This is a genomic window from Prevotella sp. AM42-24 (assembly GCF_003461825.1).
GTDB classification, from domain to species: domain Bacteria; phylum Bacteroidota; class Bacteroidia; order Bacteroidales; family Bacteroidaceae; genus Prevotella; species Prevotella hominis.
In genome coordinates this window covers 1-54,513 of the sequence record NZ_QTXV01000020.1, presented here as the reverse complement: position 1 = coordinate 54,513, position 54,513 = coordinate 1, and the positions used below count along the sequence as shown (strand labels likewise).

General features: G+C 45.9%; 46 protein-coding genes. 23 read left to right on the top strand and 23 right to left on the bottom strand.

Features of this window, described 5'->3' with window-relative positions; genetic code table 11:
- Positions 1 to 193: 193 nt before the first annotated feature.
- The 6 genes from rseP to tsaB all read right to left on the bottom strand — a co-directional run bounded on the left by rseP (position 194) and on the right by tsaB (position 6,100).
- The gene (rseP, locus tag DW917_RS08140; RefSeq protein WP_118117648.1) at positions 194 to 1,597 is read right to left on the bottom strand and encodes an RIP metalloprotease RseP; all 1,404 of its coding nucleotides are present in this window, start codon (positions 1,595 to 1,597) and stop codon (positions 194 to 196) included.
- Positions 1,598 to 1,633: 36 nt separating this feature from the next.
- Positions 1,634 to 2,797 carry a 1-deoxy-D-xylulose-5-phosphate reductoisomerase gene (locus DW917_RS08135; protein WP_118117646.1) on the bottom strand — a complete coding sequence of 388 codons (1,164 nt, stop codon included), beginning with the start codon at positions 2,795 to 2,797 and terminating at the stop codon, positions 1,634 to 1,636.
- Positions 2,798 to 2,812: 15 nt separating this feature from the next.
- On the bottom strand, positions 2,813 to 3,334 hold the full coding sequence (gene rimM, locus DW917_RS08130; RefSeq protein WP_118117644.1) for a ribosome maturation factor RimM: 522 nt from the start codon (positions 3,332 to 3,334) through the stop codon (positions 2,813 to 2,815).
- 12 nt (positions 3,335 to 3,346) lie between these two features.
- Complete coding sequence (gene murA / locus DW917_RS08125; protein WP_118117642.1) at positions 3,347 to 4,657, bottom strand: UDP-N-acetylglucosamine 1-carboxyvinyltransferase; 1,311 nt, start codon at positions 4,655 to 4,657, stop codon at positions 3,347 to 3,349.
- Between the two features lie 3 nt (positions 4,658 to 4,660).
- Positions 4,661 to 5,335 carry a DUF4290 domain-containing protein gene (locus tag DW917_RS08120; protein WP_118117640.1) on the bottom strand — a complete coding sequence of 225 codons (675 nt, stop codon included), beginning with the start codon at positions 5,333 to 5,335 and terminating at the stop codon, positions 4,661 to 4,663.
- 72 nt (positions 5,336 to 5,407) lie between these two features.
- Positions 5,408 to 6,100 (bottom strand): tRNA (adenosine(37)-N6)-threonylcarbamoyltransferase complex dimerization subunit type 1 TsaB, encoded by a 693-nt coding sequence (gene tsaB / locus DW917_RS08115; protein ID WP_022110532.1) that lies wholly within the window; start codon positions 6,098 to 6,100, stop codon positions 5,408 to 5,410.
- Between the two features lie 91 nt (positions 6,101 to 6,191).
- On the opposite strand from tsaB, the gene DW917_RS08110 reads away from it, so the two are divergent.
- The 10 genes from DW917_RS08110 (at position 6,192) to DW917_RS08070 (ending at position 15,455) form a co-directional block, all read left to right on the top strand.
- Positions 6,192 to 7,070, top strand: a complete 879-nt coding sequence (locus DW917_RS08110; protein WP_118117638.1) for a YicC/YloC family endoribonuclease — start codon at positions 6,192 to 6,194, stop codon at positions 7,068 to 7,070.
- A gap of 28 nt (positions 7,071 to 7,098) precedes the next feature.
- A complete protein-coding gene (gmk, locus tag DW917_RS08105) occupies positions 7,099 to 7,677 on the top strand; it encodes a guanylate kinase (RefSeq protein WP_118117628.1) in 579 nt (192 codons plus the stop codon).
- 62 nt (positions 7,678 to 7,739) lie between these two features.
- The gene (gene nadD / locus DW917_RS08100; protein ID WP_118117626.1) at positions 7,740 to 8,327 is read left to right on the top strand and encodes a nicotinate (nicotinamide) nucleotide adenylyltransferase; all 588 of its coding nucleotides are present in this window, start codon (positions 7,740 to 7,742) and stop codon (positions 8,325 to 8,327) included.
- Positions 8,328 to 8,337: 10 nt separating this feature from the next.
- Complete coding sequence (locus tag DW917_RS08095) at positions 8,338 to 10,260, top strand: phosphoethanolamine transferase (protein WP_118117657.1); 1,923 nt, start codon at positions 8,338 to 8,340, stop codon at positions 10,258 to 10,260.
- A 92-nt stretch (positions 10,261 to 10,352) separates the two neighbouring features.
- Complete coding sequence (locus DW917_RS08090) at positions 10,353 to 11,483, top strand: acyltransferase (RefSeq protein ID WP_118117624.1); 1,131 nt, start codon at positions 10,353 to 10,355, stop codon at positions 11,481 to 11,483.
- A 102-nt stretch (positions 11,484 to 11,585) separates the two neighbouring features.
- Complete coding sequence (locus DW917_RS08085; protein WP_118117622.1) at positions 11,586 to 12,608, top strand: acyltransferase; 1,023 nt, start codon at positions 11,586 to 11,588, stop codon at positions 12,606 to 12,608.
- Complete coding sequence (locus DW917_RS18075; RefSeq protein ID WP_255415326.1) at positions 12,605 to 12,739, top strand: hypothetical protein; 135 nt, start codon at positions 12,605 to 12,607, stop codon at positions 12,737 to 12,739. The genes DW917_RS08085 and DW917_RS18075 overlap by 4 nt, the downstream gene beginning before the upstream one ends.
- Entirely contained in the window at positions 12,717 to 13,634 is a 918-nt protein-coding gene (locus DW917_RS08080; RefSeq protein WP_118117620.1) for a decaprenyl-phosphate phosphoribosyltransferase, read from the top strand. Before DW917_RS18075 ends, DW917_RS08080 begins: the two co-directional genes overlap by 23 nt.
- A gap of 3 nt (positions 13,635 to 13,637) precedes the next feature.
- Positions 13,638 to 14,771 (top strand): acyltransferase, encoded by a 1,134-nt coding sequence (locus DW917_RS08075; RefSeq protein WP_118117618.1) that lies wholly within the window; start codon positions 13,638 to 13,640, stop codon positions 14,769 to 14,771.
- A 30-nt stretch (positions 14,772 to 14,801) separates the two neighbouring features.
- Positions 14,802 to 15,455 carry an HAD family hydrolase gene (locus DW917_RS08070; RefSeq protein ID WP_118117655.1) on the top strand — a complete coding sequence of 218 codons (654 nt, stop codon included), beginning with the start codon at positions 14,802 to 14,804 and terminating at the stop codon, positions 15,453 to 15,455.
- A gap of 231 nt (positions 15,456 to 15,686) precedes the next feature.
- Here DW917_RS08070 and DW917_RS08065 read toward each other — a convergent pair whose 3' ends face one another.
- Both DW917_RS08065 and DW917_RS08060 read right to left on the bottom strand, forming a co-directional pair.
- Positions 15,687 to 16,574, bottom strand: coding sequence for a PAS domain-containing sensor histidine kinase (locus tag DW917_RS08065; RefSeq protein ID WP_118117616.1), 888 nt, complete (start codon positions 16,572 to 16,574; stop codon positions 15,687 to 15,689).
- A gap of 38 nt (positions 16,575 to 16,612) precedes the next feature.
- The gene (locus DW917_RS08060) at positions 16,613 to 17,131 is read right to left on the bottom strand and encodes a DNA-binding response regulator (RefSeq protein ID WP_117695454.1); all 519 of its coding nucleotides are present in this window, start codon (positions 17,129 to 17,131) and stop codon (positions 16,613 to 16,615) included.
- 175 nt (positions 17,132 to 17,306) lie between these two features.
- Between DW917_RS08060 and DW917_RS08055 the strand changes: the two genes are divergently transcribed.
- From DW917_RS08055 to DW917_RS08030, 6 genes are all read left to right on the top strand, one after another.
- A complete protein-coding gene (locus DW917_RS08055) occupies positions 17,307 to 19,658 on the top strand; it encodes an ABC transporter permease (protein ID WP_118117614.1) in 2,352 nt (783 codons plus the stop codon).
- A 51-nt stretch (positions 19,659 to 19,709) separates the two neighbouring features.
- Complete coding sequence (locus DW917_RS08050; protein ID WP_117691789.1) at positions 19,710 to 20,390, top strand: ABC transporter ATP-binding protein; 681 nt, start codon at positions 19,710 to 19,712, stop codon at positions 20,388 to 20,390.
- A 175-nt stretch (positions 20,391 to 20,565) separates the two neighbouring features.
- Entirely contained in the window at positions 20,566 to 21,909 is a 1,344-nt protein-coding gene (locus tag DW917_RS08045) for a TolC family protein (protein WP_118117652.1), read from the top strand.
- A 56-nt stretch (positions 21,910 to 21,965) separates the two neighbouring features.
- Positions 21,966 to 23,219, top strand: a complete 1,254-nt coding sequence (locus DW917_RS08040) for an efflux RND transporter periplasmic adaptor subunit (protein ID WP_118117612.1) — start codon at positions 21,966 to 21,968, stop codon at positions 23,217 to 23,219.
- Positions 23,220 to 23,269: 50 nt separating this feature from the next.
- Positions 23,270 to 25,666: an ABC transporter permease gene (locus DW917_RS08035; RefSeq protein WP_118117610.1), complete on the top strand. Its 2,397-nt coding sequence runs from the start codon at positions 23,270 to 23,272 to the stop codon at positions 25,664 to 25,666.
- Positions 25,667 to 25,706: 40 nt separating this feature from the next.
- The gene (locus DW917_RS08030) at positions 25,707 to 26,384 is read left to right on the top strand and encodes an ABC transporter ATP-binding protein (protein ID WP_118117608.1); all 678 of its coding nucleotides are present in this window, start codon (positions 25,707 to 25,709) and stop codon (positions 26,382 to 26,384) included.
- Between the two features lie 38 nt (positions 26,385 to 26,422).
- On the opposite strand, the gene DW917_RS08025 is transcribed toward DW917_RS08030, so the two are convergent.
- The 7 genes from DW917_RS08025 to DW917_RS07990 all read right to left on the bottom strand — a co-directional run bounded on the left by DW917_RS08025 (position 26,423) and on the right by DW917_RS07990 (position 35,504).
- Positions 26,423 to 27,214 (bottom strand): Fic family protein, encoded by a 792-nt coding sequence (locus DW917_RS08025; protein ID WP_118117606.1) that lies wholly within the window; start codon positions 27,212 to 27,214, stop codon positions 26,423 to 26,425.
- Between the two features lie 136 nt (positions 27,215 to 27,350).
- Positions 27,351 to 28,541: a PAS domain-containing sensor histidine kinase gene (locus DW917_RS08020; RefSeq protein WP_118117605.1), complete on the bottom strand. Its 1,191-nt coding sequence runs from the start codon at positions 28,539 to 28,541 to the stop codon at positions 27,351 to 27,353.
- Positions 28,531 to 29,883, bottom strand: coding sequence for a sigma-54 dependent transcriptional regulator (locus DW917_RS08015; RefSeq protein ID WP_118117603.1), 1,353 nt, complete (start codon positions 29,881 to 29,883; stop codon positions 28,531 to 28,533). The genes DW917_RS08020 and DW917_RS08015 overlap by 11 nt, the downstream gene beginning before the upstream one ends.
- Positions 29,884 to 30,059: 176 nt before the next feature.
- Complete coding sequence (locus tag DW917_RS08010; protein WP_118117601.1) at positions 30,060 to 32,297, bottom strand: TonB-dependent receptor; 2,238 nt, start codon at positions 32,295 to 32,297, stop codon at positions 30,060 to 30,062.
- 190 nt (positions 32,298 to 32,487) lie between these two features.
- Positions 32,488 to 32,853, bottom strand: coding sequence for a hypothetical protein (locus DW917_RS08005; protein ID WP_118117599.1), 366 nt, complete (start codon positions 32,851 to 32,853; stop codon positions 32,488 to 32,490).
- 532 nt (positions 32,854 to 33,385) lie between these two features.
- Positions 33,386 to 34,681: an ATP-binding protein gene (locus tag DW917_RS07995; protein WP_118117595.1), complete on the bottom strand. Its 1,296-nt coding sequence runs from the start codon at positions 34,679 to 34,681 to the stop codon at positions 33,386 to 33,388.
- A gap of 259 nt (positions 34,682 to 34,940) precedes the next feature.
- Positions 34,941 to 35,504, bottom strand: coding sequence for a Crp/Fnr family transcriptional regulator (locus tag DW917_RS07990; RefSeq protein ID WP_118117593.1), 564 nt, complete (start codon positions 35,502 to 35,504; stop codon positions 34,941 to 34,943).
- Positions 35,505 to 35,666: 162 nt separating this feature from the next.
- Here DW917_RS07990 and DW917_RS07985 point away from each other — a divergent pair, with 162 nt between their 5' ends.
- The 4 genes from DW917_RS07985 to DW917_RS07970 all read left to right on the top strand — a co-directional run bounded on the left by DW917_RS07985 (position 35,667) and on the right by DW917_RS07970 (position 38,019).
- Complete coding sequence (locus DW917_RS07985) at positions 35,667 to 35,993, top strand: multidrug efflux SMR transporter (protein WP_117664025.1); 327 nt, start codon at positions 35,667 to 35,669, stop codon at positions 35,991 to 35,993.
- Positions 35,994 to 36,006: 13 nt separating this feature from the next.
- The gene (locus DW917_RS07980) at positions 36,007 to 37,188 is read left to right on the top strand and encodes an MFS transporter (protein ID WP_118117591.1); all 1,182 of its coding nucleotides are present in this window, start codon (positions 36,007 to 36,009) and stop codon (positions 37,186 to 37,188) included.
- Positions 37,189 to 37,190: 2 nt separating this feature from the next.
- The gene (locus DW917_RS07975; RefSeq protein WP_118117589.1) at positions 37,191 to 37,373 is read left to right on the top strand and encodes a hypothetical protein; all 183 of its coding nucleotides are present in this window, start codon (positions 37,191 to 37,193) and stop codon (positions 37,371 to 37,373) included.
- Positions 37,374 to 37,641: 268 nt separating this feature from the next.
- Complete coding sequence (locus DW917_RS07970) at positions 37,642 to 38,019, top strand: HIRAN domain-containing protein (protein WP_118117587.1); 378 nt, start codon at positions 37,642 to 37,644, stop codon at positions 38,017 to 38,019.
- Positions 38,020 to 38,194: 175 nt separating this feature from the next.
- Here the strand turns inward: DW917_RS07970 and DW917_RS07965 are convergent, their stop codons facing one another.
- Both DW917_RS07965 and DW917_RS07960 read right to left on the bottom strand, forming a co-directional pair.
- Positions 38,195 to 40,243: a DUF262 domain-containing protein gene (locus DW917_RS07965; RefSeq protein WP_118117585.1), complete on the bottom strand. Its 2,049-nt coding sequence runs from the start codon at positions 40,241 to 40,243 to the stop codon at positions 38,195 to 38,197.
- 9 nt (positions 40,244 to 40,252) lie between these two features.
- Entirely contained in the window at positions 40,253 to 41,896 is a 1,644-nt protein-coding gene (locus tag DW917_RS07960; RefSeq protein WP_233524676.1) for a DUF262 domain-containing protein, read from the bottom strand.
- Between the two features lie 150 nt (positions 41,897 to 42,046).
- Here DW917_RS07960 and DW917_RS07955 point away from each other — a divergent pair, with 150 nt between their 5' ends.
- The 3 genes from DW917_RS07955 (at position 42,047) to DW917_RS07945 (ending at position 46,950) form a co-directional block, all read left to right on the top strand.
- A complete protein-coding gene (locus DW917_RS07955; protein WP_118117584.1) occupies positions 42,047 to 42,985 on the top strand; it encodes a YafY family protein in 939 nt (312 codons plus the stop codon).
- Positions 42,986 to 43,243: 258 nt separating this feature from the next.
- Positions 43,244 to 44,803 carry an ATP-binding protein gene (locus tag DW917_RS07950; RefSeq protein ID WP_118117582.1) on the top strand — a complete coding sequence of 520 codons (1,560 nt, stop codon included), beginning with the start codon at positions 43,244 to 43,246 and terminating at the stop codon, positions 44,801 to 44,803.
- An 890-nt stretch (positions 44,804 to 45,693) separates the two neighbouring features.
- Positions 45,694 to 46,950 carry an ATP-binding protein gene (locus DW917_RS07945; RefSeq protein WP_118117580.1) on the top strand — a complete coding sequence of 419 codons (1,257 nt, stop codon included), beginning with the start codon at positions 45,694 to 45,696 and terminating at the stop codon, positions 46,948 to 46,950.
- 81 nt (positions 46,951 to 47,031) lie between these two features.
- Here DW917_RS07945 and DW917_RS07940 read toward each other — a convergent pair whose 3' ends face one another.
- The 6 genes from DW917_RS07940 to DW917_RS07915 all read right to left on the bottom strand — a co-directional run bounded on the left by DW917_RS07940 (position 47,032) and on the right by DW917_RS07915 (position 54,274).
- Positions 47,032 to 49,602, bottom strand: a complete 2,571-nt coding sequence (locus DW917_RS07940; protein WP_147344145.1) for a TonB-dependent receptor — start codon at positions 49,600 to 49,602, stop codon at positions 47,032 to 47,034.
- A gap of 21 nt (positions 49,603 to 49,623) precedes the next feature.
- On the bottom strand, positions 49,624 to 50,397 hold the full coding sequence (locus DW917_RS07935) for a DUF4974 domain-containing protein (protein ID WP_118117576.1): 774 nt from the start codon (positions 50,395 to 50,397) through the stop codon (positions 49,624 to 49,626).
- A gap of 10 nt (positions 50,398 to 50,407) precedes the next feature.
- Positions 50,408 to 50,959, bottom strand: a complete 552-nt coding sequence (locus DW917_RS07930; RefSeq protein WP_118117574.1) for a sigma-70 family RNA polymerase sigma factor — start codon at positions 50,957 to 50,959, stop codon at positions 50,408 to 50,410.
- 104 nt (positions 50,960 to 51,063) lie between these two features.
- Positions 51,064 to 52,428 (bottom strand): MATE family efflux transporter, encoded by a 1,365-nt coding sequence (locus DW917_RS07925; RefSeq protein WP_118117572.1) that lies wholly within the window; start codon positions 52,426 to 52,428, stop codon positions 51,064 to 51,066.
- A gap of 55 nt (positions 52,429 to 52,483) precedes the next feature.
- Positions 52,484 to 52,885: a hypothetical protein gene (locus DW917_RS07920; RefSeq protein WP_118117570.1), complete on the bottom strand. Its 402-nt coding sequence runs from the start codon at positions 52,883 to 52,885 to the stop codon at positions 52,484 to 52,486.
- A 96-nt stretch (positions 52,886 to 52,981) separates the two neighbouring features.
- Positions 52,982 to 54,274 (bottom strand): ATP-binding protein, encoded by a 1,293-nt coding sequence (locus tag DW917_RS07915; protein ID WP_089543334.1) that lies wholly within the window; start codon positions 54,272 to 54,274, stop codon positions 52,982 to 52,984.
- Between the last annotated feature and the right edge of the window lie 239 nt (positions 54,275 to 54,513).

Genomic DNA, 54,513 nt, shown 5'->3' with positions numbered 1-54,513 from the left:
GTATAACAAGAAAGGTGTATACTACTTTCAGTTAAAGACAAGCTGGAACTATTTGTTCCATTTTATAAAGCAAAAAAGGTGGATTTGCACTCTACAAATCCACCTTTTTCGCTTTATAAATAGAGCTAATGTGCTCTTAATTCTTATTTTTCTAATCCAGAAATCACCTTACAGAATACTTAACAATCCACTGTTACAGGATTCCAAACAGTCGCAAGACATCATTCAGATTCGCCACTACCAGCAGCAGAATCAAGATACCGAAACCGACAAACTCGGCACGCTCCATGAACTTATCGCCTGGCTTGCGACCGGTAATGATCTCATACAACAGGAAGAAGACATGACCGCCATCCAATGCAGGAATAGGCAGGATATTCATAAACGCCAAGATGATGCTCAGGAAGGCTGTCATCATCCAGAACGCATGCCAGTCCCACATGGATGGGAACAGACTGCCCAATGCACCGAAACCGCCTAAGCTCTTGGCACCCTCCTTGGAGAAGACATACTTCATATCGCCTACATAACCAGCCAAGACATTCCAACCATACTTGATGCCAGCTGGGAAACTCTCGAAGAATCCATAACTGATATGGGTTGGCTGATAGTCCATCATCACAGGATGATTGTAGAAACCTAACTTCACGCCCTCGTCTGTGGACTCAAACTGTACTGCCAAGTTGAGGGTATCTGCTACAGAATTCTTATTACCAACGCCTGCACGCAATACAGTCAGGGTGCCAGTAAGAGCCTTCAAACTGTCTTTAGGAGTCTGCGCTACGGAAAGCACATCATCCACTCTGCCCAACTCCTCGGTCAACTCATTATAGGAATCCACCTTCTTGCCGTTGACGCTCAGGATGCGGTCGCCCTTCTTCAGACCGACCTTGGCTGCAGGAGAATTCTGCATCACGCTATCAATCTGCAACGGAACGAAGACCTCTACAAAGCGAGGGGTCTCCTTGATCATGTCGAGCATGTTCAGATCGCCCGGAGTCTGGATGCTCACCTTCTTACCGTTGCGCAATACATCTACACGCTGCGCCTTGGAGAGCTCACGGAACAGGTCGCCATCATAGGTCTTAAACTCGCCCAAGTCTGTAGATAAGAGAATATCATGGTCCTGGAAACCTAATTTCTTGGCTTCGGTATTGAACTTCATACCCTGTTTCATGTCTTTGGTAGCCACATAGGTATCGCCCCAATGGAACATCACCATGGAATAGATGAAGAGAGCCAAGACGAAATTGACCAGCACACCACCTATCATGATGAGGAGACGCTGCCAAGCCGGTTTGCTACGGAACTCATAAGGCTGTTCTGGCTGCTTCATCTGTTCGGTATCGAAACTCTCGTCGATCATACCCGAAATCTTACAATAGCCTCCCAATGGCAACCAGCCCATTCCGTAAGTAGTATCTGAATTCTTTGGCTTGAACTCAAAGAGGTGGAACCATGGATCGAAGAAAAGATAGAACTTCTCAACTCTTACACCGAAGAGTTTGGAGAAGAAGAAGTGTCCGCCCTCATGGAGCAGCACCAAGATGGAAAGCGAGAGCATCAGCTGCAACGCTTTGATCAAAAATACTTCCATTAATTATTGATTATTCTGATTATTGATTATACCTTATTATATATGATGCATCAGTTCGGTGGCAATGCGGCGAGCCTCGGCATCGGTCTGCAGATAGACGTCGAGGTCGGGCTGACTGTCGAAGGTAGCTTTCTCCATCACCTCTTCGATGATGTCTGCCATCTGCAGGAATCCACATTCGCCACGACGGAAGCCGGCATTAACGATTTCATTGGCAGCATTGACGATGCAGGACATATTACCGCCCTTGCGAATGGCGTCAAAGCAGAGTTGCAGACACTTGAACTTCTTGTAGTCTGGTTCGAAGAACTGCAAATCCTGTGTCTTGAAAAGGTCGAGACGCTCGCCCTTCAAAGGCAGGCGCTGAGGGAAGGAGAAGGCATACTGGATAGGCAGGCGCATATCCGGCACGCCCAACTGGGCCTTGACGGCTCCATCCATAAACTGTACGGCACTATGCACCACGCTCTGCGGATGGATGAGCACCTGTATCTTGTCAGCAGGTACGCCGAAAAGCCACTTCGCTTCAGTCACCTCAAATCCCTTGTTCATGAGAGAAGCGGAGTCGATGGTTATCTTGGCGCCCATATCCCAGGTAGGATGCTTGAGGGCATCGGCTGCCGTCACCTTCTCCAACTGCTCGTGGGTGAAATTGCGGAAAGGTCCGCCCGAACAGGTAAGGAGTATCTTGTCGATCTCGTTCTGATCCTCGCCCACCAAACTCTGGAAGATGGCACTATGTTCGCTATCTACCGGGAGAATAGGCGCATGATACTGCTGAGCCAACTGGCAGATGAGTTCACCTGCCACAACGAGGGTTTCCTTATTGGCCAGACAGATTTTCTTGCGGGCCTTGATGGCATGGATGGTTGGTTCCAATCCAGAGAAGCCCACCATAGAGGCAAGCACCATGTCGATAGGGTCAGCCTCCACGATGTCGCAGAGAGCCTGTGCACCAGCATAGACCTTAATGTCAGGTTCGTCGCGGAGCAGATCCTGCAACTCCTCATAAAGTGTCTCATCGGCGATGACGACGGCAGCAGGATGAAACTTGTGCGCCTGAGCAGCCAGTTCCTTCACACGATGGTTGGCGGTGAGGCAATAGACCTCATAAAGATCGCTATGCTGTTCGATGACATCCAGCGCCTGTGTGCCGATGCTTCCCGTAGAACCGAGAATACATATCTGTTGTTTTTTCATTACTCTTCACTTAAATTACAGTTCCAGCAATCCTTCCGGAATCGCCATTCTGATTTCTTTCTTCTCTGCATTCACTTCCTCGATGAGGTCGTTGCTGGCAGGAATCAGCACCTCCTCTCCCTCCGGAGTTGTCACCTCGAAGAGGAGATTGATAGTGGAATCATCCACATGATCGATGGTGCCCACCACCTTGCCGGTAGGAACATCCACCAGTTGGAAACCGATGATTTCAGCCCAGCTCATGTGTTCACCATCGCTATCGGAAAGATGGCGCGGGAAATACACCTCGCAGCCTGTATAGTTGCGAGCCTGTTCCTGCGTATCAATATCCTCAAACTTCACCAGTACGTTTTCATCATTCTTAAAGCGGTATTCCTCCATATAGAAAGGAACGAGGATGCCGTTGATGTCGAGCACGAGATACTCCGCATCCACACGGTCGAAAACATCATCTGTAATAGCGAAGGTGATTTCTCCCTTCACGCCGTGAGGCTTTCCGAGCTTACCTATCTTATATACGTCGTCACGTCTTATCATATCCCATAGAAATTAATCCTCCACACGAGTAATCTTGGCACCCAATGCGTTGAGGCGGTTTTCGATGTCCTCATATCCACGGTCTATCTGTGCGATATTGGCGATACGGCTGGTTCCGTTGGCGCTCATGGCAGCTATCAGCAGGGCAATTCCGGCACGGATATCCGGACTCGTCATTCTGCCTGCACGGAGCGTGAGCTTATGGTCGTGACCTACCACCACGGCACGATGAGGGTCGCAAAGGATGATCTGCGCACCCATGTCGATGAGTTTATCCACAAAGAAGAGACGGCTCTCGAACATCTTCTGATGGAAGAGGACGCTACCGCGAGCCTGGGTAGCCACTACCAGCAGGACGGAGAGAAGGTCTGGAGTCAAGCCTGGCCAAGGAGCATCCGAGAGAGTCATGATGGTGCCGTCGATGAAGGAATCGATGACATAATGCTTCTGTTCAGGAATAAAGAGGTCGTCGCCCTCTACCTTGATTTTCACACCTAAGCGGCGGAAGGCATCAGGAATGATTCCTAAATTCTTGACCGATACGTCCTTGATGCGGACACCAGCGCCACACATGGCAGCCATTCCGATGAAGGAACCCACCTCGATCATATCCGGCAGAATGGTATGTTCGGCTCCATGCAGACTCTCCACGCCCACGATGGTGAGGAGATTGCTGGCGATACCGCTGATGCGTGCTCCCATCGCATTGAGCAGATGGCAGAGCTGCTGGATATATGGTTCACAGGCTGCATTATAGATGGTGGTAGTACCCTTGGCGAGCACGGAAGCCATGATGATATTGGCGGTACCCGTAACGGAAGCCTCATCGAGCAGCATATAGCAGCCCTTCAAGTGGTCTGCCTCTATCTGATAGACATTGCGCTCGTCATCATGCATAAACTTGGCTCCCAAATATTTGAAACCCAAGAAGTGCGTGTCGAGACGACGGCGACCAATCTTGTCGCCACCCGGCTTGGCAATCGTAGCCTTTCCGCAACGGCCCAAGAGCGGACCGATCATGAGCACGCTGCCACGAAGGGAGGAGCATTTCTTCACAAACTCTATGCTGTCCAGATAGTCGAGATTGAGTTCATCGCTCTGGAAAGTATAGTCGTTGCGGCTGTTCTGTGTCACCTTGACTCCGATTTCTTTCAGCAACTTGATGAGATTGTTGACGTCGAGGATGTCCGGCACGTTCTTGATGCGCACAGGATCCTTAGTTAAAATCGTGGCACAGATGACCTCCAGGGCCTCATTCTTGGCACCTTGTGGAACAATCGTTCCCTTGAGCGGATGGCCGCCCTCTATGATGAATGACTCCATAAGCTACTTATTATTCCTTTTCTTGTTATTTTTCTGAGAACCATTATTATTTTTCTGAGAACCGTTGTTGTTCTTTTGAGAAGCATGATTGTTTTTCTGAGGGACATTACCTGTAGGCAACACGAATTTCTCAAACTTGAAGTTCTTCAGGTCAAGTTGAATCTTGCCGTCTGTGAAACGAGCCAGGTCGGCAGCCACCTTCTCCTCATCGCAGGAACCGTGGCTCCATTGCGCCAGGTCGCGTCTCATCTGATTGGCAGTCAGCTTCACCAGTTCTTCACGCTCCGCTCCCGGCTCCATGTTCTTCAGTTTGTCGAAGATTTCAAACATCATGGCTCCATAGTGGCGCACAGGGATTCTCGTCATCGGATAATCCATCGGATCGGGTCTTTTGGCAATATCCTCAGCCTGCTTCACGGCATAGGGATAGTCGATATCGAGCTTGAAACCGCTCATGATGGCGAGATGGTCCCAGAGTTTGCGATGATGGTCCTCGGCATCTGCACCATCAGGAAACATGTGGTCCATGATGGCGATAATAGACTCCGCACAATGCTGGCGCTCAGCACGGTCTTTGATGGCGACGGCATGATCGACCATACTCTGAATCTCCCTGCCATATTCCGGCAAGACCAACTTTTCGCGTTGGGTATTGTAATCTAATCCTTCTATACTCATTCTGATGATGATTGATGAATGTTCTTTTTTATATTATATGTGAGAAGCCCACCGTTAGAGCAGATTCTTCTCTTAGAGCAGTTTCTTAGGCATCTTGGCCACAAAGTCCTTCAGATAGAAAGGAACGAAGTAAGCCACATCCTCAAACTTGCCTTCCACGAAGCGCTTCTCTGCCAGCGGAGCCATGTTCTTCGCTAATGGTTCGATGCCCTTCACGAGTCGGGCGTTCGGATGATTGATGACCTCCATACATTTCTCGGCTCCATTTCCGAAGAAATAGACAGTTCCACGATCGAGATACTCCTTGTAGGTATCTGCATCCACGATATCAGCCTGGATAGGGCGCACCTCCTTCAGGGCACGGTCCATCACCTTGGCATAGACTTCCATTCTGCGGGCATCAAGCATAGGAACGATAAGCGCATCTTCCTCAGCCGGATGCTCACCGATCAATACAGGAACAGCCATCAGTTCGAGCGTAGGGATGGAGATGAGCTTCACATCACGGCCATAGCAGATTCCCTTCGCCATACTGACTCCGATGCGAAGACCGGTATAAGAACCTGGGCCGCAACTTACCGCCACAGCCTCCAAAGGAATACCATGGGCATCTATGAAACTAAGAGCCTCATCTACGTAAACACCTAACTTAACTGCATGGTTAGGACCGCTGTGATCTTCCTTGTTGAAAATCACCTGTCCATTATCACTAATTGCCACTGAGCACACATCGGTACTCGTCTCAATATTCAATATACAAGACATAATTTAAAAATATATTCTTAAATAAGGTGCAAATTTAATCATTTTCTCGCTTTTTTTTGTACTTTTGCAGAAATTTAACGTGAAAGATTATATGATACAGTCAATGACAGGCTTCGGAAAAGCAACCGTTGCCTACAACGAAAAGAAAATTAATGTAGAGATAAAGTCATTAAACAGCAAGGCTCTTGACCTCTCTACACGTATAGCACCTCTCTATCGTGAAAAGGAGATGGAGATGCGTCAGATTATCGCTAAAATGCTGGAAAGAGGCAAGGTTGACTTTGCTATCTGGATAGAGAAGAATGCAGCTGCTGATGCAACTCCTATCAACGCTTCACTTGTAGAAAATTATTACCACCAAATCAAGCAAATTTCGGCTCAGACCGGTATTCCTGAGCCTACAGACTGGTATGGCACACTTCTTCGTCTTCCTGACGTAACAACAAGAACTGAAGTGGAAGAATTGACTGAAGAGGAGTGGGAAGCTGCTAAAAGTGCAATTTTGCAGGCCATCGGTCATCTGGTGGACTTCCGCAAGCAGGAAGGTGCTGCTCTCCAGAAGAAATTTACGGAGAAAGTGGATAATATTCAGGCGCTCCTTGCCAGCATCGAACCATACGAGAAAGCTCGCGTGGAGAAAATCCGTGCCAGCATCGTGAGCGGTCTGGAACAGATTCCTTCAGTCAACTACGACAAGAACCGCCTGGAGCAGGAGCTCATCTACTACATCGAGAAGCTCGACATCAGCGAGGAGAAGCAGCGCCTTACCAACCACCTGAAGTATTTCCGTGAGACCATGAACGAGGAAGGTCACGGCGTAGGCAAGAAACTCGGCTTCATCGCTCAGGAGATGGGTCGCGAAATCAACACCACCGGTTCTAAGAGCAATCAGGCTGAAATGCAGAACATCGTGGTGAAGATGAAGGACGAATTGGAGCAGATCAAGGAGCAGGTGCTGAACGCACTATAATTGGAATCATAAAATTAATGATATAATTATGAAGAACGGATTATTAATTTTCAGCGCTCCTTCCGGCAGCGGAAAGAGCACGATAGTCAACTGGTTGATGAAGGAACACCCGGAATTGAAGTTGGCCTTCTCCATCAGTTGCACCTCCCGCGCCCCTCGTGGTACAGAAAAGAATGGTGTGGAATATTTCTTCCTCACTCCTGAGGAATTCAAGGCTAAGATTGCCAACGAGGAGTTCCTGGAATACGAGGAGGTTTATCAGGACCGCTTCTATGGCACGCTGAAATCTCAGGTGGAAAACCAGCTGAATGCTGGCGAATCCGTCATTTTCGACGTAGATGTCAAGGGTGGCGTTAATATCAAGAAATTCTATGGTGAGCGTGCCTTGAGCATCTTCGTGCAACCTCCTTCGGTAGAGGAATTGCGCCGACGTCTGAATGGTCGTGGTACGGATGCACCAGAGGTGATTGAGCAGCGACTTGCCAAGGCAAGCTATGAGCTGACATTTGCTCCACAGTTTGACCATGTAGTAGTAAACGACAACTTGGAGAAGGCGCAGCAGGAGGTTTATCAGCTCGTCAAGGATTTTTTAAGTGAAGAATCCTAAGTGAAGAGTGAAGAACGAAGAGTGAAGAATTCAAGTGAAGAATTTTAAGTAAAGAACGAAGAATGAAGAAAGTAGGAATATTCGGAGGAAGTTTCAACCCGATCCATACCGGTCACATCGCTCTGGCCAAGAGCCTCTGCGAAAAGGCGGGATTGGACGAGGTGTGGTTTATGGTTTCACCACAGAATCCGTTCAAGCAGGCGGCAACCGACCTGCTTGACGACTCTTTGCGCTTCGAACTGGTGGAAAAGGCACTCAAAGGGGAAAGCCAGCTGAAGGCTTGTAACTATGAATTCCATCTTCCGAAACCTTCCTACACCTGGCATACGCTCCAGGCGCTGAGCAAGGATTATCCCGACATCGCCTTCACCTTATTAATAGGTGGAGACAACTGGGCCGCTTTCGACAAGTGGTTTCATCACGACGACATTCTCGCCCACTACCCTATCGTGGTCTATCCCCGTCAGGGAGCAAGCATCGGAGCCGTTCCGCAGGGAGTAACCATCGTGGAGACGCCCCTACTCAACATCAGCAGCACCCAGATACGCCAGGCGATTCTTCAAGGGAAAAGCATCCATGGAATGGTGCCGGAAGCCATCGAGGACTTGGCATGCAAATATTATAGGGGAATGAGAAATGAGAAATTATAATATGGAAAATATGAATTGGAAGAAATACATCAAGAAGGCTTTGTGCCTGGCATTTGAACCGATACGACGTAATGCAAACTTCTTTACGTTCATGTATATTTTGGGCGTACTGACTGCCGTAGTAACGCTCCCGAGATGGCGTGAACTCTACGACAACCTGTATCTGGAACTGTTTTTCGACCTCTACATCGTTTGTGCTGTCTTGGCTTTAATTCCTAAGAAAGTACGCTTCTGCATCAGAGGTGTGCTCTATCTCATCTTGTATGCCGTGGCGATAGCTGATGTCTATTGCTTCGTCAATTTCGGCTCCACGCTCAACCCTTCCATGCTCATGCTGGTGGGCGAAACCAACAGCAGCGAGGCAAGCAACTTCATCGCAGCCTGCCTCTCTACCGAGGTTATCTTCAGTAGTGTGGGCTGGGTATTGCTGCTCATCCTCGTGCAGATACTCACCGCCTTCCGCCGTTTCCGCCATTTCATCTGGAAAGTATCGGTACTCTTTGCCTCCTTCAGCAAACCGCTCTACGGTTGGCTTACCATTCATATTGACCGCATCACCCGACTCCTGCCTCAGGTAGCCGGCATCTGCTGCATCGCCCTCTTCATCTGGAGCGCCTGCACTTCCTGGCACAACAAGATGGCCATCCACAAGCTGATGACGGGCAAGACCATCGGCGAGGTGGAACACACCCTCACGGAGAAGGACTGCGCCAATCTCTACATGCCTATCTACCGACTCAATTTCAGCATCTACGCCAACAAGTTGGCAGCCAACCAGATTACCCAGCTGATTCATGCTGCCGACAAGGTGGAGGTAGATACCTGCACCTACCGTTCGCCACAGATTGTGCTCATCATCGGCGAGAGCTTCGGCAAGCAGCATTCCCAGCAATATGGTTATTTCATGGATACGACTCCTTATCAGGTGGCATTGGAAAAGACCAAGAAACTAACCAAGTTTACGGATGTCGTGACCTGCTGGAACCTCACCAGCTTTGTTTTCAAGAACGTATTCTCCACTCATGTCATCGGCGAAAAGGGTGAGTGGTGCGACTATCCTCTCTTCCCGGAAATCTTCCGCAAGGCAGGTTACCACGTCACCTTCATCACCAATGAATTTCTGCCGCAGGCCAAGGAAGCCGTATATGACTTCAGCGGCGGTTTCTTCCTCAACAATCCGAAACTCAGCAAGTTGCAGTTTGACAGCCGCAACACGGAGCTGCACGCCCTGGACGACGGACTATTGGAGGACTATGACAACGGACTGAAGGAAGCTGAAACCAACAGTAAGTATAATCTCACCATCTTCCACCTGATGGGTCAGCACGTGGATTACAAGACCCGCTACAAGCACAGTCAGACCCATTTCTGGGCTGGCAGTTACGAGGACAAGCGCCCAGAGCTGACCGACAAACAGCGCAAGGTGCTGAGCCATTACGACAACGCCACCCTTTACAACGACTCTATCGTGGCGCAGATTGTGAAGCGCTATTCCAAGAAGAACGCCATCGTCATCTACATGCCCGACCATGGCGAGGAGTGCTATGAGGGCAACCGCGGTTTCATCTGCCGCAACCATTCTGCCAATATCGACTGGCCTTTGGCTCACTACGAGTTTGAGATTCCTTTCTGGATTTTCTGTTCCCAGAAGTACATCAGCAGCCATCGTGACATCTACCGCCAGATTCGCAAGGCGAAGGACAAGCGTTTCATGACCGATGCCTTGCCTCACCTATTATTATATTTAGCAGGCATCGAGACTCCTACCTACAATCCGAAGTACAACATCCTCAGCCCAGAGTATGACGAAATGCGCCCTCGCATCCTGAAAAACAGCGCCGACTATGACAAGTTGAGGGATGCGGAAATGGAGAAGCAGAAAAGGCTGAAGGATGCAGAAGCTGCCATGGGACATAAAAAGAAAAAGAAATAGGAATATTGCATATTCAAAACAAAATACGTAATTTTGCACCCATAAAAAAGAATATGCCCCTATCATTCAATAAAGAATAGGAGAAATAAGATATGAATACACCCACTTTAAGTCGTTCGGAATGTAATGTGCTGCGAGGACTTGCCATTATCGGCATTTTCCTGCACAACTACTGCCATTGGATAGGTTCTATCGTCAAGGAGAACGAGTATCAGTATTTTCAACGCAACGTGGACTGGCTGAACCAGGTATTGGTCAATCCAGACCTCAATCTGCCGTTCCATCTCATCTCATTCTTCGGACATTATGGCGTACCAGTATTCCTCTTCTTGAGCGCATACGGACTGGTATTGAAATATGAAGCAAAGCCACATCTTGATGCCTCGACACAATTTGTCAACATCAACGGAAAGACGATGTGGAACTGGAAAGAGCCGCTTCGCTTCATCCGCTATCATTATCTGAAACTCTTCAAGATGATGATTGTGGGATTCGTGGCCTTCACCATGCTCGACTACATCACATACGGTCCGCACAAGTATGCTACGCTTGATGTCGTGGCGATGTTAGGTATGTTTAATAATATATTGCCCGACCCAGACCGCATCATCTGGCCAGGACCATTCTGGTTTTTCGGATTGATGCTCCAACTCTATATTATCTATCGTCTGTTCATCTATCGCAAACATTGGGGATTCACCGTAGGACTGATGGTAGTCTGCATAGTGATACAGATAGCGTTGGGATGGGACAATCCAGAGAGCGAGGCGATGAACCGCTACCGCTATAATTTCATGGGAGGAATGTTGCCATTCGGGTTAGGCGTACTCTATGCCCGATATGGCGAGAAGATATTGATGACTTTCCATCACAACGTGACGAATTTCTTCGGCATCATCTTCTGCTGCTCCATCATCTACAGTCTCAGCGGCAGCATGATGGGATGGACCTTCGTGCCCCTCTTCATCTGTCTGCTCAGCGTACTGACCGCCAAATTTCTTTCAGGAGTCAACTGGTTGTCAGGAGTCAACAGAATATTGGAATGGATGGGCGGCATTTCGGCGGCACTTTTCGTCTGCCACCCTATCACACGAAAGATTTTCATCCCTATAAGCCGACAGGGAGATATGTATGCAGGTCTGCTCCTCTACATCGTATCGAGCATCTGCCTGGCTTGGTTGTTCACGCAACTGATGAAGAAAATCCCAAATCCGAAGTTTTAGAAGCTTTTTTCGTTTTCTACCTCATCATTATCAAGAAATATAAACAAGAAGACAAGAGGATTCTTCACTCTTCGTTCTTCACTCTCCACTTAGCTTACGCCTATGAAGATAAAAGATATAGAACTGGCGAATATCAGCCGATTTCGTGGTGAACTGATGGGAGCAGCCATGCTCTTCATCATCCTCTTTCATGTGGGTTTGCCACGTGAAGATGCTTTCTATGGACTTCGCCGAATGGGAAATGTGGGAGTAGATATGTTTCTCTTCCTCAGCGGAATCGGTCTGTGGTTTTCATGGGTCAAGAATCCTGACGTTAAGCGTTTCTTCATCCGCCGTTATCTCCGCATTTATCCTGCCTGGCTCATCATCGCCTGCCTCTTCTACATTCCCCGTTTTCATGGCGGAAGTACGTGGGACTGGATTTATCTCTTCGGAGAGATTTCCATCAACTGGGGTTTCTGGCTGCACGATGAGTTGAACTTCTGGTACATTCCTGCCACAATGATGCTCTATCTCTTTGCTCCAGGCTATATGGAACTCATCAGGCGCCACCCTATCTACCGCTGGCTGCCCGTGGTCATGGTGATGTGGTGCATCCTGGTGCAATACGTTACTCCTATCCATCAGGCAGTTGGTCATCTGGAAATTTTCTGGAGCCGTGTACCGATATTCTTCATCGGAATCAACATGGGCGAGATGGTGCGCCGCAAGGATACGCTCGACGGGGCAAGCATCTGGATGATCTGGATTATGTTTCTGATGACGCTTCTCTCCAGCATCTTTCTGGAGCAGGTGAAGCATGGACAATTCCCGCTCTTCCTGGAAAGAATGCTCTATATCCCACTCACAGTAACCAGCATTCTGCTGCTCAACCGCATCTTCCGCCGCACTCCGAAATGGGTAAACAAGGCATTCATGTTTGTGGGCGCTTTGAGTCTGGAGGCCTACCTCATCCACATCCACTTCGTGCTCTACTATATCGAGAAATGGCATTGGAGCTATTGGCCTACCTTCTTCACCTGCATCGCCATCACACTCCCTGCCTCCTGGATATTGGCTAAAATCGTGGGCTGGATTTCTAAGGAATTAGGCAAAATCCTGATGGAGAAGGAGAAAGGAAAATGAGAAATGAGAAATTAGAAGGGAGAAAGGAGAACTTTTTTGAAAAGGAAAAAGGACTTTGGAAAAGGGAAAAGAGGAACGAAAGGAAAAAAATAATCAAAATAGGACTTTATGAAAGAAAAAGAAATAGATAATATAGAAAAGGACAGTAAGGGGTTGTCTGCCCTGATGCGTCTCATTCGCCCGAAGCAATGGATTAAAAACGGCTTTATCTTTATGCCGCTCTTCTTTGGCGGAGAACTTTTCAATACCGGTGCCCTGCTGGCAGGAGTCATCGCTTTCTTCGCCTATAGTTTTGCAGCTTCCAGCATCTACTGTTTCAACGACATTTACGATGTGGAGGCAGACCGACGTCATCCTGTGAAATGCCATCGCCCGATAGCTTCCGGAGCCGTATCGGTAAAACAGGCGTATGGACTGATGTTTCTGATGCTGATACTCTCCATCGGTTTCAGCAGTCTGTTGGATGGTTGGAAAACGATGGGCATTATCCTTTTCTACTGGTGCCTGAACTTAGGCTATTGCGCAAAGTTCAAGCAGTATGCCATCATAGACGTCTGCATCGTAGCCTTCGGTTTTGTGCTCCGTCTGCTGGCAGGTGGTGTGGCAACGGGCGTGGTACTGAGCAAGTGGATTGTGCTGATGACCTTCCTCATCACCCTCTTCATGAGCTTTGCCAAGCGCCGCGATGACGTGATAAGAATGGAGAAGACCGGCGAGGCTCCACGCAAGAATACGAGCCGCTACAATCTTACTTTCATCAATCAGGCGATTACCATTACCGCATCGGTCACTCTGGTCTGCTACATTATGTACACAGTAAGTCCGGAGGTTCTGGAACATTTCCATACCGACAAACTCTATCTCACAACGGTTTTCGTGCTGGTGGGACTCTTGCGCTACATCCAGATAGCAGTTGTTGACCAGCAGAGTGGCGACCCTACCAAGATTCTGCTCCGCGACCGCATCACCCAGGTTATCGTAGTAGCCTGGCTTGCCGCCTTCCTGTTCCTCATCTATATCGCATAAGGCATGAAACGGAATACAGATTTAGATTTCATCCGAGCTATTCTCATTATACTGATGATCCTCATCCATATCGTGAGTTTCGGGAATGCTTATCCTCATCTGAAGGCAGGCATTCTCTCGTTCATGATGCCTACCTTTCTCATCATCACGGGTTATCTGGTGAACATCGGGAAAACGGGCAGGCAGTTTGGCAAATATCTGCTTTGTCTGGCCCTGCCATACATCATCATGGTGACGGGATTTTCCGTGCTCTCCTATTTCCTGCCAGTAAGAGATGGCATTACCGAACTCTCCCTGTCGCAAATCGTCCAAAAAATCTTCGTCACTTCCATCGGTCCGTATTGGTTTATCCAGACCATGATTATCTGCGGAATCTTGTATTACGGGAGCTTCCGGGCTTGTGATATGATCAGCAAATACAGGGGGCGTTGTTCTTGCAGGAATAATAAAGAGAATGATTCTTACAAGAATAGTAAGGGGAATGAGCCTTGCTGCAATAGTAAGGGGAATGATTCTTGTAAGAATAGTAAGGGGAATGAGCCTTGCTGCAATAACAAGGGGAATGATTCTTGCAGCAATATAAACAAGGGAAAGACGGAGGAAGAAACCCTGTCTTTAACAACCCGCCTTTTTCTCTTGGCGATTCTGATGCTGCTGATGAGCAAGACCCAAGCCCTGAACATTACGGCTGCCATTTATTATTTTGCCGGAGTCGTTATCCGCCAATGTCGCATCGACTTCAACAAGGTTTTCCGCCCTACTCCTTTGGCGTTCATTCTCTGGCCTTTCATCCTCTGTCGGGAAGACCTCTATGACTGGGGGAACATGGCTGTTGCTTTCTCCTGCTGGTGCTGCATTTCTGCGCTTATGTGGTTGAACCAATATTACAAGTCGCAAATGATAGGAAAGTCCACCTTATTATATATAGGTAAGAACACGTTGCCGATTTATCTCTTCCATCCCATCTTCACAATGGCGGCGAAATTCTATCATCCTCTGTTCGCCTTCGACAAGAGTGAAATTCTCCTGGCCGCTTTTACCATTATCCTTGCCATCGCAGGAAGCATCGCTATTGCCAAGGTCATGGAAAAAACAAAATTAGCTTATTTCTTCGGGAAAAAGGAAATACTGAGATGAAATGACAAATGACAAATGAGAAATGAAATGATGAAAAAAGAAAAAATATATTGTTTCGATTTTGACGGAACGCTCACAAAGAAAGATACACTTATCGAGTTTATCAAATTCAGCATGGGGAAGACGCGCTTCCTCATGGGTTTCCTGCTCTACAGCCCCATCCTCGTGCTGATGAAACTGCATCTTTTCCCCAACTGGAAAGCGAAGCAGATTATTTTCAAGCACTTCTTCGGCGGTATGAGCATCGAAGATTTTGATGATTACTGCGTCAATTTTGCTGCTAAGAATCTCTATCTGCTGCGCCTGAGTGGTATTGGAAAAATACAAGAAGCCAAGCGCAAGAAAGAACGGGTATTGATCGTAAGCGCCAGTATCGACAACTGGGTGAAGCCTTTCTTCGACTTCCAAAACCTAACTGATGTGGAAGTTCTCGGCACCCAGATAGAAATAGCCAACGGTAAAGTAACCGGCTATTTCAAGACCAACAACTGCTATGGCGAGGAGAAAGTTCATCGCATCTGCGAAGCCCTGACCCGTACCATCAATAATGGAAAGGGAGCCTCAACACTCGATTTCGACCGTACACGATATGAAATCGAAGCGTTCGGAGACAGTCGTGGCGATAAGGAAATGCTCGCCTTTGCCGACCAAGGACATTATAAGCCGTTCAGAGATTCTCTCTAAACGGCTTATTTTATTCATATTGGGAATTTATCAATTTTCTGGATTAACCCAACTTCTTTATTCATCAATTTCCTGGATTGACCAAACTTCTTTATTCATCAATTCCCATTAGATCCTATAAAACTTTGAAAGAAAGGATAAGCTCCCCATCTGAGATGGATGTTTTACTTCAAAACTTTAGCCAAGAAATCGCTGGCGATATGAGCGGCTTGCTCTTCTTTATCATATATTTCATTCCATCCGGAATGTTACATGATAGCCTGCCACATTGTGCTCGGCAAGGGAGAGATTGATGGATTGCATCATCAGCATCTGGCGGGAGATGGAGAGGCCGATGCCCGAACCTGATGGTTTGGTGGAGAAGAAGGGGATGAACATCTCCTTTACCACATCGGCATGGATGGGGTCACCATTGTTGCTGAAATAGATGCCTGAGAATTGTGAACTCTCGATGTTCTCTGGATGTTTGTGGAAGCATCGAATGTCGATGGCTGAGGCGTGAGCCTCGATGGCATTCTTGGTCAGATTGATAAATACCTGGCGCAGCATGTTCTTGTCGGCGGACCAGGTGGCATCTTCGGGGATATGGATGTGCCATTCTATCAGAGGATAGAGCGGCTTGATGCCTTCCACGAAATCCTTGAGTGGAATGTTCTCGATGACAGGATTTTGTAGCTGGGTGAGCTTGCGGTAGCTGTCCACAAAACTGGTGAGCGATTTGCTGGTATCTCGAATGGCTCGGATGCCTTCCTCATAGGACGAACCTTGGATGTCGGGATTGCTAAGATAGGCTTGGCAGATGCTGGAGATGGGGGCGGTGGCATTCATAATCTCATGGGTGAGCACACGGGTTAGCCTTTGCCAAGATTCCACCTCATGCTGCGCCACCAGTCTGCCGATGTCGTTCTCCATGTCGTTGAGGGCTTGCTGCAAGGCTCGTTCTCCAAAGAGTAATCCCTTGGTGGATAGGCGGAAGGAGTAATCGCCATTGCGAATAGCCTCTTGCATCAAGAAGGCACGGCTCTTCAGGTTGCGCTGGTGACGCAAGAAGAGATAGATGATACCTCCTATGACGAGGAGTATGATACCTATTATATATATGTGGAAAATGGTGTTCATATCAGATGTTTATAATCATGAATGATTGTGATAAAGAATTATCGCTTGAGCTTGGCATAAAGCGTTTGGCGAGTGATGCCGAGGAGTTCGGCGGCGCGTGAGATATTGCCGTGGCATTGATCCACAACCTTGTGAATATGAGTGCTCTCGATGCTCTCCAGCGTCTCTACTTCTTGGCTGCGGTCGATGGCATCCTTTAGGGTTCTGATGAGTTCATCGTTATCCCAAGGCTTGGTGATGAAGTCGGCTGCGCCAGATTTCAATCCCTTGATGGCGAGCTGGATATCTGCGTAGGCGGTGATGAGCACCACGGGGATGTTGGCATGGAGACGGCGGAAGGTGCGGAGCCAAAGCAAACCTTCCTGTCCGCTGTTTACGCCCAAGGAAAAATTCATGTCGAGCAATATGATGTCCACTGGCTCTTGTTGGAGCAGAGTGGGGGCGGTGTCTGGGCGAGGCAAGGTGAGAATCTTCTCAAAAGTGCCGCCCAGGCATATCTTCAAGGCTGTGAGTATCGATGGATTGTCGTCGATAACAAGTATTGTTCCGTATTTCATGTTTGCAAAAGTACACTTTTTTCTTGAATTAGCCAACAAAATGGAAGATGATGTGTGATTATCATACAGAAGAGTGTATGAATTTCATACAATCCGCTTGCCGCTGGCTCCTGATTCTTGGCAGAATCAAAAGGAATGATTACTTTTGCATCAGAAAAATAATGAAACAACAGTTATGAAAAGTTATTTTAAGTTCTTATCACGCAACAAGCTCTATACCGCTATCGAGGCTTTCGGACTCTCGATAGCCTTGGCTTTTGTGATGATTTTGGTATCCTATGCCTTCATGGAGTATCGGGTGGGCACGCATCAGCCAGATGCCAAGAATCTCTATGTGCCTGGTTCGGGCGATTACCTTGGCATGACCTTGGGTACGGCTAAGGAGTTCTTTCCTTCCATCCCAGAAATCAAGGAATGGACCCGATTTAGCGATTATTATACTGACAAGGGTGCTGTGGTCAACGACCAATACTATCATGTGCAGGCACGTGCTATAGATCCTAACTTCTTGGATATGATGGGAATGAAGTGCAGGGGATGCTCCGCTCATCGTGTGCTCACGGATAAGCACCAGGCCCTTATCTCCGAGTCTTTTGCCAAGAGGGCTTTTGGCAATACGAATCCTATCGGGCTGGTCGTAAAGTGCGACACGCTGCAATTCAAGGTAGTGGGCATCGTGGATGATTTTGGCAGGGAAGACTTGCTGGAACCCACCGACATCTTTGTTTCCATGAAGTTTAAGGAGAAAGATTTGTATCCGATGGATCAGTTTGGTGAGGTTGTTACCATCGCCAAACTGGCAGATAATGCTGATCCAGAAAAGGTGAATGCCACATTGCTCAATAAATATATGGGCTATTGGAAGAAATGGTGGAGTCGTGGGAAGACAACCGGCAGTTTCTTGTGGGGCTCTAGCTTGGTGCGCTGGGACAAGTTGTATTTTTCAGATATTACATGCTCGCATGTCCGTCATGGCAGCAAGACCTTGGTCAATGTCCTTTTGATTGTGGCACTCGTCCTCTTGCTTTCAGCCATCTTCAATTACATCAACCTGACGGTGGCGCAGATAGGCAATCGAGCCAAGGAGATGGCCACTCGTCGCTTATTGGGTGAGTCGGTGCTTGGCGTGGTGCTGCGCTATATCAAGGAGGCAGCACTCTTCACGGCAGTTTGCTTCTTGCTGGGCATTTTGCTGGCTTGGGCGTTTACACCTTTATTTAATAGCATCTTGGATACGAAGATTTCTCTCTTCTCTTCGCCTGCCGTTTGGGGATGCCTGTTGGTGGCTTATCTCGTCATCTCCTTATTGTCGGGCTTGTTCCCTGCCATTGTGGTGTCTCGCTTCAATCCGATAGATGTAGTGAAGGGCACCATCCGCTTGCGCAGCAAGATGTGGTTTAGCAAGATATTCATCGTAGCTCAGAGCGTTATCAGTATGTCGCTGGTGGTGATGGCTATCACGATGATGCTCCAGATGCGCCATCTCGCCAACATACCTTTGGGGTATCAGACGAAAGACATTCTCTGCATCTCCACCACTTTCGGATTTGATAATGTGGATGTCAGAAACGCAGCGTTGATAGCGAGATTGAAGTCTCTGTCAGAGGTGGAGGAGGCTACGGCTATCGGCAACAATCCTGTCATCAGCTTTGCTAATGGAGTGCATGATGAGAAGGGAGAAAATATAGCGTTCTTGCGATTGAGCGTATTGGATTCCATAGCGATGAAGATGATGGGCTTCAAGGTGCTGGAGCGATATTCTGACCCAACGCCAGGCAAAATCTGGGTTAGCGAGGAAGCTAAGCGAACCTTTGGCGTATCGAGCAAGAAACCATATTTCGGTAATCGTGAAGGCAAGCCAGAATATGAGGTTTGTGGCGTTGTGAAAAATTTCCACTGTGGCGACGCTCTTGATGAGTTCAAATCTGACAAATTTGGAAATCATAATGCGATACGTGTTCCTTCCAATCATGATGTGCTTTGGACCATCTTGGTGAAGACTCGTGGTGACCATGCCCAAGCCTTGGCTGCTATCCGGAGTGCCTGCAAGCAAGTGGCTAAGGAACAGTTGGGCGTACCTACCGACATGGATACGGAGTATCTGGACGACACCTTGGCTGATGCGCTCAAGGAGAAGCACAACATGATGGTGCTCATCATCACCTTCATGGGCATCTCCATCTTGATTTCCGCCCTCGGCTTGTTTGGCATGTCGGTATATTACGGCAACCAGCAGCGCCGACAGATAGCCTTGCGCAAGGTGATGGGAGCCTCGGTGACAGATGCGGCATGGCAACTTTCCAAGCGATTCCTCATCACATCGTGTGTGGCTGTGGTTATCGCCATCCCATTGTGTGTCAAGCTGATGCAAGAATACTTGATAGGTTTCAAATATCGCATCGATTTCCCTTGGTGGACATTGGTAGCAGGAGCTATCTTCACCTTGCTGCTAGCCTTGGTATCGGTCTTCAGCTATACCCTGCGCACCGCTCTGGAGAATCCGATAGACTGCATCAAGATGGAATAGCATGATGAGCTAAGTAAACATTAAACACTACACATTAAACATTAAATCAAGATGATACGTACAGAGAATTTAACGAGAATATTTCGTACAGAAGAGATAGAGACCATCGCCCTGAACGGCGTGAACATCAATGTAAAGGATGGCGAGTTTGTAGCCATCATGGGACCTTCGGGATGTGGCAAGTCTACCTTGCTCAACATCCTCGGCTTGCTCGATACACCTACCGAGGGTAAGTATTGGCTGGGCGATGAGGAGGTAGGACATCTCAAGGAGCGTGAGCGCACGGCTTATCGCAAGGGTCGCATCGGTTTCGTCTTTCAGAATTTCAATCTGATAGATGAGTTGACGGTAGAGGAGAACATCGACCTGCAGCTCAAATATCTAGGCATTGGCAAGGCGGAACGCAAGGAGCGAGTGCTCGACATCCTGCGCAAGGTGAAGCTGAGCCATCGTGCCAAGCATTATCCTCATCAGCTTTCGGGCGGTCAGCAGCAGAGGGTTGCCATCGCCCGTGCCGTGGTGGGCAAACCTAGCATCATCCTTGCCGATGAGCCTACGGGTAACCTCGATTCCAAGAATGGTATGGAGGTGATGCAGTTGCTCAGCGAGCTGAACGAGGAGGGAACCACCATCGTGATGGTGACGCACTCCAAGCACGATGCTACCTACGCCAGTCGCATCATCAATCTGTTTGATGGACAAGTGGTGGATGCGATGAATGATCAGCTTTGATCTTTGGTTTCGAATGATTAGCTTTGAGCTGCGGTTTACTGTCCAACAATTAGACGGTGGTGTCTAATTGTTGGACAGTTTGTTTAATGAGAGTTTTTATTTAATGGCTTGATTATCAGAAGAAATGCTGTTTTGGCACGGCTCTTGTTCTAATCATGCCAAAATGAAGAAGATTATGAAAAGAATAGGAATATTGATAGGATGGCTGGTCTGGACGGCTGGCGTCTCGGCACAGAGTTGGAGCCTTGACTCCTGTATGGCTTACGCCGTGGAGCACGCTACGGAGGTGAAGCGGGAGGTGGTAAACGCCCGCCAGCGCAAGCAGGATTACCGGCATGCTGTGGCAGGATTCCTGCCTACCGTTTCGGGCGGCGTGCAGGGACAGTATGCCTGGGGACGAAACATCGACCCGGAAACCAATACTTATAATAATGTAACGACATTCAACAACTACTATCAGCTTTATGCCGAACTGAATGTCTTCGATGGTTTCGCCACCATCAACGCCTTGAAGCAGGCTAAGTTGAGCCGGGATTATTCAGCCACGGCGATGCAGAAGATTCAGGACGATAGAGCCATCGACGTGATGCAGAAATATGTGGATGCTGCCTATGCTGAGGCAAGCATTCGGATAGCAAGCGAGAAACTGAACGAAAGTAAGCGGATGTTAGTTAAGATGAAGCGCCTGTATGAACTGGGCGAGAAAGGTCGCCCGGATGTGGTGCAGATGGAATCGCAGGTGGCGGAAGATGAATACAATCTTACGCATCAGGAGAATGTGGCAAAACAGAGTCTGCTCGCCTTGAAATCCACGATGAATTTTCCGGTGGATGAAGAGCTGAAAATTCTGATTGATGAGGAACAGAATTTGAAGTTAACGTCTGATAATAAAGAGGTTTCTAAATCTGGAGTAAACTACGAAACCATTTACCTGGGTTTCCAGAATATCTCTCCCGATTTGAAGTCGGCAGAATACGAAGTGGAGCGGGCACGGTATGATTACAAGATAGCAAAAGGCAGATTGCTGCCATCACTCTCTCTCGGTGGCGGCATTTCTACCAACTATTATAAGAATCTCTCTCAGAAAGGGCAATACGATGGGTTTGCCTCGCAGTTTCACAACAACCAGGGCGAATACCTCGCGTTGACCCTTTCCATACCTATTTATAATAGCGACCGCTGGCACAGCGTGAAGAAGGCACGCAACGACTTGCAACTGGCACAGGTGAACCTGGAGGAAACCCGTCGCAAGCTTCACGACCAGATAGCTCAGGCGGTAATGGATGCAGAAGGTTACGCCAAGGAGTTGCATCAGATGCAGAAGAAGGTGGTCTCTGATTCGCTCGCCTATCACATGTCGAGCCGGAAGTTTGAAGAAGGAATGCTTTCCACCTTCGATCTTCATACCGCAGCCCAAACGCTTCTGGAAAGCAGAATCAAAGAACTCCAGATGCAGATGCTGCTCATTATCAAACAGAGATTGGTTGCTTATTACCAGGGAGAAAATTTAATTAAATAAACCTGGAGAATGCAAGTGAATTCTTCACTTTTCGTTCTTCACTCTTCACTTAAATTATGGATATAAAGATAGAAAAGAAAAAATATCTCGTGCCTCGCAAGTATTGGGCATGGATTGGCGGAGGAGCGGTTTTGATCGCAGTCCTCATTTGGTTGGGATTGAGCAATTTCTCTTCCACCCTGAAGGTGGACAGGAAGGGATTGAGCATCGGAACTGTGGAGAAGGCGCAGTTCAACGATTATGTTTCGGTGGATGGACAGGTGGTTCCTATCTCCGTGGTGCAGATCAGTTCCGAGGAAGGCGGTATTGTTCTGGAGAAAGTGGTGGATGAAGGTGCCCACGTGAACAAGGGCGATGTGATCGTGAAACTGAGCAATTCGAATCTCGACCTGGAAATTCTGAATGCCGAAAGTGAACTTGCCGAAAAGCAGGACATGCTTCGCAACACCCAGATTTCGATGGAGCAGGACCGTCTGAACAATAGCAACGAGGAACTGTCGCTTTCGCAGGATGTCATTACCAAGCGCCGTTCCTATCAGCATCAGGAGGCGTTGCACAAGGAAGAACTCAATTCGCGCGAGGAGTATCTCAAGGCAAAGGAAGATTACAACCTTGCCGTCAAGAAGCATGCACTCATCAGCAAGCGATTGAAGAAGGATGCACAGCTCCGCCGTTCGCAGATGGATCAGATGGGCGATAATCTGGAAGCCATGCAGAAGAATGTGCAGCTGGTTCGCCAGCGCAAGGAGAAACTGAACATCCGCAGCACCATTTCGGGCGAAATCGGTTTGCTCGATGTGGAGTTGGGACAGAGCATTTCTGCCGGACAGAAGATTGGAGTCATCAACGACCTCAGCGATTTCAAGGTGCAGGCGCAGGTGGATGAGCATTACATCGACCGGGTAAAACCGGGACTTACTGCTACCTTCGACCAGAACGGCAAGCATTATCTCCTGCAGGTTCGCAAGGTTTATCCCGAGGTAAGAGATGGCAGGTTCCGCATCGACTTCATCTTCAAGGGCGTTCGTCCTGGCAACATCCGAACCGGTCAGACTTATTATGTAGATTTGCAGCTCGGTCAGTCGAAGCGGGCAATAATTATCCCTAAAGGCACGTTCTATAGTGTAACGGGCGGTCAATGGATCTTTGTATTAGACAAGAGTGGCAAGAAGGCTTATCGCCGCAAGATAACCATCGGTCGCCAGAATCCTCAGTATTATGAGGTGATTGAGGGCTTGGAGCCAGGCGAGCAGGTTGTCGTTAGCGGCTATGAGGCCTATAAGGATAATGATGTATTAGTTTTTAATTAGTAGTGATTAGTGATAAATTGGGCTAACGCCCTTGAAACAGGATATTTGATATGAATCATATTATTAACGCATTCAAGAATCTGCCCCGAAGAGGCCAGCACAATTTCGTGAAGATCTTGTGTCTGGCGCTCGGACTGGCAATCAGTTCGGTAATTATTGCCGAGATTTATTTCGAGCAGACTTACGATACGTATTTCCCTGGATGGGAGAGGACGTATCAGATATTTGAAGTGAGCAGCAATCAGGGTAAGACCATGACGTTCAACCAGACTTCAGGAGCCATCGCCCAAGGTGTGAAGCAATACGCACCGATGGTGGAAATGGCCACTAGTACCCACTGGTTCTATAACGACGCCCAATGCAAGTTGGACGACCAGCACGTTGTGTCTGCCAATATCTTGATGGCAGACAGTTGTTTCTTCGATGTCTTTCCGCAGAAGATGTTGGTAGGCAAGGCTCGCCAGATATTATCACAGCCCTTGTCTTGCATCATCGACTCGAAGACGGCAGCCACTATAGGCGGCAATGTGGTGGGCAAGCATTTCACGCTTCCCGATTATCCTGGTACTACTTTTACCATTAATGGCGTTTTCGAGGCTTTTCCTTGGGGGGCGTCCTTGCATGGCACGCAGATGATTCTGTCTATGTCCAGTGTTCCATACGTATATTCTTACGATGGCAGAAACAATTGGATAGGAAATGATAGCTATATTTCCTACATTCGGTTGGCAAGGGGACATCGTGTCGACGAACTCAAGCCTTACGTCGACAAGATGCGCCAAGACCATTTCCCATTGAAGGAACTGAAGAAGATGGGAACAGACCTTACCTTTGATTTCACGGTGTTGAGCGATGTCTATACCCATGACCCATATATCAAGATGATGAGCTGGATATTGAGCATCGTGGCCTTCGTGCTGCTCTTCACGTCGGTAATGAACTATCTGCTTATCATAGTGGGCAATCTGGTAAGCCGCTCGCGTGAGATGGCAGTTCGCAAGTGCTATGGAGCCGAACCCAAGAATATTCATGCCATCATCTTCTCTGAGGCATTGGTGCATGTAGGCTTGGCGGTGATTTTGGCTGCCATACTCGTATTCCTTTGCAAGGGAACTATCGAGAATTTCCTTTCTGCTCCGGTTAGTGCGCTGATTCAGAACAGGGGCAGTTGGATATTGGTGATGATCTGCCTGCTGGTGTTGCTGGTAGGCGGTCTGGTTCCGGGCTGGCTATACAACAAGATTCCGGTGGCAAGTGCCTTCCGTGGTTATAACGAGAATCGCAACCGCTGGAAACTGACGTTGCTGGGCATACAGTTTGCTATCTCTGGACTGCTGTTCAGTCAGCTCTACATCATCAACAGTCAGTATCAGCTGATGCTTGGCACCAATCCTGGTTACGATTATGATAATGTTGCCATCGTCTCGGTAGATGGCATCAATCGCGACCAGCGCAACCAGTGTCTTGCCGAAATCAAGCGAATGCCGAATGTCAAGGAGTGCTGTTCCACTTATCATATTCCGCTCTATGGATACGGCAGAAGCGGAAACATGGTACAAAAGCCTGGTGATGATACTAATACCTTCAACATCATAGATATGGAAGGTGTGGACGACAATTTCTTCAAGATGATGAACATCCCGATAGTACAGGGCTCGTTCTTTACGGAGTGCAATGACAGTTGCCGTCAGGTGATTATTGACGAACGGGGTGCTGAAAAACTCATCAATATCTGGCATTGGAAGGATGGCGTTGTAGGCAAGCAGATTACTTGTTCGGGACATGATGACGGTGTAAATCCACTCAAGCTGACGGTTTGTGGCGTGTGCAAGAATATCCGCTGGGGTGACATGTCGGCCGATGGCGACGATATGAAGGAGTTTCCTGTACTGTATTTCTATGCAGCCAAGACGGCTTATTACATGCTTGTAAAGTATAAGGATATGCAGGACGAATCGTTGGCGGAGTTGCAGCAGAAGGTGCAGTCGATGTATCCTAACAATAAGGTCATCGTGAAGAGTTATGCCTCTGAATTGGCTAACCAGTATGCCTCACAGCTTAATTTCCGCAACGGAATCCTGGTTGCCGGCATCGTAACGATGATCATCGCCCTCTTCGGATTGGTGGGCTATACGAGTGATGAGGTGAACCGCCGCCGCAAGGAGATTGCAATCAGGAAGGTGAACGGAGCGAAGGTGAAGGACATTCTTCGCATCTTCCTAAAGGACATTATGAAGATTGCCTTGCCTTGCATCATCGTGGGCGACTTGGGGGCTTGGCTGATAGCCAGACAATGGCTCATGTCGTTCAGCGAGAAGATTACGATGACGCCTTTGTTGTTTATCGGCGTTACCATCATCTTGCTCGTCATCATCGGGCTTTCCGTCGTCATCAACTGCTACAAGGTGGCGAATAGTAATCCGGTGAAATATCTCAAGGATGAATAATATTAAAAGTAAAAAGGTAAAAAAGTAAAAAGATAAGAAAATGCTTAAAATAGAGAATCTTTGCAAGTCTTTCCGCACAGAAGATGTGGAGACGATTGCTTTAAATAATGTATCTTTCACAGTAGAAGACGGCGAGTTTGTCGCCATTATGGGACCATCCGGTTGTGGCAAATCCACCTTGCTCAACATCCTCGGTTTGCTCGACAACCCAACTTCGGGAAAATATTTTCTGGGTAATCACGAGGTGGCAAACCTGAAGGAAAAAGAGCGCACGGATGTGAGAAAGGGAGAAATCGGATTTGTGTTCCAGAGCTTCAACCTGATAGATGAATTGAATGTAGAGGAGAACATCGAACTTCCTCTTACTTACCTCAACATTCCGAAGGCGGAGCGCAAGGCAAAGGTGCAGGCGATTATGAAGCGAATGGCCATCAGCCATCGTGCCAAGCATTTCCCTCACCAGCTATCAGGTGGTCAGCAACAGCGAGTAGCCATTGCCCGTGCCGTGGTCTTTGGTCCGAAGCTCATCCTTGCCGATGAGCCTACGGGTAACCTCGATTCCAAGAATGGTGCCGAGGTGATGCATCTGCTTACCGAGCTGAACCACGAGGGCACCACCATCGTCATGGTAACGCATAATGAGCATGATGCCAAGATAGCCCATCGCACCATCCGCCTGTTTGATGGACAGATTGTGGAGGAGGGCAATCAGCTTTAGTGTTTCTGTCACTTCTGAGCGTATGACGCTATGCTTCATCAGAAGAGGAATGTCATAAATCGCTTGGTGTTAGCCTCTTTCTGCTTCAGCTCTTCTTCCATTCTCTGTATTGCCATCTTGAAGAAGAAGCGGATGAGGTGCTCGTCGGTTGCTTCCGTACGAATCATGCGGAGGGCAGAAATGTATTCCTGGCGAGCTTCGGATGGGATGATGAGGAGAGGATGATTCAATCTTAAGAGAATGTAGTTGCTGATGAGTCGTCCTGTTCTTCCATTCCCATCACGGAAGGGATGAAGATATTCGTAGAAGCCATGAAAACGGGCGGCAAGAATCATGGGATGAACGGCAGCCGAAATGATGGCTTTTTCGGTAGATTCCAACAGCTTGGGAACTCTGGCGATGAGTTCTTCGTGGTCGCCAAATACCGTATCGCCTGCAGCCATGTCCGTGGTGGTGTATTCGCCCGGAATGGCTTCTGGAGAACGGTAGGAAAGCGTGTGGCTGGTAACCCGCCTGTTGATTTCTTTCAGAAAATTCTCGTCGAGTGGATGCTGCGAGTTTTGCATCATGTACTCAAAGGCTTCGAAGTGGTCAAGCATTTCGAAAGCCTCGAAAAGAGTCTTTCCGGCAGGAATCATCCCTAATCCTTTCTCCTTCAGTTCCCGGGTATCATCTACGGAGAATGAGTTGCCTTCAATGGCGCACGAATGGGTAGAGAAGAGTACTTCATTATATTTGATGTACTCTTCTCTATCCATTTTATTGATGATAAGGGTTTGATATTTTTCTCTCAAATCCTCGTATTCCTTGATTTCCCTTTCGAATGCCATAATCTTCTGTAAGTAATTATATGACTATCTTTAATATGGTCTTATCGTCTGTTGACATAAGCTTAATCTTTTATTATGGCAAAGATATGGTAAAAAAGCGAAAGTGCCAAACTTTCCTCCCCCAAATTATACTTTTTTATGGGATGATGATGCGGAAGGTGGTGATTCCCTGTGCCTTGTCCTGATGGAGCGAGAGGCTGCCGCCGCTTACTCGCATGATTTGGCGGGAAAGGGAGAGCCCGATTCCGCTTCCTTCCGGCTTCGTGGTGAAGAACGGGATGAAAATGTGGGAGGCTACATCTTCGGGGATGAGACCGGCGTTGTTGCTCACATCGATGATGATGGATTCCTGGGCATTGGCGTAGGCATGGAGACGGATAAATGCCTTCTTGCTTGCCACGGATTGCAAATCTGCGGAGCGGCATTCCAGCTTGTCTTCTCTTTCCTTTTCCTTGAAAGCTTCTACGGCATTCTTCAGAAGATTTGTTACTACGTGAGAGAGGAGGCTCTCATCGGCGTAAACCAGCAAATCCTTGGGAGAAACTTCTATCTCTACATCGTGGTTACAGAGCATCGCCATTCTTTCCAGGAATGGTTCCACATAGAAGAGAGCAGGCTGAGGCTGGGGCACATGAGTGAAGCGGCGATAGTTATTGACGAAAGCCAACAGCTCGGTTCCAGTTTTGTGGATGGTTTCCAAGCCTTGCTTCAAGTCTTTATCCTCTGTAACTCGGGTAAGCAGAGTCTCGCTCAGCGAAGTAACCGGCGTGATGGTATTCATGATTTCATGGGTCAGCACACGAATCAGTTTGATCCATGAATCCACCTCCTGGTTGCTCAGCTCGTAGCTCACGTCGCTCAGGGCGATGATGCGCACGTGCTTGTCTTTCAGCATGGCTTGCGTCTCATGCTTTGCCAGGTGTTCATCCTTCAGTTTTCCTTTTACCTGGTTCATGTGGGTAAGCACATCCGTATCGAGCAACCGGAGGGCAGCCTGGTTGTGCTGCAGGATGTTGTCGTGACTATCCACCACCAGGATGCCCGTATCTACTGCATTCAGAATTTGCTCGTAATATTTCTCCCGATCCATCTGCTCCTCTCTCGTATGTTGCAGGAAGAGCTTGATGCGGTTGAGTGATTTGTGCAGAATCTTATCTTCCTTAAACCCCTTCTCCGTAGGAAAGTTGAAGGAGAAATCCCCATTATCTATCGCATCAAAAAGGAAGGTTACCTTCTTGATGTTGCGGCGATAGTGGCGGTAGAGGCGAATGTAACCCACTACAGCCACGAGCAAAAGCACGATAATTATAATTAGTTTATAATCCATATCGCTTAATCTTATTATAAAGCGTTTGGCGAGAAATACCTAACCTTGCGGCTACCACCGACAGATTTCCCTCACATTCCCTGATGGTTTTCTCTATCATTCGGCTCTCCATCTCGTCGAGCGTCTGAACCTCTTCCAGGGGTTTCTCTCTTCTCTGCTGGTTTCCGCCGTCAATATCTTCGGCAGAAATCATTCCGCCATCAGATAGAATCACGGCTTTCTCGATGGCGTGCTGCAGTTCACGGATGTTACCGTACCATGGCAAACTGGTAAGTTTTTTCTCAGCTTCTTCCGAAAAACGGAGATTCAACTTATTATATAAATCGCCATATTGATGGAGGAATCTTTCTGCCAATGGAACGATGTCTGATTTTCTCTGTCTCAGGGCAGGCAATTCCAGATGGATGGTGTTGATACGATAGAGCAGGTCCTCTCTGAATTCGCCATCGTTTACCATCTGCTGCAGGTTGCGGTTGGTGGCGCAAACCAGTCGTACGTTGATGGGAATCTGCGTGCTTCCCCCCACTCTTACGATGCTTCTGCGTTGCAGGGCGGTAAGGAGTTTTGCCTGAAGACTGTAGGATAGGTTTCCTATCTCATCCAGGAAGATGGTACTGCCGTCGGCAAGCTCAAACTTGCCCGGTTTATCCACCTTGGCATCAGTAAAAGCACCCTTCACATGACCGAAGAGTTCGCTCTCGAAAAGGGTTTCCGTGATAGCTCCCATATCCACAGGCAGCATCTTTTTCGCACTTCTTGTGGACATACGATGTATTTCGTTGGCTAACACCTCTTTACCTGTTCCGTTTTCACCCGTAATGAGGATGTTTGCATCAGTTGCGGCAACTTTTTCCACAATACTTCTCAAATTGTTCATAACTTCGCTATCTCCCCAATACATCATGCCAGTCGAATCATTTCCTCCTTTTCTGCTGATAGTTTTATCTGTAGGCTTGTTCTTATCCCTTGCCTCTATCAGCGTACGAACCAATTTCTCATTTTCAAAAGGCTTCACGATGAAGTCGGCGGCACCTTCCTTGATGCCTGTTACGGCAAGTTGGATGTCGGCATAGGCGGTAAAGAGCACCACTTCGGTTTTCGGGTTGAGACTCTTGATTTCCCTGAGCCAGTACAGTCCCTCGTTTCCCGAATTGATTCCGCTGGAGAAGTTCATGTCGAGCAGCACCACGTCGGGATGCTCCTCTCTCAGTTTAGCTGGGATGGAGTTAGGGTTGGCGATGGTGATGATGCCATCGAATATGGGTTCCAGCAGCATCCTCACCGTAGTAAGAATGTTGCGGTTGTCATCAACAATCAATATCGTTCCTTGTTTCTTAATCATGGTGCAAAGTTACGAAATATCATAGAAAGTCGGTCCTGATTGTCTAATAATTAGACGAAAAAATGCCGATAGTGGCGCCAAAAGTTGCTTTTCCGACAGCTTTTGGCATCCTTATCGGCACATGTTTATTCAAAATTCTGATTCCTGATGAGGAATTGCTTATTCTAAAAGGGGAATTACAACTCTATCGGAACCACTACTTTTATGCTGAAGTTGCGGCCCATATTGTAAACGCCTCTTCTGCCTGTAACCTGGTTTACGTCAAGATACTTCAGACGGCTCAGGTGGTTCTGGTAAGCACGGTTGGTAAGGTTCTCGCCCGAAAGATAGAGCGAGAAAAGGCGCTTGCCATGGAGCTTCACGTCGGTACCGGCATACATATTTAATAAGGTGTACGATGGCGTAGCGGTCTCCGTATCGTTGGCTGCGAAATAATGGTTCTGGCGGAGATTGCAATCCATCTGTAGCTTGACGAAGAGATGGTCGAAAGTCTTGCCGTCGCAGACAAACTCATACCTTACATCCGAAACCCAGCGAGGGGCTGGGGTGAAAGGCAGATACTTCGATTCGGATGGCTGATGCAACTGTACGGAGTTGACATACGAGAAGGTGTTGCCGATATGCAGATGCTCCACAGGGTGGATGTCGATGCTTGCCTCACCACCTAAGATGCGGGCATCGCCCGAAGTAAACTGATAGGCAGGTGTGTCGTCGATGAGGACTGGCTGATTATTCTCATCTGCCAACTTCTCGCTGTAGATGTAATGGTTGATGCGATTGGCAAACAGAGAAAGAGAAGCCGAGATGATAGGCGAAGAATAATCCAAACCAAGGTCGAATTGCCAGCTGTTCTCTGGCTTCAGACGGGTGTTTCCCAACTCATATCGCTGGGTTCCCTCGTGCACGCCATTCGAAGACAATTCGCTGATATTTGGAGCACGGAATCCTCTTGCTAAGTTCAGCTTGATATTGAAATCAGGCAGGATTTCGTAAGCCAAGCCGATGCTTCCGGTCACTCCCACAAAGCTTCGCTTAAAGGCTTGGAAACGGAAAGAATCATTCAATTCAGAACCATTCCAATCTGAACGATGCGAATCTGTATCATCATCTTCTTCTCTCAAAGCCTCGCTGTGCAGATGGCGATGATCGTATCTGATGCCGCCGCTCAGGTTCACTTTGCCTATCTCCTTGCTCACCGTGGCAAATACACCATAATCGAAGAGATGATAGGCTGGAATCAGAAATTCAGAACCTTTATTAATCGACTGCTGCCACATGCCGTTGATGCCCGTAGAGAATTTCCATCCATTCATTTCCGGCGAGAGATAATGCAGGTCGTAATTCATGGTATGGAGCATGAAATCGAGTCCGCATTCCTTCGGATTCTCTTCCTCCTCAAACTCCTGACGGCGGTTCTGCTGATAACCCAGGAGGAACTTCAGATTGCCGTCGCCCAGGAACCAGGAATTATCGAGCACCGCCTTGTAATGATGAATCTGCTGATAAGGCATCGACTTGCCATAGCTCTTGGCATCGTAGCCTTCCGGAATTTCCAGTTTGCCAGTTTTCTCATCTCTTTCTCCCTCTACGATGCCCGGAGTGAGATGATAATAATCGAGTGTGAGATGCGAATGCCCCTGGCGGTAGTTCCAGCCGAGGAGCTGCGAGAATGCCTGCTCTCTGAGTGATGAACCGAATACATAACCATCGTATTTATTCTTGTAGGCATGCGCCATCTTTCCGCTGTAGCGGGTGTTCCATACAAATCCGCCCTGGTTGCCGGCAAAGTTGAGCGAATAATCAAAAAGTCCGTTGTTGGTTTGGTAACCTGTTGAGAAATTCGCTCTCATGTCGCCTTTGGCAAGCGTTGGAGCAGAATGGAAGATGAGTACGCCAGCCATCGCATCCGAGCCATACATGAGGCTTGCCGGACCTTTCAGAATCTCTACGGAATGAACCGAAGCGGGGTCGATTTCTATTCCGTGTTCATCGCCCCATTGCTGTCCTTCCTGTCTGATTCCATCGTTCACCACGACCACGCGGTTATAGCCCAGGCCACGGATCACAGGCTTTGAAATTCCGCTTCCCGTGGTAATCTGCGAAACGCCTGGCTGGTGGGCGATGGCGTCGATGATGTTGGTAGAAGGTCGCATTTCGAGCTGGCAGGCAGAAACAAAGGAGATAGGTGCCGGCGATTGTTTCAACTTCTGGCTGCCCGTCAAGCCTGTTACCACCACTTCGTTCAGTTTCACGCTCGATTCCGTCAGCGGCTGGTGTCTGGTAGAATCGTTTGCCTCTTCTTCATGAATGTTTGCGTCCTTCTTATCATGATTTGCTCTGTTTATAGCCATAGCAGGGGCTGTTGCCGATGAGCACAGACTCATCAGCAATATTGAATTCAATATTGTTCTCATTATTTATTTTTATTACCTTATTTTATTCTTTTTCCTATCGATTAGAGATAAATCATCTGGGATTCATCGCGCAGAGCCTATTCGCCTGCAACTAATCATATAGAGACTATTCAACTGGGATAAATCGTATAGAAACAATCCTGCTGAGATTCATCGTTTAGATACAATCAATCCTTTAGAAGAAAAACAATTAGCGAAAAAGATAATAAGGTGGAGCACGGGTAGATTTTACCCCCTTCGCCCTGCACAAGCAAGGAGAGCAGAAGGCACGGCGAGGGAAGAGATGGAGCACGGCGATGGCAACCCAAACCACGAGGGATGGAGCCAGATAAGGAGTGCTTTGCAATTGGCAGAGCACACAGTCGTGCATGGTATTCTGCAGAACTATCAGATGCCCGTCGTGATGAATATGATGGGCGCAATCTGCACAATAGAAACCAGCCTGACTTCCCTGCGCTTCCCCATGATGGTGAAACGTAACGACCAACAGCATCGGTATATAAACCAATAACAACAGCCAGGAAATTCTGATTCTCTTATGCGTTATCCTCTGCATTTATCTACAGTATTCTGTTTTTATTTGCAAATTTAATCATTTCTGTCGGGATTATTCTTAGGATTCCGATATTTTAACAAAGATTATTTGTTTTCCAGCAAAAAAGCCATGTAGAGGGGAAGAATGAGTGTTTGTGCTCATCACTCTTCCATTCTTTGAGATATTTCTCGATTTTTCGTTTAAACATCTGTTTTCTAATGATTTATGATGTATTACTCTTAATGCTGTGCACGTTTTCCAAGGGACTTTTCTTGAATTCATGCACGTTTTTCAAGGGACTTTTTGCTCTTTTCTGCCACTTTTTCAAGGGACTTTCGGTTGCAAAGATACAAAATTTCCTTTTAAAAGGGAAAGAAAACAGCAATTATTTCTTTTTTAAAAGGAAAGATTTTCCTTTCTCTCCTATTATTTTTGTACTTTTGCAACATTATTTTAAAAATAGGCGTACCCGATTCCAGGGGGATGTTGTATTATGAACAAAGTAGAATCATAAAAACAAGAAAAAATGATGAAAAGAACGACTTCCCTTTTCCTATTCCATCTCCCATATCGGCATAACCTCAATCCTTATCCCGTCTCGTTCGAAGGTCTCCCGTTGGGAGAAAGTGATGATTTTTCCCTGTTTGCAGCCTGTAACGGAGGAGGCAGCTATCAAGCCTCCTATCTCTCGTTCTACGTTATCATCATTCAATGTCCAGCAGACTTGTATCAGCTCAGCTACACGCTCGCCCTTTTTCACAACGAAGTCGCATTCCTTCGATTCATAGAAGTAGAATACCCTGCCCTCTTCTCCAAGCGTTCTCTCCAAGTTGAGATAAACGATATTCTCCAAAGCCTTGCCTGCATCTTCGCTCTCAGGCAATAATACGGCATTGTGCAGGGCAATGTCAGCCACATAATACTTGGCGGGAGCAGAACGCTGTTTTACCATCGACTTATCGTATTTTTCCACCTTGCGAAACATGAAAATGTTGCAAGCATAGTCGAGCCACAGATAGAGGGAATCCTTGGAGACCTTTAAGCCTTGCGACTTCAAGTCGTTATAAATATTGTTCACGCTAGTCGGCTTCGTGAGATTGTTCATCACACGCTTTAAGAAATAACGCACCACCGAAGGAGAAGCTCCGATATGATAATGCTCCACCATATCCCTGAAGAGCATGGTGTTGAAGTAAGACTGCAGGATTTTGACTTTTTCCATCTTGCTTTTTTCGAGAACAACCTCTGGAAAACCGCCCTCCTCGCAATATCCGCGGAAGGAGACCGCCATCTTTGCCTTTCCAGCTTCGCTAAATGGATTTGCCTTGGTGCCTTTGAACGCCAAATATTCCTTGAAACTCAAAGGATACTCGCGATATTCGTCAGGCCATCCTCGCAAAGCGGAAGCCATTTCTTCTGAAAGCATCTTGGCTGTGCTACCTGTTACATAGATATGCTTGCAATAATTCTTATACACCCGGAGAACAAAGAGTTCCCAGCCCTCTATGAGTTGTATCTCATCAAAAAACATATAAACATCCTTAAGCGATGTGTCAGGATACATTTCACGATAAGCTTGCAGCAATTCATCGAAGTTTTCGGGCGACATGGAAAGAAAACGTTCATCGTCGAAGCCTACATAGAGGATGTGCTCTTTTGGAATTCCTTGTTGTAGCAGGCGATTAATCGTAAGTCCCAATAATGATGACTTTCCGCAACGGCGAATGCCAGTAACAGTCACGATGCGGTTTCCATCCAACGGGAGTTGGGTGCTTCTCTCTTGCAAGGCAAAAGATAATTCCTCTTGGTGCAAGGAAATGATTGACTGAAATGTGCTGCATAGTTCCATTTGTGTTCCTTCTTTATTGCTGATTATTTTATTGTTAATATGTAGATACCTACACTCGGTTGCAAAGATACAAACTTTCCTTCTAAAAAGGAAAGAAATAGGTAATTATTTCCTTTTCAAAAGGAAAGTTTGTTCTTTCTTTATCCCAATCTTGTATTTTTAATTCAAGTTTCGCATTTCTGAGGGAACATTTGTAATTTTGCTCATGGCTTTGAGCTTTGAGTAATATAAAAAACTATGGAATATCCGCTGAATTACGTCACTTTATTTGTGCCCTGATCCGGCTCAGACTTGCCTGTGTTATACCTAAATAGGTAGCAATGTTTCCCAACGGCAACCGTTGCAACAAATCGGGTTCTTTCTCTAACAACTCTTTGTACCGTTCCGAAGCAATGGCGGACAACATGGAAATCAGCCGTTCCTCGGTGGCAAGCAATTCCATCTCCGCATAACGCCGTCCCCAATTGGCAATATGCAAGTCTTCCGTAAACAATTCTTTCAGCTTTTTCTTCTTCAATACGTATAAGACTGAATCTTCCATCAGCTCCATCGTCTCATATCCCGGCTCATCGTTCACGTATCCTTTCATAGAAACAAGGGTCGCTCCTTCCTTGCCAACCCAAAAGGTGATTTCTTTCCCGTCCACCGAAGTGTAAGCGCGGACAATGCCGTTCTTGATAAAAAAGATATCCTTTTCTATCTTGCCGTTTTCCAACACGCGGAATCCTTTGGGGTACGAAACCTCACTCAGGCATTGCCGCAATCTATCCAAAGACGCATCCGGCATAACATATCTTTGATTGATGATTTCCTTTATATCCATAACTCATTGTTGTATTTTGTGTGCAAAATTATAAAATTGCACATAAAAACGGAAATGAACGGCTGTTTTTTTGCCAAATGTAAAATCAGTTTTTACCAAATGAAAAAAGCAATTAGAGATTATTTACTTACTTTTGCACCTGAATTTAATAAATCATAGTGTATGAATTGGATAATCTTATTATTGGCAGGATTGTTTGAGGTGAGCCTTACATTCTGCTTGGGTAAAGCGAGAGCTGCGTCAGGACTTGTTTTTTATCTGTGGGGTAGCGGCTTCTTGGCTTCCACAGTATTGAGCATGACCCTGCTTGCCAAGGCGGTTCAGACTTTACCTTTGGGAACGGCATACGCCATTTGGACGGGTATCGGGGCGGTCGGCACGGTCTTGATAGGGATATTCGTCTTCAAGGAGCCGGCCTCTCCCATCCGTCTTTTCTTTCTGTTCACGCTTATTGCTTCCCTGATTGGATTGAAAATCGTGTCATATTGAAAGGAGGCAGAAGATGAAGTATGAATTGAGGGAGAACCAAGGCATTTCGGCGCCTCTGCTGGCGCTGATGGCAGTCGCTACCGGGCTTTCCGTTGCCAACTGCTATTATAACCAGCCTCTGTTGGGCAGCATGGCTAAGGATTTCGCGGTAAGCGATTTTTCTGCCAGCATGGTGGCGACATTGACCCAGATAGGCTATGTGGCAGGGCTTGTATTGGTCATTCCGCTTGGCGACCTGGTTTCACGAAAGAGACTGATATTGACCAATTACATCGTTTCTTCGTGCGCCTTGCTTGCCATAGCACTCGCCCCGAACATCTACTGGGTGTGGGGCGCATCCTTGCTTGCCGGGGCATCTTCGGTCATGCCGCAGTTCTTCATTCCGTTGGTGTCGTATAATTCAGCTCCGGACCACAAGGTGCGCAACGTGGGGATTATACAGTCCTGTTTGCTCATAGGCATTCTTGGGTCACGGGTATTCAGTGGTTTTCTCGCCGATATATGGGGATGGCGTTCTGTCTATTTTGTGGCTTGCGTGTTTATGCTTGGGTGTTTTCTGATGATTCACAAAATGCTGCCCGTGTTGCCTGCCCGTTCACGAGAAAGTTATGCAGGGCTGTGGAAATCCTTGTTGCGCCTACTTTCCAAATACCCGTACTTGCGTATCGCGTCGTTGAGGGCGGCATTGGCTTATGGCTCGTTCTTTGCCTTGTGGAGTTGCCTTGCTTTCCGAATGAAGCAAGAGCCTTTCTTTGCAAGCGACGATATTATCGGAGCACTCGGTTTGTGCGGATTGGCAGGTGCATCCACGGTGGTTTTCATCAGCGGATATATCCAAAAGTATGGCGCAAGATTCTTCTCTATTGTCGGAGGATGCGTCATCCTGTTTGCATGGTTGTTGGCATTTTGGGGAAATGACAGTTACTTGTGGATGATAATCGCCATCCTCTTGATTGATGCCGGAATGCAAAGCATCCATCTGTCAAATCAGACCAGTGTGGTCGCTCTTGACGCATCCGCCATCAACCGGGTCAATACCGTTTATATGACCATTTACTTCTTAGGAGGTTCTGCTGGTACATTTGTTTCAGGTCTATTCTGGCAACATTATGGATGGACGGGTGTGGTAGGAGTAGGAGTTGCCTTTACCGCAGCTTCCTTGCTTGTTAATTGCTTCAACTCTAAAACGGCATAAGGGTGGATGCCAAATATTCTTTCAGCCTGAATATAGTAATGCAGACCATGGTAAATGGAATGGCTACAGACTCATTGCCTGAAAACAAAGAGAATCTTTGTAGGAATAGGAAACAAACCGATAACAATATGGCGACAAAAGATGATTTTATCATCCGTCCAATCAAGAAGATGGATAATGCTTAAATGCAAATGCAGAATATTGGGTGATAGATTACGAAGGAGAAATTCAAGGAAGTTGTGGCTTCTATCCCACCAAAGGCTTGCCCGACAAATGTGCCGAAATAGTATAGTATTATATTTATCGCCTGCTGTTCGAGGAAAAGGATTATTTTGTATTTTGCAACATATACTTTAAAATATTTCCTCTAAACACATAAAAAAAGACTTGCTGTCCCACGAATTGGCACAAGTGCAAGCTAACTTTGCACACAGAAATCAAAATAGTAAAGTTATGAAGAGAAAAAAGATATTTTTCAAGGAATGTCATCTCGCAGGTCGCCAATATTATGATGCCAATGAAGTTTGGGAAGAGTTGAAGGTCGGCACTCTGCTTGAATTACAAAGAGACCAAGAGAACCCATACGACAAGAATGCAGTCGCTGTGGTTTACTCAAAGGTGGTAGATAACAACGAGAAAGAGGAATATCTGCTGGGCTATCTTCCTCGCACTTCCAATACAGAGATTGCCCAATTATTGGAAATGGGGTGGGCATCTATCTTTGAATGCCGCATCAGCAAAATCAACGAAGATGCTCATTACGAGAACCAAATTCGCTTGACCATTCGCATCAAGCAAAACCAACAAGCACAGAATTGTGTCGAAAGCTAACCCTAATATCGAGCCAGGTCGTAGGGACCTATATGGCGCGACGTGGCTCCGACCTTTCTGTGCTTACCTACAAAGGGACAGGATACGCCGCTCACACGTCGGTCTTCGGATGCAGGCTTCGGGAGGATTTCCTGTCCCTTATTCTTATTTACAAAATAATCAGCAGCTTATACTATTATCTTTTCATGACGATTTTAAGCATTCTTTCTTGATGCTCATTCATATCATACACATTCCATTCCAAACCAAAAGGACGTTTAGCCGTCTCATTCTTAATTCCATCATCATAATTGTCTTGACATATTTGCAACATGATTCTGAACTTTAGAGATGCTGTACTAACTTGATTTGACTTAGAATCCAAATAACGGTTTTTCTTATCAATTGGATTCCAGTCAGAACCGGAGCTATTAGCATCGGAACCAATCATGGCAAAGTTTCCAAAACAATTGATGTCTTCTAAGCTGATAGGTTTATCGCTACCAGCCTTAGCCTGAGGATAATAATGTTCAAGGCTCTTACGAGTTCGAGAGAAATAGAAGTTATTAAATACCTCTAATTCAAAATCACTACATCCCAAATCTTGGAAGAATCCGATACGTTTTGCATCTCCTTTCTTAGCTTTTTCTCCACGTAGCTCCTCCGCATACTTTCTCCATATTTTATAGTCTGTATAATCAAACACATAGAGAGGTATATTGGGCGCTCCCTTAGGATAGATGCGATTAAAGTCTCGTTCTACATTTTCCAGTTCTACATTCAGATGTCCATTTCGTATCATCGTGTCATCAAAGCTATTAGGCTTTGGCTGGTTTCTTTCATTGAGTTTTTCCGCATTCAGATACACATCAAAGAAATACTTATCAGCCAAATCTCTCATAAAGACGAGATAATCACTAATATTATCGCTCTCAAACAAATGGTACAGACAATAGAACAGGTAGTTTTTGCGTTGCTTCGCCGTAAAAGTTACCTCGAACATAGATAGCAACTGTACCAGCTCTGCCTGCACGGATTTGTCTTCCGACAAATCCTTCAGGTAGACAGCATTTCCATTTTTATAGTAACGCTGCAACTTCCACGGATTTTCTGAAATACGGTCCTCACCGAGCGTATGATGAACCACATAATTATCCAAGAAATACTTAGCCTTCAACAGATTATAAGCAAACCGTTTTACGAAATCAGCCGTGATATTAATCTTCTCAAACTCATGAAGCAGTTCCTTGTCATCAAGAGATAATTTCAAAGGATCAAATCCTTGTTCCTTCATCCTCGTAATCTTCAACACAATCAAGAGGAAATTAGGAAAGTCTATGATTGGTTGAAATCTATCATTTTCATCTAACGTCGTACTCTGGGGCACAGGTCTAACAGGAGTATCCAACAACTCAGCAATCGTTTTTCTACCCAAAGAATTACCTGCATTAGCTGGCATGTCGGCAAATGCATCAAACGACTCTAAGACGAAACTATCCATGTTCTCACCAAAAACAGTTTTCATATCAGACATTTTTTGCTGAACGTAGAAGCACATATCACTACATGCTTCCCAGATACGGCTGAACTTTTCCATTGAGGTATTATCCCCGATAAATTGTTCACTCAATTTTGCCTTAACAATCTCATGCTTCTCCAGCTGTTCGCCACGAGAGTTCATCACCTCAAAATAATGGTTCAAATCCACATCCTTCGGCACTCGATAATGTATGATATGGACATGATTCAAGAAATACTCTTTGAATTTATCCACATCAGTTTGAACCAAACCAACAATCTCTTTCAATCCTGCTTTTGCGGACTCGAAGCCATTCATGATACCAAGGTCAGGCATCTCGCCAAGGTCATCATTCTCTCCACGCCTCGATAATGCCTTTATCGTCGAAGCAGAAGCTTTTCGTGCCGAATAAGTCAAGCGATTATAAATGTCATGCACTCCCAAAGCGCTAAGTATGATGTAAATCGTAGTCAAACGTTGTTGACCATCTATCACCTCATATTTGTTCTCATCACGCTTATAAGTGACAAGAGTACCTATGTAATAAACCGTTTTGCCCATATCCATAGAATCATGGACATCTTTTATCAAAGCACAGATTTCATCTCGTTCCCACGCATAGTTACGTTGGTAGATTGGAATTACGTATGTAATAGGTGCTCCGTGATTATCACAATAGATTTCCTTAATAGAACACTCTTTCAAAATACTTTTCAAATCTTTCATTGTCTTCTACTATTTATAAAAACGATTTACTTTAAAGAAATGGAGATAATTCAGATAGACTCTATCGCCATCACGCTCATCCAAATTCTCGGCATTTGTTCTGCCATTCTTTTTCCCATCCTTTATGTCGCTATCAGACAAAGGGGTTAGCTTATCTGCCAACACGCTGAGTAATGTAGTGGGAGTATCCTGCCTGGCTATCAACTTGTACATATTAAATGAATTCTTCAAATTCTCATTAGTTTCCATAATGAAATTCTGAGCAGAAAGCCATCCTAAATTTGTATATTGCGCTCTAAGCGAATAAGCCCAAACAAAGGCATAAACGACAAATTGCTCAAACAGCTCCATATCTTCTTTGGTTGGATATGACTCCGGGCAAAACCTATCTACATACAGGAGAACTGAAGTATCAAACAGCAACCGGGCAATACCATTGCCTTTTCCATTCTTGAAATAGCGATCCAATGTCTTCACTATAATATTGTCGTTGATATAGAACCCCTCGTACTTGCTGTTATCTCGAATGTCCTTTAGTATGGCATAATAATGCTTCGTATATTCAAAGAAAGGTTTGCCTGCTATAATTGGAGCGTCCAATTGAAATGCATTGATATTGCGAGTTCCAGAAACGAATGGCATCGCAGAAGAATTTACCATATCTGCATAACAATAAGCACTCTTATAGAATTGAGCATAAGGAGTTCGTGCAGAACGAGTAATCCCCTTGAACATGTGGATATTACGTTCATCCAACACTTCTGCCCTATTGCCATTTACCCATTCTTTGATACGATACAGATAGTTTCCGAAAAAATCTGCCAAACCACTTTGAGATATTTGTTCCCATCCCTTGACGATTCTTTCAACTTCATTCTCTTCTATATCAATCATTTCACGCAAATGATAAGCTTTCAGCAAATCATGTGGATATAAGGCTTTGCCACGAGCATTCTGAGAGTCAAAGAACTGAAAGGCTTCAGAAACATCAGATGTGACAACAACAATAAGTTCACATCTGTTCTCTACAAATTCTATCAGTCTTCTACACTCCTGTTCCTTTACATAATACTCTTCTTTCTTTTGTTGACTTTCTTTCAAATCAGGTTTGCTGACGCGTCGTTCCAATGCTTGATAATTATTGGATATATTACGGGCATTATACTCATTATCATATAATTCTTGTTGGAGAAAAGCTATATCGTTCTTCCCCAAAGCCCTTAGCAACAAAGAAAACGTAATGATTCTCTGCAAGCCATCAACTATATCATACGAGTCTTGGCTTGATGCTCGATGAAGAATCAGAGTACCTACCCTGTAACTTTCTTTATTGTCATTCATCGCTTCGATAATGTCATCAAGCAACTGTATTGCATTACGAGCAGTCCACTTATATGGACGCTGATAGATCGGAATCGACAGATTTACACCATTAATGTGTTCCCCGCCATTCGAAATCGTTTGACGAAGAAGCAAATCACCAATAGTAGTTATAGACAACGTAAGTTTATCCTTTTGGGATTGTTGTTCCTCATCAGACAAGGCGCATTTATTCCTCACAATGTACTCATGAGGACACGTAGGCATAGTCTTGGCAAAAGTCCATTGACATTTGCCTATCAAACTGCGTAATTTTACTTCATCATAGTTCATATTTTATGAAATTATTGTTATGTCGGCACAAAGATAAGAAAAACTTGTATCAAATCATAGGACTAGTTCTTTTTTAAAAGAAAAAATGTATCATAAATCAATAAAAACGCAAAAATCTCGTTACTTAATGTAGATAAAATCGTATATAACATGAGAACTCAAGCGAAATTCAAAGAATACATTTGGTTGGTAAACACCATCAACAAAGCCCAATCTATTTCTTTTGCAGATATTCAAAAGAAATGGCTTGAAACGGACATGAGCGAAGGAATAGAATTGGCTCGTTCAACCTTCAATCGACACAAAGATGCCATAGAAGACATTTTTGGCATATATATCGAGTGCAACAGAAAAAACGGATATAAATATTCTATTGGAAATCCTGAAGCATTAGAGTCTGACTCCATACAAAACTGGATGTTAGCCACACTTGCATCCAATAATATTATTAGCGAATGTGTATCGCTTCAAGATAGGATCGTGCTTGAAACTGTACCCTATGAAGGCGAAAACCTCAAACTAATCCTTGATGCCATGAAACGAAACATCAAGATAACCATTCTTTACAAGAGGTATGGCAATACAGATGCCAAAAGCTATACTATCGAGCCATATTGCATAAAATTGCATAAGCAACGTTGGTATGTATTGGGGCACTTCCATTATACAGAAGCAGAAAACCAAGAAGTAAAAGATTACTATGCCCTTTTCTCACTTGACAGAATCAAAAGCATAGAATCAACAGATACCAAATTTGAGATAGCTCAAGACTTCAACGCTCAAGATTACTTCAAGGAATATTACGGAGTGCTGATTGGCGACGGAACTGCTGTTGAACGAATTAGGTTTAGAGCTTACGATTACGAACAGTATCGAGTAAAAGATTTACCTCTCCATTCAACTCAAAAAACTATCGCAAAAGGCGACAACTATATGGATTTTGAAATTACTATGCGCCCTACCGTAGATTTCTTTGGATATTTAATGAGCCGGGGAAGCCAATTGAGAATCCTCTCACCAGAATGGTTGGCTGAACAGATACACGACTTGCATCGAGATGCAATGAGAATGTATGAAAAAATAGAATAGCAACAGTTCAAGTTTCATACATATTTCTCGGATTTGAGCATTTTAACGCAAATTATTTATCGGATTTGGTTAGATAGTACAAAGGTAGTACAATATATTAAAGTAGAAAAGAGATTTTAGATAAAAAACAGATAAGTTTCCTTTTCAAAAGGAAAACTTATTCTTTCTTTATCCCAATCTTGTATTTTTAACTCCGATTTGCTTGTTGTTCTCAGAATTTTTGCTTAACTTTGTGCAAAAATCAAAACGGTGCAGATTATGGCAGCAAAATTCTATCCTGTAGGCATTCAGACATTCTCGGAGATTATCACCAAGAATTATCTCTATGTTGACAAGACCGGTTACATCCATCAGATGACCCATTCTGGCAAGAAATATCTTTTTCTGAGTCGCCCTCGTCGATTCGGAAAGTCGCTTCTTGTCTCTACCTTGCAAAGCTACTTCGAAGGAAAGATGGAACTTTTCAAGGGATTGGAGATGGAAAGGCTGGAACAGGATTGGGTGGAATACCCTGTCTTGCATTTTGATCTGTCGGGTGGCAAGCACATGCAGGAGGATGCGCTGGTACGCTATCTTCTCTTTATTCTGAAACAGCATGAAGAGAAATGGGGAATCACGACGGATGCGCCCGACCCAAATGTAAGATTGCTCAATCTCATCAGCCAAGTTTATAAGCAAACCGGCAAGCAGGTGGTCATTCTCATCGACGAATACGATGCGCCCCTCCTGGATGTGGTGCACGAGGAAAACCAGCTGGTGGCTCTCCGGCAGATTCTTCGCAATTTTTTCAGTCCCTTGAAGGATTCTGACTCCATGCTGCATTTTGTATTCCTCACGGGCATTACCAAGTTTTCGCAGCTCAGCATCTTCAGCGAGTTGAACAACATCACCAATATCAGCATGCTTCCCGAGTATGCGGGCATTTGTGGTATTACCAAGGAAGAGATGCTTACCCAGTTAAAAGAGGGAATACAGGAACTGGCAGAGGCAAAGAACTGGACGATGGATGAGACGCTGAGCCGACTCAAAGACTATTATGACGGCTATCATTTTGCATCAGAATCGCCTGATATCTTCAATCCGTTCAGTTTGCTCAGCAGTCTTTCGCTAAAGCGGGTAGAGCCATTCTGGTTTTCTACGGGAACTCCTACCTATCTCGTCAATATGATGAAGAAGTTTGGTGTCAACTTCAGCGATTTCGCCGAATCCATGGAAGCGGGCGTTTCAGACTTTGATGCGCCTACAGAAACGATGACAACTCTTACGCCTCTGCTCTATCAGAGTGGCTATATTACAATCAAGGATTATGAAGAGGCTTACGATTCCTATACTTTGGGGATTCCGAACAGAGAAGTGCGGCTGGGGCTGACCAAGGCGCTGATTCCTTACTATGTAACGCCTAACACGCAGAATGCCAATAATACGACCCGCAATATGGCTCGTGCCTTCGATAAGGAAGACCTGGGACTGGCCTTGCAGTATTTGCAGACTTTCCTGGGCACGGTTCCATATTGTGCCAATACTGACTATGAGGGGCATTATCAGCAGATGTTCTATGTCATATTCTCGCTTCTTACAGCTTGGATGGTAGATGTAGAAGTACATACTCCGAATGGCAGGGTTGATATCGTGGTTATGACGAAATCTCGTCTTTACCTGATAGAGTTGAAACTTAACCAGAATGCCCAGGTGGCGATGCAGCAGATCAATCTCAAGAACTATCGCCAGCGTTTTGCCTTGTCGGGCCTTCCTATAACCAAGGTCGGGGTGAATTTTGATAGCGCTACGCATAACATCACGGATTGGGTCGTGGAGTGAGAAATGCCTTTTAGAGAAGAGGAGATTTCCCTGGGGGCTGCGTTCCAATTAGCTTGCTCCAGTTGGCTGCGTTCCTGCTATTCCGGTTGTTCCAGTTGTTCCAGTTGTTCCAATTAATTTTGAGTGGGTTTGAATCTTTCACTTGTCCTTCTTCTTTACTTCTTTATATTATATAACTTATTGATTATTAATTAATTATATATATAATATATATATATATATATAAAAAAGGGGTATGAGAGATATGCTGAAAAATTAATTGGAACAACTGGAACTGGAACGCTTCTTTTCTCTAAAAAGCTCTATATCAGACAGTTAATGAAATCATAGCGTTCCAATTAATTGCCAATCATTCCAAAGACTTTATAAAAATACTCTTTTCTGGTCTCCCAAACCCTCAAAATTGCTTAGTTTTCGGCTTTAAAGTAGATAGAAAGCTTGCTGAAATACATCAAAATAAAAAAATATCTTCTCCTAAAAAATGCAAGCAAAAGCGAGATAACTGAGATTGTCTGCCGATTTAGAGCCGGAAAAAGCAGAAAATGAGTCTCAGCTGCCTGTTTTGAGCCATTTTCATCCCGATTATTTTCCCAATTAGAGATTTTTATTTTCCTAACTGGAATTTTTTATTTTCCCAGTTAGAAAAAATTTTTTTGCAAGTAGTTCTATAACGGACAGAACCAATCGTCATCGGTCAAAACGGAAAGCCCAAAGCTACTTTTTCACGTATAAGACACGTAGATTGCGTTGAAAAATGATGCTTGTCGTCTATAAACGATAGAATTGATGCGTTTTTATCGTCTATAAACGATAAAAAGTTATTGTTTTTGTCGTCTATAAACGATAAAATGTGTATCTTTGCACCGGATTCAGTAAAAAGAAAGGGAATTATGACGAAGGATTTGATTAAATTACTGATACTTGAGTACCAGGCTTATGTTACTCAGGTAGAACTGGTTCATCGTGACGTAGAGCTCATGGATGGACTGAATTACGTGTTTGTAGGATTGAGACACGCAGGAAAATCGTATCTGATGTATCAGCGCATAGCACAGCTGCTGGAACAGGGGCATAAGCGGGAGGAAATCCTGTACTTCAACTTCGAGGATGACCGTATTGACTCCTTGGATGTGACCGACCTTGACCTGATAAAAACCTGTTATGAAGAAATGTATGACAGTCGTCCTATCTTCTTCCTTGACGAGGTTCAGTTGGTAGAAAGATGGGAAAAGTTTGCCCGCAGGTTAGCAGATCAGAAATATCAGGTTTACATCACGGGTAGTAATGCCAAGATGTTGAGCAGCGAGATAGCGACAACTCTCGGTGGCAGGTACATGATACATGAGGTGTATCCCTATTCCTTTGCCGAATATCTAAAGGCGGGCGGTATTGATGTAAAGGCAAAGAATGCCCTCTATGCTTACGCTAAGGATATTGTAAGACTCTCTAATATCTATTTCCAGCATGGAGGTTTGCCAGAGACTGTGGGGATGAAGGAGCCAAGGTCGTGGATGAGCAATCTCTTCAGTAAAATCTTCTTCGGAGATTTGGTGGCTCGATATAAGATTCGCAACGACTATGCCCTGCGAGTAATGATTCGCAAGATGGCGGAAAGCGTGAAGCAGCCATTATCTTACAGCAGAATAGCCAGCATCGTGAGCAGTACCGGCAAAAAACTCAGTACGGATGCCACGATAGATTATGTGGGCTACATGGCTGACACCTGGCTCATTTTGCCGTATGAGAATTTGTTCGGAAAGTTGCAGGACAAGGAATCCAACCGCAAGTATTATTTTACGGACAATGGTTTGCTTCATCTTTTTCTTGTAGATGCAGACACTTCGTTGCTGGAAAACATAGTTGCCGTCACACTCAGGCGGAAATATGGTGACGGCAGCTATTTCTGGAACAGCAGGAATACCGAGGTAGATTTTGTGATTCCGGAAGAAGAATTGGCCATACAGGTTTCCTACTCTATGGCAGATCCCGATACTTTCCGGCGGGAGACAGATGGGCTGATCAAGCTTTCTTCTGTCCAGAATGTCAAGCGGATGATTGTTGTGACAAAGGACGAGGAGGATATTGTAGAGAAGGATGGTTGCCGCATAGAGATAATCCCTCTATGGAAATGGCTGCTGGAATTCTGATAACAGACAAAAAGGCTGAACTTTGGGTGAGGAAGTCCAGCCTTTTGCTTATTTGTGATTTCAGGAAAATATAAAACTATTCTATCTGATACCATTATCTCTATCGCTATTGTTCAGTTTACGGCTGCCTGTATGGTATCTGCGGCCATGGCTGAAGTTGAAGCTGGCAGCAAAGACAAGCATGTTGCCCTGGTCTGCAAGGCGTACCTTGTTCTTCTGCTGCACATACTTGTTGAAAAGTTCATCCTTATACACGCAGCCATGAGGATAGAATACGAATAATCCGAGAACGCCAAACTGCCAGTTCTTATAACTGTAGGTTACGGCAAGATTGGAGGTTGGCTCTCCGCCGTTTGTCTTTTCTCCCCAAAAACTCTTTTCCACCTTATAGGCACCATAGCCAATGTTCCAATTGCCCGTCATGTACCGAATTTCTGCTCCATAACTGAAGTAATTGAACTCGTGGGAATAATCCAAACCCTTTGTCTTGACATTCTGATACTCGCACATGAGGTTCAAATCCAGATGATCCTTGATGAGGTGAACTTCAGGAGTCAACAGCAGGTGCTTGTAATTATGACTCTTCTGATTCTTAGGTTTGCTCACAAAGAGATAAGAGCCATCCTCCCGCTTTTCGGGCAAGATAGAAGTAGCTATAGGCTTGTCGTAATACGTCCAGTTTCCCTCCAGGTACACAGACATCAGCGGAATGTTCCAGGAAGCCGACAAGGTATTGTTGTAGCCGGTAAATGGCTTCAGACCGCTATTGCCGTCACGCGCCTCAAAGCTGTTGGAATATTGGCGCAACTCGCTCAAGTCGGAAAGGCTTGGGATGTCTGACGTGATTTTGCTGCTCCATTTAAAACTCAGACGGTCGCTAGCCTTTGCCTGTAAAGTTACCTGTGGTCGAAACAGCCATTTGCTGTATCCGTTCTCCCCCTGATGGATGGAAGACCTGGTTGCGCCAACTCCCACCTGATAACTGAACCACTTCTGCTGTCCCTGTAGCTGGGTGAAAAGATAGAGATTGCTGTACTTCAATTCCGTATCAGCATTACTGCTTCCCACATAGATGTTATCTGTGTGGCTGATATTATATTGTCCACCCACCGATAAAGCCATCTGTTTCCAGTTCTTGCTGTATGTTCCTTCACCAATAAGAGAGCGCTTTCTACCAGTTGCATCATAACTGTAATCGGTCAGCGGAGCGTTCTTTACAGATTCATCCGGCGATTTGTTGAACGTATATTCCCTCATACGATACTGGTAATCTGTGCCGATGTAAGTACCCACCAGGTTCAGAGCCAGGTTCTGGTCATGGGGCATGTTGAGCGAATAATAAATGTCCAGAGATGGAATCTGCTCCAGCATTTTTCTGTTGTTTTGCAGATATTGATTTGCCTTGCCGCTTTCCTGATAAAGCTGGTTCATGCCTCTCACAGGACTGTTGTGATTGTAGAAATTCAACCGTACATTCAATGTATATTTGTCTGGCTCACTAAGATTATAACCCAACTGTACATTATTGGTGGTGTATAGGAACGGAGAATCATAACCTAAATAATTGCGATGTAGAGTTTCTCCTGTGGGCAGATGATAAGTACCGAGACTCTCATAGCTTCGTTCCTCTACCGAGCGATAGGAGAAACTGTAGTTGATGCTGAATTCCGATTTCTTCAGATTGTATTTGAAATAACCGTCGCTATTATTGAAACCAGCCTTGGTGCCTTGCATCGTAGAAACTCCACCCACATAACCGGCATAGCGTCGGCGGACCTGGTAGTTGATGACTGCATCCAGATTGCTGTCTCCATATTTGAGTCCTGGAACATTGATGAATTCCACCTTTGTAACTTCATCCGGCTGCAAAGCCAATACATCTTGCATGCTAGCCTTGACATCGTTGATGCGTATTTGCACATCTCCGCCCTTTAATGACAGAACTTTGCGTTCTGCTCGATTTACGATAATGGTAGGCAAAGACAAGTTGTCCAACAGATCATAACCATTGGAAGCCGTTTTCACCTGCTCTTTTGTAGGGAAGATGATTTGTCTATCTACTTTTTCTACAACCCTTGCGGCTTCAACGGTCACCCCTTTCAACAGGTATGAATTCGCCTGCATCTTCACATTTCCGATACGGGCAATAGGTACCAGCTTGCAAATGGTCTTATAGCCTACAAAAGAAACCTTCATGAGGGCCTGCTTCTGCTGGCAGGGGATGACGAAATCGCCGTTAGCGTTGCTCACGCCTCCACAGAGAAAGGAGGAATCCTTCGGGTTGAGCAGCTGGATATTGGCGAATTCTACAGGTAGATTGTGATTGTCTATCAGTCTGCCTATCAGCTTGCGCTCGCTCTTGCGTATGCATTCTACCGTGATGAGGCTGTCGCCCACGGTCATTTGCATCGGATAGAAACCGATTACCTTGCGGATGGCATCGGGAATATTGGCTGTCTTCACGTTCTGGGTAACTGTGAAATCCTCCAGTTCGTTGTAGATGAAGCTGATTTTGTAACGCTTGGAAGCCTTGTCGAGGTCGATGAGGACGTCAGACATGCTGCGGTCGTGATAGTTGCGCTGGATGTGCTGTGCGCTCATCGCCAGGGCGAACGTGCACAGCAGGAATATGATGGCTGAAAATCTTCTCATAATGATGTTGCTTTTTATTTGTTATTTTACAATCAGCTCGTTTTGTTGCAATTCGATGTTTACATTCTCGAATTGGTTCAGTTCTTTTACGATGTTCTCTATGCTCGAATGACTGTTCCATTCGTAATAGAGGCGGAGGGTCTTGTCCTCGTTATTCTCAAACTTCACTTGTAAATCATAATAAGAAGCAATTTCAGAAAGCATCTTCTCGAAAGCCACATTCTCGAAAGTCTTGTGAATGGCTGGCTTTTCTGGTTTCGGATGAGTCAGGGAATCCTTTGCTGCTACCTGCTTTGCGGAATCTGATTTTATGACTTCCGGATGAGTATCTGCGATTACCAGGATTGGTTCCTGGCTGCGCTTGATGTAAGTATGGATTGCGGCAAAGGCAATACCCGAAATCAAGACAAAGCCGGCGATGGATGCTGCCAGTTTACGCCAGGAAGTTATAGGATGGGATGCGCCTACTTCCTGAGCAATAGGATGGGATTCTTCTTGAACAATAGGATGAGTTGCTTCTTCCTGAAGTTGATGCTCCTGGCTGAATTTCTCCCATTCCTCATCTATATTAGGAGAAGAGTTACCCAGAGAAGAGTTAGAAGAAAGAGCGTCATCAGACGAATGAGAAATAGAAGCCTGAGTGTTTAAATTCTTCTGAAGGAGGGCAGAATCCACTTCCACCATCGTCTGATAGAGTTTTCGGCATTCCTCATCCTGCAATATTTCACGAATCTCCTCATCAGAATACTTCTCCTGATGGTCGATGATATCCAGTATTTTTTCAAACTTGTCCATAATAAATCTGCTAAGGGTTAAACTTTTGCTTTAATTTTCTGATGCCTTGCGCCAGATGCTTATAAACGGCCACTTCGCTGATGCCCAATTCCGTAGCAATCTCCCGATATTTCAGTTTCTGCCGAAAGCGGAAATCGAGCACCTTGCGGGTTTGTGGCGTGAGCTCAGCATCCATATAAGCCAGAATTGCCTCGTACTTTTCGGTTTCCCTGTCTATTTCGGCAATCGTCGCTTCCAGGGGAACTATCGAAGGCGAAGTATCGGCTTTCAGGAGATGATGAACCCGGTCTTTCATCTTCTGTCGGCTCAACAGGTTGAGGCATTTATGGCGCACACACACCAGAAGATAGCTCCCGGCGTTAGTGGAAGGCAAGGGCGAATCGCTGGCTATTGTCTCGTTATCAAGACCCAGCTGGGTCTTTCCGTCGAGTACGTCAGCAAAGACTTCGCTCACCACATCCTTGCTGGCTGCATCATCCTTCAGAAGTACCCTGGCCAATTGGTACATCCTCAGATAATGCTGCCGGAAGAGCTGTTCTATCGTTTCTTTGTTTATTTGCATTACTTTATTTTCTTTTCTTTTGCCTATATTACAATCGAATTTTCATTTTCCTAACCCTTAGCAGAATATTTTTTAATGCAAATTTTTAAAACGTCAAAATTACCCTATCGGACTTGCTCCTTCTTCAGATGCTTATAAAGCCACAGGAAGGCGGGAATGAGGAAGAGATCTGCCATAACCCACGCCACAGGATCGCCGAAGCAGACACCCGTCCATGCCAGGGCAGGCACCAGCCAGAGACTCACACCGCATCTCGCAATCATTTCCATTACGCCACTCATCATCGAGAGGTTGCTGTAACCCAAGCCCTGGATACTGTAGCGCAGGATGGTGAGCAAGCCTAGACAAGGATAGAAATAGTTGGCTATGCGCATAAACTGGGCAGCATAAGTCACCACCTCTGCCTCGCCCTTATCCACGAAGAGCATCATCATCTCGTCGGCAAACGGATAGATGAGCAGGAAGGTGAAGACAAAATAAACCAGCATCATCCTGATGGCAGCCCTTACGCCCTGACCAATTCTATCCAACTTCCTGGCTCCTAGGTTCTGACCGCAATAGGTAGCCATCGCCACTCCGATGTTCTCGAAAACGCAGGTAAAGAGGTATTTGATGCGCATAGAGGCAGTAAATGCAGCCACATAAACCGTTCCCAGAGCGTTGTTGGCACTCTGCAGCATGATGAGACCAATGGCGGTAATGGAGAACTGCAGACCCATCGGAACGCCGTTGTTCAGCAGAATGCTTACCTTCTTGTTGTCGAATTTCCTTTCCTCACCCTTCGGAATCAGAATCTGCATCTTCTTTTTGATAAACCAGATACAGAGCAGCACGGAAATGCCCTGCGAGAGCCAGGTGGCAATGCCTGCACCCTCTACGCCCAGTCCCATACCGAGAATCAGAATGCCATCTAGAATGATGTTGATAACGGAAGCTGTGATGAGGAAATAGAAAGGCTGTTTCGAGTTGCCCAGGGCACGGATCTGACCGGAGAGCAGATTGTAGCCAATGGTGAAAGGAATCGCCGCAAACTGCAGCATCAGGAAGATGTAGGCATCATCGAACACCTCCTTCGGCGTATTCACCAGGTGCAGAATCTTTCCGCAGAAGATGCAGGAAAGAAAGGTGATGACCACGGCAAATACCACGGCAATGCGGATGCTGTTGCTCACGTAAGTCCGCATCTTGGCGTAATCCCTGGCGCCGAAAGCCTGGGCGATAGGGATGGCAAAACCGGCACAGGAGCCGTTGCAGAAACCCATGATGAGGAACATGATGGAGCTGGATGCGCCTACTGCCGCAAGTGCTCCCACGCCAATCCATCTTCCCACGATGGCGGCATCGATGATGAGGTACATCTGCTGAAGGATGTAACCCAGGATCAGCGGAATAGCAAATTTGATGATGGCTCGCAAGGGCGAGCCTACCGTCATGTCGTTTACTGACTTTGAACTTTGAGCTTTGACCATTGAACTTTATGATTAGTTTTTGTTATCCTAAAAATATAAAAGGAGGATGCACTCTTTATTTGAGCGCATCTCCTATTTTCTGTTTGATTTCTGCCATTTTGTTGCGGCGCTCAATGGAGAAGGTATTCCCGTGGGCTTCCACATAATCGAAGAGCATGAAGGCCTTGTTCAGCAGTTCATCTCTTGCTGGCTGTCCCACCATGTCAGCCTCGTGATAGTAGAGCTCGGCAAGCATGTCCATCTTGGAGAGTCGCTTCTCCTCGTCGGCAATTCCTGCCATTGCCTTCATCACGTCCTCGATGGTGGCGATGCTGTAGAAGGCGTAAGGACCCACGTATTGGTCGTAGAGTTCCTTAATTTTCTCACGTCTCACCTCCACCTCTTTCTTTTCGAGCATTCTTTCGAGTGCCGCCATAAACTCGCGGATCAACCGCTGTATGTAGTCTCGTTGTAGCATATTTTTTTATTTTGTTGTTATTGTTGCGTTATCTAATAGACTCATTGGTATTGCCATGACTAAGGCAAAGTTCAAGGAGTATTGTGAGAAGAGTTCCTAAAAACTCTCCTCTACCCCGTACAATGGGACATTCTTCATCCACTCTTGCTCCTTGTATGGCGACATGGAGAAGCGGATGGCTCGCAAGTCGGGATGGGCGTCAAAGAAGGCGCGAAGTGACTTGGAACGCAGGTTCTCTTCCGCTTTTACCTCTATCGGAGTTATCACCCCTTGGTGCTGGGCAAGGAAGTCTATCTCCAAGCGAGCGTCTTCCCTACTATAATAATAGGTGTAAATGTCCTGTTGACATAATAGCTGGGTAAGGACGTAGTTTTCCGTGAACGCCCCCTTGCTCTCCGTCATGGCTTTATTGGAGATGAGCATTTGGGCAGGTTCCATCTCGCTCAGCGCACCCAGGAGACCGACATCCAGGAGAAACAGCTTGAAGGCATTGAGGTCTTCGTAAAACTTCAAAGGCATTCCAACTTCTCTTACTCGGGAAATGCGATAAGTGAGACCTGCATCCACCAGCCATTGTATTGCCATCTCAAAATCCTTGGCTCGTGCTCCGCTTCTCACCGCTCCATAGATGAACTTCTTGTTTTCCTTGGCAAGCTGGGAAGGGATGGATTGCCAAACCATGCTGATGCGAGTGGCTTCATTTGGGCTGACATGCTTCGACATGTCACTACGATAAATGGTGAGAATGTTGTTCTGAACCTGTCTGACGAGATTTGCATCGTTAGTTGCAAGATAAGTTTTCACAGCCTCAGGCATTCCCCCTACAAAATAATATTCTCTTAATATCTTGATGAGTTTATCATGAAGTAATGTGATGGTCTTCCAGTCTTTACTTTTCAATATGTTCAGCAACTGTTCTTCGTCTTTTGCCATAAGAAACTCTTCGAAAGACATAGGGTAGAGTCGAATGATATCAACCTTTCCCACTGGGGCGGATTCTCCTTGGTGCATGGCAACGCCTAAAAGTGAACCTGCTACAGCCACATGGTATTCTGGTGCATTTTCACAGAAATACTTCAGCGAGGAAAGTCCCTTGTGAAGTTCTTGTATTTCATCCAGAATGATAAGCGTTTTGCCAGGGATTATAGGCTGTTTGCTAATGGCTCCGATAACCATTAGGACTCGCTTCATATCATAATCTTCTGCAAATATGTTGGCAATCTCAGAGTTTCCATCACAGTTGATGTAGGCAACGTGGTCATATTCCTGTTTTCCAAACTCCTGGAGGATATAAGTCTTGCCTACTTGTCTTGCTCCTGATAAGATTAAGGGCTTTCTGTAAAGGCTCTCTTTCCATGCTTTTAATTGTTCTATGATCGTTCTTTTCATCCTTACATACATTTTGAAGTTGTTAATGATGTTAATAACTTGCTGTTATGATGTTTAAACAGCTCTGCCGGTTGCAAAGATACACTTTTTTACACGAACTTTCAAATGTTTTCAACACTTTTTTACACGAACTTTCATCGTACACTTGCATTTTTTACACGAACTTTTCATCGTATTACGTTCATGACAACCGCTTTCTGTCTTATACGTGAAAAAGTTGTCACCTTTAGGATGGTTAA

Coding starts and splice junctions, on each gene's coding strand:
- rseP (WP_118117648.1), bottom strand. CDS start 1,597: ATGGAAGTATTTTTGATCAAAGCGTTGCAGCTGATGCTCTCGCTTTCC.
- DW917_RS08135 (WP_118117646.1), bottom strand. CDS start 2,797: ATGAAAAAACAACAGATATGTATTCTCGGTTCTACGGGAAGCATCGGC.
- rimM (WP_118117644.1), bottom strand. CDS start 3,334: ATGATAAGACGTGACGACGTATATAAGATAGGTAAGCTCGGAAAGCCT.
- murA (WP_118117642.1), bottom strand. CDS start 4,657: ATGGAGTCATTCATCATAGAGGGCGGCCATCCGCTCAAGGGAACGATT.
- DW917_RS08120 (WP_118117640.1), bottom strand. CDS start 5,335: ATGAGTATAGAAGGATTAGATTACAATACCCAACGCGAAAAGTTGGTC.
- tsaB (WP_022110532.1), bottom strand. CDS start 6,100: ATGTCTTGTATATTGAATATTGAGACGAGTACCGATGTGTGCTCAGTG.
- DW917_RS08110 (WP_118117638.1), top strand. CDS start 6,192: ATGATACAGTCAATGACAGGCTTCGGAAAAGCAACCGTTGCCTACAAC.
- gmk (WP_118117628.1), top strand. CDS start 7,099: ATGAAGAACGGATTATTAATTTTCAGCGCTCCTTCCGGCAGCGGAAAG.
- nadD (WP_118117626.1), top strand. CDS start 7,740: ATGAAGAAAGTAGGAATATTCGGAGGAAGTTTCAACCCGATCCATACC.
- DW917_RS08095 (WP_118117657.1), top strand. CDS start 8,338: ATGAATTGGAAGAAATACATCAAGAAGGCTTTGTGCCTGGCATTTGAA.
- DW917_RS08090 (WP_118117624.1), top strand. CDS start 10,353: ATGAATACACCCACTTTAAGTCGTTCGGAATGTAATGTGCTGCGAGGA.
- DW917_RS08085 (WP_118117622.1), top strand. CDS start 11,586: ATGAAGATAAAAGATATAGAACTGGCGAATATCAGCCGATTTCGTGGT.
- DW917_RS18075 (WP_255415326.1), top strand. CDS start 12,605: ATGAGAAATGAGAAATTAGAAGGGAGAAAGGAGAACTTTTTTGAAAAG.
- DW917_RS08080 (WP_118117620.1), top strand. CDS start 12,717: ATGAAAGAAAAAGAAATAGATAATATAGAAAAGGACAGTAAGGGGTTG.
- DW917_RS08075 (WP_118117618.1), top strand. CDS start 13,638: ATGAAACGGAATACAGATTTAGATTTCATCCGAGCTATTCTCATTATA.
- DW917_RS08070 (WP_118117655.1), top strand. CDS start 14,802: ATGAAAAAAGAAAAAATATATTGTTTCGATTTTGACGGAACGCTCACA.
- DW917_RS08065 (WP_118117616.1), bottom strand. CDS start 16,574: ATGAACACCATTTTCCACATATATATAATAGGTATCATACTCCTCGTC.
- DW917_RS08060 (WP_117695454.1), bottom strand. CDS start 17,131: ATGAAATACGGAACAATACTTGTTATCGACGACAATCCATCGATACTC.
- DW917_RS08055 (WP_118117614.1), top strand. CDS start 17,307: ATGAAAAGTTATTTTAAGTTCTTATCACGCAACAAGCTCTATACCGCT.
- DW917_RS08050 (WP_117691789.1), top strand. CDS start 19,710: ATGATACGTACAGAGAATTTAACGAGAATATTTCGTACAGAAGAGATA.
- DW917_RS08045 (WP_118117652.1), top strand. CDS start 20,566: ATGAAAAGAATAGGAATATTGATAGGATGGCTGGTCTGGACGGCTGGC.
- DW917_RS08040 (WP_118117612.1), top strand. CDS start 21,966: ATGGATATAAAGATAGAAAAGAAAAAATATCTCGTGCCTCGCAAGTAT.
- DW917_RS08035 (WP_118117610.1), top strand. CDS start 23,270: ATGAATCATATTATTAACGCATTCAAGAATCTGCCCCGAAGAGGCCAG.
- DW917_RS08030 (WP_118117608.1), top strand. CDS start 25,707: ATGCTTAAAATAGAGAATCTTTGCAAGTCTTTCCGCACAGAAGATGTG.
- DW917_RS08025 (WP_118117606.1), bottom strand. CDS start 27,214: ATGGCATTCGAAAGGGAAATCAAGGAATACGAGGATTTGAGAGAAAAA.
- DW917_RS08020 (WP_118117605.1), bottom strand. CDS start 28,541: ATGGATTATAAACTAATTATAATTATCGTGCTTTTGCTCGTGGCTGTA.
- DW917_RS08015 (WP_118117603.1), bottom strand. CDS start 29,883: ATGATTAAGAAACAAGGAACGATATTGATTGTTGATGACAACCGCAAC.
- DW917_RS08010 (WP_118117601.1), bottom strand. CDS start 32,297: ATGAGAACAATATTGAATTCAATATTGCTGATGAGTCTGTGCTCATCG.
- DW917_RS08005 (WP_118117599.1), bottom strand. CDS start 32,853: ATGCAGAGGATAACGCATAAGAGAATCAGAATTTCCTGGCTGTTGTTA.
- DW917_RS07995 (WP_118117595.1), bottom strand. CDS start 34,681: ATGGAACTATGCAGCACATTTCAGTCAATCATTTCCTTGCACCAAGAG.
- DW917_RS07990 (WP_118117593.1), bottom strand. CDS start 35,504: ATGGATATAAAGGAAATCATCAATCAAAGATATGTTATGCCGGATGCG.
- DW917_RS07985 (WP_117664025.1), top strand. CDS start 35,667: ATGAATTGGATAATCTTATTATTGGCAGGATTGTTTGAGGTGAGCCTT.
- DW917_RS07980 (WP_118117591.1), top strand. CDS start 36,007: ATGAAGTATGAATTGAGGGAGAACCAAGGCATTTCGGCGCCTCTGCTG.
- DW917_RS07970 (WP_118117587.1), top strand. CDS start 37,642: ATGAAGAGAAAAAAGATATTTTTCAAGGAATGTCATCTCGCAGGTCGC.
- DW917_RS07965 (WP_118117585.1), bottom strand. CDS start 40,243: ATGAAAGATTTGAAAAGTATTTTGAAAGAGTGTTCTATTAAGGAAATC.
- DW917_RS07960 (WP_233524676.1), bottom strand. CDS start 41,896: ATGAACTATGATGAAGTAAAATTACGCAGTTTGATAGGCAAATGTCAA.
- DW917_RS07955 (WP_118117584.1), top strand. CDS start 42,047: ATGAGAACTCAAGCGAAATTCAAAGAATACATTTGGTTGGTAAACACC.
- DW917_RS07950 (WP_118117582.1), top strand. CDS start 43,244: ATGGCAGCAAAATTCTATCCTGTAGGCATTCAGACATTCTCGGAGATT.
- DW917_RS07945 (WP_118117580.1), top strand. CDS start 45,694: ATGACGAAGGATTTGATTAAATTACTGATACTTGAGTACCAGGCTTAT.
- DW917_RS07940 (WP_147344145.1), bottom strand. CDS start 49,602: ATGAGAAGATTTTCAGCCATCATATTCCTGCTGTGCACGTTCGCCCTG.
- DW917_RS07935 (WP_118117576.1), bottom strand. CDS start 50,397: ATGGACAAGTTTGAAAAAATACTGGATATCATCGACCATCAGGAGAAG.
- DW917_RS07930 (WP_118117574.1), bottom strand. CDS start 50,959: ATGCAAATAAACAAAGAAACGATAGAACAGCTCTTCCGGCAGCATTAT.
- DW917_RS07925 (WP_118117572.1), bottom strand. CDS start 52,428: ATGGTCAAAGCTCAAAGTTCAAAGTCAGTAAACGACATGACGGTAGGC.
- DW917_RS07920 (WP_118117570.1), bottom strand. CDS start 52,885: ATGCTACAACGAGACTACATACAGCGGTTGATCCGCGAGTTTATGGCG.
- DW917_RS07915 (WP_089543334.1), bottom strand. CDS start 54,274: ATGAAAAGAACGATCATAGAACAATTAAAAGCATGGAAAGAGAGCCTT.